The following is a 55,077-nucleotide window of genomic DNA, read 5'->3' on the forward strand; positions in this document are numbered from 1 at the left end:
GCGCGAGGGCAGACAGTCGCCGTACCAGGAGGACTTCAGCGCCCCGCCCCGTCCGAAGACGTCGAGCAGCGGCAGTTCCAGCTTCATCTCCGGGGTGGGCACGCCGACCAGGACCACGGTGCCGGCGAGGTCGCGGGCGTAGAAGGCCTGGCGGTAGGTCTCCGGGCGGCCGACGGCCTCGATGACGACGTCCGCGCCGAATCCGCCGGTCAGTTCGCGGATCGCGTCGACGGGGTCGGTCTCCTTGGAGTTGACGGTGTGGGTCGCGCCGAGCCGTTCGGCGGTGGCCAGTTTGCGGTCGTCGATGTCGACGGCGATGACCTTGGCCGCGCCCGCCAGTTTCGAACCGATGACCGCCGCGCCGCCCACGCCTCCGCAGCCGATCACGGCGACGGTGTCCCCGCGGCCCACCTGGCCGGTGTTGAGGGCGGCGCCGATGCCCGCCATCACACCGCAGCCGAGCAGTCCGACGGCGGCCGCGGAGGCGGCCGGGTCGACCTTGGTGCACTGCCCGGCGGCCACCAGGGTCTTCTCGGCGAAGGCGCCGATGCCCAGCGCGGGCGACAGTTCGGTGCCGTCGGCCAGGGTCATCTTCTGCTTGGCGTTGTGGGTGGCGAAGCAGTACCAGGGGCGGCCGCGCAGACAGGCGCGGCACTGGCCGCACACCGCACGCCAGTTGAGGATGACGAAGTCGCCGGGCGCCACCTCGGTGACGCCGTCGCCGACCGCCTCGACGATGCCCGCCGCCTCATGACCGAGCAGGAAGGGGAAGTCGTCGCCGATACCGCCCTCGCGGTAGTGCAGATCGGTGTGGCACACACCGCAGGTCTCGATCTTGACCAGCGCCTCCCCCGGTCCCGGGTCGGGCACCAGGATCGTCTCCAGACCGACAGGGGCGCCCTTGCTGCGCGCGACGACAGCACGGACCTGCTGAGCCATGGCCACTCCTCCGCTGAGAGAGAGTCGAGATGTTGCCTATCACGGGACACATCTCGCTTTGTGCAACACAGCATCGCGGAGGGCGCAGCAGCGGTCAAGGATCCGTGACCGACCGGCGAGAGGGTGAGGCGAGGGGTGCCAGGGGGACCCGGCGTTCCGGCGGGATGCCCTCTGGTCCTGGGGGGGAACGGAGAGTTGCCGGCCGCCTGGCCCCGGGGAAACGGAGAGTTGCCGGCCGACTGGTCCTGGCGAACGGCGAGATCCCGGCCCCCGAGTCTTGGGGAAACGGAGAGTTGCCGGCCGACTGGTCCTGGGGAACGGCGCGATCCCGCCCCCCTAGTCCTGGGGAACGGCGCGATCCCGCCCCCTAGTCCTGGGGAACGGCGAGTTCCCGGCCGCGGTGGAAGCCTTCCCGCTCCTCCACCACATGCGGTGCCATGCGGGCCCGCCGCTGGGCCTCGGCGTCGGAGGTCCGCCAGGCGTCGCACGCCTCCTTGGAGTCCCAGAAGGACACGCCGGTGATCTCCTGGCCGTCCTCGGACCAGTAGGCGAACGCGCGGCGCATGCCCTCGGGGTGTGTGTCGGGCCGCCACGCCTGCTCGAAGTCCCGCAGGGTGCCCGGCCGAATGCGGCGCGTCGTCACCCAGACGTAGTGCTCGTCCATCTCGGCCGCCTCCTGAAGTCGGTTCGGCACTTCGACCACCGTAGATCCGCCGCGCCCGTCGCGCCCGCCGGATCGGTGTGCATGGGCGACGCGGATCCGGCCCACTCGGACGGCATGGCTCGGTCCAACGACGAGATCGCGGCGCTGCTGCAGGAGTACGCCGACCTGATCGCGATCACCGGCGGCGAGGCGTACCGGGCGCGTGTCTACGAGAAGGCCGCGCGGGCGATCGGCGGCCACCACGCGGACGTGTCCACGCTCGACGCCAAGGGACTCAGGGAGATCCCCGGCGTGGGCAGGTCCATCGCCGAGAAGGTCACCGAGTACCTGCGCACCGGCAGCATCGCCGCCGTCGACGAACTGCGCTCCCGGATCCCGGCCGGTGTGCGGCGGCTGACGGCGATCCCCACGCTGGGTCCGAAGAAGGCGCTGGCGCTCTACGAGGAGCTGGGGATCTCCTCCGTCGAGGAGCTGGTCGAGGCGATCCACGCCGAGAGACTGCGCGATCTGAAGGGCTTCGGCCCCCGGACCGAGGAGAACATCCTCCACGGCGTCGACCTGCTGCGGTCCGCCGGCGACCGGGTGCTGCTCGACGCGGCCACGGACCTCGCCGAGGACATCCTCGGGCACCTGTCCGAGGTGACCGGCTGCCGCCGCTGCGCCTACGCCGGCTCGCTGCGCCGCGTGCGCGAGACGATCGGCGACATCGACGTCCTCGCCGCGGCCGAGCGGTCCGGACCGCTGATGGACGCGTTCACCCGGCTGCCGTACGTCACGGAGGTGATCGCCCGCGGCCGGACGAAGACCTCGATCCGCACGGTGCAGGGTCTCGCCGTCGACCTGAGAGTCGTACCGCCCGACTCCTGGGGCGCGGCCCTGCAGTACTTCACGGGGTCCAAGGCGCACAACGTCCGCACCCGCGAGCTGGCGGTGCGCGCGGGCCTGAAGCTGTCCGAGTACGGCCTCTTCGACGCCGAGAGCGGGGAGCGGATCGTCTCCGGGACCGAGGAGGAGGTCTACGAGCGGCTCGGACTGCCGTGGATCCCGCCGCCCCTGCGGGAGGACCGCGGCGAGATCGAGGCCGGCCTGCACGGCGAACTCCCCGACCTGGTACGGGAGTCCGACCTGCGGGGCGACCTGCACACCCACACCGACCTGACCGACGGGCTGGCGCCGCTGGAGGAGATGGTCCGGGCGGCCGCCGCGCGCGGGTACGCCTACTACGCGATCACCGACCACGGGCCCGACCTGTACATGCAGCAGATGACCGAGGAACGGATGCTGGCCCAGCGCGAGCGGGTGCGCGAGCTCGACGGCAGGTTCGGCAAGGGGCGGCGCGGCATGCGGCTGCTGCACGGGGTGGAGCTGAACATCGGCCCGGACGGCGACGTGGACTGGCCCGCGGAGTTCCTGGCCGGTTTCGATGTGTGCGTGGCGTCCGTGCACTCCCATTTCAACCAGTCGCGGGACGCCCAGACCCGGCGGCTCGTGCGGGCCTGCGAGAACCCGCACGTCCATGTCATCGGCCACCCCACCACCCGCATCCTCGGCAGGCGCCCGCCCCTGGACGCCGACCTCGACGAGGTCTTCGCCGCGTGCGCCCGCACCGGTACCGCCCTGGAGATCAACGCCCACCCCGACCGGCTGGACCTGCGCGACGAGGACATCCTGCGGGCCCGCCGCCACGGCGTCCGCTTCGCCGTCGACAGCGACGCCCACGCCGTCCCCCACCTGGCGAACCTGCGCTACGGCGTGGGGACCGCCCAGCGCGGCTGGCTCACCAAGGAGGACGTGATCAACACCTGGCCGGAGACCCGCTTGCGGCGCTTCCTGCGCAAGGGCGGGTGACCAGGGCGGGGACGGAGGCGCGGGGGCGTGAGGGGGCGGCGCTCCCGTCGCCGTCAGCCGGCGTCCGGGAACTCCCCCGCGAACGCGCCCGCCATCCGCAGCCAGGGCTCGGCCTCCCGCGCACGCCCCTGTCGCTGCAGGGTCCGCCCCAGCATCAGATGGGCGTAGTGCTCCACCGGATCCCGTTCCGTGATGATCCGCAACTGCTCCTCGGCACGCCCCAGTTGAGCCGAGTGGTAGTACGCGCGAGCCAGCAGCAGCCGCGGACCGGTCTGCTCCGGAGCCTCCTCCACGACCTCGGCCAGCAGCCGGGCGGCACCGGCGTAGTCCTTGGCGCCGAACAGCGACCGCGCCCGCTCCCAGCGCTCCGCCGTGCTCTCCTCCCGCGGCCCGCCGGCACCGTTGTCGAACAGGTGCAGCGCACTGACCCACCGGTCGGGCGCGACCCCGTCGTACGGCCCGTAGCCGTTGAAGTCGCCGGTCATGGGTCCTCCGTTCGCCTGGGCTGGGCGCAGCGAGAGAAACGGCGCCACCACCGCCACCAAAGTGGTTCATCAATCAACCATCAACGGAACACCAACCCCCGACCCTCTATTCCTCACCACTGGCATGGGGACCGAGGGAGCTACGACCTGCGGCTTTGCCGCGACTCGTGCCGGGCCTCAGCGGTTCGAGGAGGAGGACGTGAGCCGGGCGAGGCCCTCGCCGTGCAGGGCGTCGAGGCCGGCGGTGCGTCCGGTGGCGAGCATGAGCAGGGCGAGGGCCGGCCCGGCGACCTCCGGTCCGTCGCCCACCGTCCAGTCGGTGTCGGTGGCCCGGAGGGTGAGGCCGGCCAGGCGCCGCCGAGCGTGGAACGGCCAGCCCATCTCCCAAACCCGCTGCAGTCCTTCGCGGCTGTGGCCGGCGGCGACAGGGAACCGCCGACCGAGCGGCAGGGCGATGTCCTGGCTGTGGACGATCGCGTCGAACAGGGCGTTGCGGGTGTCGAGCGCCTTCGCCGTACGCCGGGTGTCGGCGTGGTTGCGGATGGCGGCGATCAGATCCGCGGGTTCGCGGGAGCCGTGCCGGCGGGCCAGGAGGGTGTTGATGCGGTGGGGGTCGAACCGTGCGCGCGGTGCCGCCGCGATCATGTCCCACGTCGTGATGGTGGGGACCAGCGCGAGGTGTCCTGCCACGTCGCGCACACGCCACCCCCGGCACAGCGACTCCTGCTCCCACTCGGCCGGGGCGAGTTCTTCCAGCAGGTCGGCGATCTGCAGACGGGTCGCGCGCACGGCCGACCAGTAGGGATCCGAGTCGCCCATGACAGCCTCCAAAAGGTCCGAGCCTCGGACCATAGTAGTACGAGACTCGGACCTTCTGCAATGATGGCGGCATGACCGAAGACGCCGACGAGCTCAATCTCGGGCTGCTGATGTTCATCCCGTACCGCTTCATGGAGTCAGCCGTGATGGCCGCCCTGAAGTCCGCGGGGCACGACATCTCACTCAGCCAGGCACGGGTCTTCCAGCGGATCGCCCCGCAGGGCTCGCGGCTGGCCGAGCTGGCCGAGGCGTCACAGGTCAGCAAGCAGACGATCGGCTCGATCGTCGACCAGCTCGAACGCGCCGGCTACGTCCGTCGCGAACCCGATCCGCGCGATGCACGGGCCCGGCTGGTGACCATCACCGCCCGCGGCCACGAACTCGTCGAACTGAGCCTGCCCGTCGTCCGCGACATCCAACGGCAATGGACGGCCCACCTGGGCCCCGAGCGCACCCGCCAGCTGAAACAGGCCCTGGAATCGCTGCGGGAGATCACCGACCCCCACCGCTGAGGCCCGCCTCAGGTGAGGCGGTCGACCATGGCCGCCAGCGTACCGATCGGCAGGGCCAGGCCCACGGTGAGGAACTTGCCGAAGGAGCCGTACGAGTCGGTGGCCTGCTGCCAGAAGGCGTCCAGGTAGGCGGCCTCGACACGCTGCACCGGGATCAGCAGGTCGGGGTCGGTCATGTAGCCGTGGGCCTTGAGGTAGGCGCGAGTGCCGGCGTCGGCGGTGGCTCGCAGGTCGTTGGACAGCAGATAGTCGGCCATCACGGTGGTGCTGGACACGCCGCAGCAGCGCAGGATGACGGCCATGGCGACGCCGGTGCGGTCCTTGCCCGCGGTGCAGTGCGCGAGCACCGGGCCCGGCGCCGTGGCGCAGACCGTGAACGCCCGGGCGAGCGCGGCACGGTTGCTGCTGCTGGTGACGTATCCCCGGTACATGTCGGTCATCAGCCGAGCGGCACGGCCGTTGCCCAGCAGCGCCTCCTGCCTGGCGTAGTCGCGGGTGGAGATGGACTGCCTGACGTCCGCGTACCAGCTGCCCTCGCCGACCGGGCAGTGGTGTGAGACCGGCCCCGGAGGGAGCCTGTCCGGGCCGTCCTGACTGCGCTCCAAGCTGGTGCGCAGGTCGATGACGGCGGCCAGGCCGAGACCGGCGAGAGCGTCGACTCCGGACTGCTGGAGGGCGTGGAGACCGTCGGTGCGGTAGACGGACCCGTAGCGGGTGCTTCCGGCGGGGCTGTAATAGCCGCCGATGTCACGGGCGTTCACCAGGCCGGGAATGTCGAGCAGACGGGAGCCGCTGGTGACAGCGGAAGCGTGGCCGGTGAGAAGAGGAGCGGTGAACACGGCGGCAGAGGCCGTGAGGAGTCCGCGTCGGCTGAGCATCGGGGCCTCCCAGCGAGAGTGGGCGGGCGGGCTGCGGCACGCGAACCGTAGGGCGCCACGCGCGAGATGAGAAGCCGCATGCCGGTGCCGGTTCGCAGCGGCAGGGATGCCGACGCCACAGCGACGCCGGGCAGGCATCCGACACCCACGACAAGACGGCCCGCGGCGTCCCTGAGGCACATCGCGCCGAGCAACGGCTCCGCTCGAAGGCGCCTGCCCAGCCGGGGCGCGCACTGCGCCCAGGGCTACAGCTTCGTCCTCACGGACTACCAGAACCACGAGGACGGCAGAGACGTCACTCACATCGACCGTCCTGTGCGTCGACACCGACTTGAGGCCGACGAACACCGCCCCCATGGTGCGCGCACGCACTCCCGCCCCCCGAACTATGGTGTCCCACCACATACGCCTCTGACCTGCCCGTTCCTACGGTGTGGCGACACGCAAACGTCCCCGTCGAACGTCAGGAAGTGGTACCGATGTCGTCCCCCGCGACCGCTCCCCCCACCCCGAACAACCTCAAGCGCATCGTCGCCGCCAGCCTCATCGGCACGACCATCGAGTGGTACGACTTCTTTCTGTACGGGTCCGCCGCGGCGCTGGTGTTCAACTCCCTGTTCTTCCCGGACTCCGATCCGCTGGTCGGCACGTTGCTGTCGTTCCTGACGTACGCCGTGGGGTTCGCGGCGCGGCCGCTCGGGGCGCTGGTGTTCGGGCACTACGGCGACCGGCTGGGCCGCAAGAAGCTGCTGGTGCTGAGCCTGCTGCTGATGGGCGGGGCGACGTTCGCGATCGGGCTGCTGCCGACGCACGCCACGATCGGCACCGCCGCCCCGGTGCTGCTGACGGTGCTGCGTCTGGTCCAGGGTTTCGCGCTGGGCGGTGAGTGGGGCGGCGCGGTGCTGCTGGTGTCGGAGCACGGGGACGCCGAGCGGCGCGGGTTCTGGGCGTCCTGGCCGCAGACGGGCGCGCCGGCGGGGCAGTTGCTGGCCACGGGTGTGCTGTCGCTGCTGACCGCGACCCTCTCCGACAGCGCCTTCGAGAACTGGGGGTGGCGGATCCCGTTCCTGCTCTCCGGGGTGCTGGTGATCGTCGGTCTGTGGATTCGTCTCTCCGTCGACGAGTCGCCGGTGTTCAAGCAGGCCATGGCTCAGGCCGAGGCCCGCAGGGCCGAGCGCGGCGCGGTGGCCGAGAAGCTGCCGCTGGTCGCCGTGCTGCGCCACCACTGGCGCGATGTGCTGATCGCGATGGGCGCCCGGATGGCGGAGAACATCAGCTACTACGTGATCACCGCGTTCATCCTCGTCTACGCCACCACCTCCGCCGACGTCTCCAAGCAGACCGCGCTCAACGCGGTGCTGATCGCCTCCGCGGTGCACTTCGCGGTGATCCCGCTGTGGGGCGCCCTGTCGGACCGGATCGGCCGCCGCCCCGTCTATCTGCTCGGGGCCGCCGGGGTCGGCCTGTGGATGTTCCCGTTCTTCGCGCTGGTCGACCGGGGCGAGTTCGGCGCCCTGATCCTCGCGGTGACGGTCGGTCTGGTGCTGCACGGCGCGATGTACGCCCCGCAGGCCGCGTTCTTCTCCGAGATGTTCGCGACCCGGATGCGCTACTCGGGCGCGTCGATCGGCGCCCAGTTCGCCTCCGTCGCGGCCGGCGCGCCCGCCCCGCTGATCGCCACCGCCCTGCTGGACAGCACCGGCACCTCCACCTGGATCGCCCTGTACGTCATCGCGGCGGCGGTGCTGACGCTGATCGCGGTCGGGGTGGCGAAGGAGACCCGCCACCGGGACCTGTCCGACGTCGAGCCCGGCGAGGACGGCGAGCCGTCCGCCGCGGACCGTACGGCGGACGCGCACACCGTCTGATCAGCGCTCCTCGGACCCCCGTGCGCCCGCGCGTACGGGGGTCAGTGCTGTGCGGGCGACGCCAGCCGGTGCAGACGCAGGGCGAGTTGTATCTCCAGGGCACGGGCCGGGCTCTGCCAGTCGTCGCCGAGCAGCCGGCCCACCCGCTCCAGCCGCTGGGCGACCGTGTTGACGTGGACGTGCAGGTCGTCCTTGGTGCGTGCGGGGCTCATCCCGCAGGCGAAGTATGCCTCCAGGGTGTGCACCAGATCGGTGCCGCGGCGTTCGTCGTAGGCGACGACCTGTCCGATGGTGCGGTCGACGAAGCCCGCGATGTCCCGGTCGCCGGCGAGCAGCAGGCCCAGGAAGCCGAAGTCCTCGGCGGCGGCGCCGTCGCCGGCGCGGCCCAGCAGGCGCAGCGCCTCAAGACAGCGTCTGCCCTCCGCGTAGCCGGCGGCGACGGCGTCCGGGTGGGCGGCGAGGTGTTCGACGGGCGCGGAGGCGCCGACGGTCACCGCCTCGTGGACCGCGGTGCCGAGCTGGCGTGCGGTGCGGCGGGCCAGGTCGGTGGCCGTGTCGCCGGGGGCGAGCGGCAGCAGCAGCACGGTGCCGCCGTCGCGGGCGGCGGCCAGGCCCTGCCGGGTGGCGGCGAGGTGGGAGGCCGCGGACCACAGGCGTCTGCGGGCGGCCGCCTCCTGTTCGGCGTCGGCCGCGGGGCCGTCCAGGCGGGCGGCGAGCACCACATGGACGGCGTCCAGGTCGGCGCCCAGCCGGGTGGCGCGTTCGCGCAGCAGGCGTGGGTCGCGGTCGCGGGCGTCGAGCAGGTCGTCCAGCAGTTCGCCGCGCACCCGCTGTTCGGCCTCGGCGGCGGAGCGGCGGGCGAGCAGCAGCAGGGAGGTCACCATCGCGGCGCGCTCCAGGGTGCGCTGGTCGACGGGGTCGAGTCCGGGGTGGCCGCGCAGCACGAGCGCGCCGAGCAGTTCGCCGCCGGCGGCGACCGCGGCGATCCAGTCGTCCTCGTGCCGGACGGCGTGGCCCTCGGCGCGGGATGCCTCCAGGGCGGGCGCGGGCGCGGCGCCCGCCTCGGTGAACTCGACGGTGCCCTCCAGGACTTCGGAGACGGCGGCGGCCACGTCGTGCACCCCGCCGCCGCGCAGCACCAGTTCGGCGAGCCGGTCGTGGACGTCGGAGGCGCGTTCGATGACGGCGCTGCGGTCCCGGATGATCTCGTTGGCGCGCTCCAGGCCGGCGAGGGCGGAGCGGGTCTCGGTGAGCAGGTTGGCGGTGTCGATGGCGGCCGCGGCGAGGGCGGCGAAGGAGCCGAGCAGCGCGATCTGCTCGCGTTCGAAGACACGGGCCCGCCGGTCGGCGGCGAACAGCACGCCGATCACGGTGTGCCCGAGCATCAGGGGCACCCCGAGGATGGCCACAAGCCCCTCGTCGCGCACGCCCGCGTCGATGGCGGTGGTGTGCTGGAAGCGGTCGTCCTTGAAGTAGTCGTCGGTGACGTAGGGCCGCGCGGTCTGGGCGACGAGTCCGCCGAGCCCCTCCCCCATGCCGAGGCGCAGCTGCTGGAAGCGGGCGGCGACCGAGCCCTCGGTGACCCGCATGTACGTGTCACCGCGCGCCGGGTCGTTGAGGCTCAGGTAGGCGACGTCGGTGCCGAGCAGGGAACGGGCGCGCTGCACGATCGCCTGGAGGACGGCGTCCAGGTCCCTGAGGCCGGCCAGGTCGTGCGCGGTCTCGAACAGCGCCGACAGCTCGGCCTCCCGGCGGCGGCGCCCTTCCAGCTCGGAACGCACCCGCAGGGCGAGCAGCTTGGCCCGGTCGAGCGCGGCCACGTGCTCGGCGGGCTGCCCCTGGGCGCGAGCGAGGAGCACCGGCTGCTCGTAGGCGTCGGCGGAGGCGCCTCGGGCGAGCAGCTCCAGGAACGGCGCGTCGGCACTGCCGGGTGCCGTCGGGGCCGCGGCGCCGGCGGCCGGGGCCGTGGCGACGAAGGCCGGGGCCGCGGCGCCGGGGGCCGTCGGGGCCGTACCGCCGGAGGCGCGTTCGGCGGACTGCACGTGATCGCGGGACATGCTCACAGGATTCCCCATGACCCGGGCGCCCCGGCAGCCCTGTGGAAAACTCGGGGCGCCCCGGTCGCGGACGTGGTCAGTGCGCGGTCCAGCCGCCGTCGAGGACGAACGAGGTACCGGTGACGAAGGAGGCCCCGGGCCCGCACAGATAGGCGACCGCCTCGGCGACCTCCTCCGGTTCGATCAGGCGTTTGACGGCGCTGTCCTGGAGCAGCACCTCGGTGAGGACCCGTTCCTCGGGGATCCCGTGCGCCCGCGCCTGGTCGGCGAGCTGCTTCTCGACCAGCGGGGTGCGTACGTAGGCGGGGTTGACGCAGTTGGAGGTGACCCCGTGGGAGGCGCCCTCCAGGGCGGCGGTCTTCGACAGCCCTTCCAGGCCGTGCTTGGCGGCCACATAGGCGGACTTGTAGGCGGAGGCGCGCAGTCCGTGGACGGAGGAGATGTTGACGATGCGGCCCCAGCCCTGCCCGTACATGTGGGGCAGGGCGCCGCGGATGAGCCGGAAGGGCGCTTCCAGCATCACGGTGAGCACCGTGTGGAAGACGTCCGGCGGGAACTCCTCCAGGGGCCGGACGAGTTGCAGCCCCGCGTTGTTGACCAGGACGTCGGTGCCGGCGGCGGCCAGCTCGGCGGCGTCGAGGTCGGTGAGGTCCAGCAACTGGGGTTCGACGGTGCCGGGCAGACCCGCGGCACTCTCGGCGAGCGCCTGGAGCCCGGCGTCGTCGCGGTCGACCGCTCTGACCTTCGCCCCGGCGGCCGCGAGGCGCAGGACGCAGGCGCGGCCGATTCCGCCGGCGGCACCGGTGACGAGGGCGGTACGGCCGCCGAGGTCGAGGGCGGGCGTGTCAGGGCCGGGGAAGCCCGGAAGGGGGAAGGGCGGGGTCATGGATCGACCCTAGGCAGCGCCCACCCTCCGCCCCATGTGGTCGGACACCACAGTTCACTGGGGAGTCATAGGTTCGAACCATGCCGGTTCATCGGACAGCGCCTGCTTGATCCGGAACTGCTGCGTCTCGCGCATCCGGGGCAGCGCGTCCACCTCGAACCAGCCGACGGCCAGCGACTCGTCGTCACCCACCACGGCCTCTCCGCCCACCGCCCGGCAGCGCACGGTGACATCCATGAACTGGCACATGTCCCCATTGGGATACGTCACGACCTCGCCGGAGCGCACGGCCACGATCCGCTCGACGACGCACCGCACCCCCGTCTCCTCGTACACCTCGCGCACCGCGCACTCCGCGGGCTGCTCGCCGGGGTCCGGGATGCCGGAGATGACACACCACTGGTGGTTGTCGGCGCGCTGCCCGAGCAGCACCCTGCCCTCGTCGTCGAAGACCACGGCACTGACTCCGGGGAGCCACAGCAACTGGTGGCCCGCGGAGGCCCGGAGCGTACGGATGAAGTCAGGAGTCGGCATGCCCGAACCCTAGCCGAGACGATCTTGACGCCCCCAGGGGTTCGCCGGACGTTCCGCGTGACCCGGGGACACGGACACCGGACACCGGACGCCGGTGCCGCCGTGATTCCTAGGCCAGGCGCTGAGCTCCCGCGGTACGCCGTGCGCGCACTGCCCCCGAGAGCGCCCAGCCGAGTCCGCCGGCCGCGACCAGCACGAGGGCGATCTCCGGCAGGATGCCGAACCGGGTGGCGGGCGTCTCGGAGGAGCGCAACGGCACCTCCTGGACCAGGGAACCGGCCACGAACATGCCAGTGCGCTGGGTGATGGTGCCGTCCGGCAGGATGATCGCGCTGACCCCGCTGGTCACCGGCACGGTCACGGTCCGGCTGTGCTCGACGGCGCGGATGCGGGACATGGCCAGCTGCTGGTACGTCATCTCGCTGCGGCCGAAGGTGGCGTTGTTGCTGGGCACGGAGATCAGCTGGGCGCCGTCCGTGACGGTGTCGCGCACGGCCCAGTCGAAGGCGGCCTCGTAGCAGGTCGCCAGGCCGATCCGCGCGCCGCCGACGGTGAACACGCCGGGCTCGTCGCCGCGGCTGAAGTCCTGGCGGACCATGGCGGTCCAGCTGTCGTTGATCGCCCCGACCAGTCCCCGCAGCGGCAGATACTCGCCGAAGGGCTGGATCTGCCGCTTGTCGTACGTGTCGACGGGGCCCTTCACCGGGTCCCAGAGGATCTGCTCGTTGAGGAGCCTGCCGTCGCGCTCGACGACACCACCCACGGAGATGGGCGCGCCGATCGCCTTGGCGGCCCCGTCGATGACCGCGCGGGCGTCGTCGTTGGCGAACGGGTCGATGTCGGAGGAGTTCTCCGGCCACAGCACCACATCGGGCCGGGCCACGCGGCCCGCGTCGATCGCGGCGGCCAGTCGACGCGTCTCGCGCGCGTGGTAGTCGAGCACGGCCCGGCGCTGGGCGTTGAAGTCCAGTCCGGCCCGCGGCACGTTGCCCTGCACGACGGCGACCGTGAGGGTGCCGTCCTCCGCCTGGTCGCTGACCAGGGTCCGGGCGGCCAGGGCCCCGGCGACCGGCACGGTCACGCTCAGCAGCGCCACGGCCGCCGCGCCCCTGCGCCACGCGCGCGTGCGGCGCGCCTCGACGACCTGGCGTACGACCTCGTACAGGCCGAAGCCGCACAGGACGACCGCGAAGCCGAGGACGGGGGTGCCGCCCAGGGCGGCCAGCGGCAGGAAGACGCCGTCCGCCTGGCCGAAGGCGACCTTGCCCCAGGGGAAGCCGTTGAACGGGGCACGCGCGCGTGCCGCCTCGCCCGCCGTCCACACCGCGGCGGCCCACAGCGGCCAGCCCGGCAGCCGGGACACGGCGGCGATGCCCGCACCGACCAGCGCGACGAAGACCGCCTCGATCACCACCAGGGCCAGCCACGGCCCGGGGCCGACCTCCACACCCGTCCACACCAGCAGCGGCAGCAGGAAACCCAGGCCGAAGAGGTAGCCGAGGCCCAGGGCCGCCTTCCAGCCGCGGCCCCGCAGGACCCAGCCGAGGACGGCGAAGGCCGGCAGGGCGAGCCACCAGGTGGTGCGCGGCGGGAAGCTGACGTAGAGCAGCACTCCGGAGAGCGCCGCGGCGGCGGCCGGTATCAGGCGCTCCAGCCGCGCGCGGCGTGAAGCGGGCGCGATCTGCGGCGCGGCCTGGTCCGACTCGCCCACGGAGGTTGCGGTGACGGTCACTCCCGGAGTGTACGGCGGGCGGCGCGAAGGCCGACAGCGCGGCCCGCACGGCCGACGCCCGCCCGGCACGGCCTCCGCCTGCGCCCATGACCGCGCTCGCCTCACCGCCCCGCGCACTGCACCGCGTTCTCGTCTCACCGCCCCGCGCTGCCACAACGTTTCTGCGCCTGTCGTACCTTGTCATCCACTTTCCGGCTCTCAGCCGTTACGGTGTGCCCGAGCCGTGCGTCCGTGAGCGGGGGCCGTGGGGGTGCGGGCGGCGGGGAGACCGGGTTTCTGGGGGACTGGTGGGGGCGACGGGGATCACGTCCGCGGCCGGGGCGGGGGCCGACGGCGACAGACGGCGGCTGTCCGACGGCGCCGGTGTCGTGGTGCTGGGTGCGTGCGCGGTGTGGGCGCTCGTCTCCGGCAGTGTGCACGGCGGCCGTCCCGAGGGCGCCCTGCTCGCGGTGCTGGCCGTGGCCGCGGGATACGCCGCAGGACGCATCTGCGGGGCACTGCTGCCGGTCGCCGCGCCGTGTGCGGCCGCGCTGGCGGGGCTGGGCCTGGCGCTCGCGGCACCGTATCTCGCGCCCGGCCCCCAGCCGGGGGTGCCGCTCGGACACGCCGGAGCCACCACGGCCCTGTTCGTCCTGTGCGCGGGCGCCGCCTGCTGCGCCGCCTGGGCCACCCCCGTACCGCTCCTGCGCCTCGCCCTGCGCCTGCTGGGCGTGGGCATCACCCTGACCGCCCTGCTGATCGCCGACAGTCCGGCCGGAGCCGCGCTGTGCGTGACGGTGCTGCTGTGCTCGCTCGCCGCGGGCGCGATGCAGAGCCGGGGGCTGGGCATCACCGGGCTTCTACTGGCCGCCGCGCTGACGGCGGGGACCATCTGGGCCGTCGCCGAGAGCGCCCTGCCGGACGGCCTCGCCATGACCCTGGAGGGCCGGCTCACCCCCCAGCGCGTCGAGCTGTGGCGCGACGCCGTGCGCATGGCCGGGGAGGAACCCCTGCTGGGCGTGGGCCCCGGGCGCTTCGGCGAGCTCAGCGCCACGGCCGCCGCCGTGCCCTACCCCGACGGCAAGCCGCACTCCGCGCCGCTGCAACAGCTGGCCGAGCAGGGGGTGGTCGGCGTCGTGCTGCTGGCCGCCGTCTACGGCTGGGTCCTGCACGCCCTGTGGCGCAGCGCCCGCTCCACACCGGTCGTGCTCACCGCGGGAGCCGCCCTCACCGCCGTCGCGGGCGTCGCCGCGGTCGGCAACGCGCTCAGCTTCTCCACGGTGACGGTCGGCGCCGGCCTCCTCTCGGGCCTGGCCACGGCCCGCCCGCTGACCGAGCACCCGAGCGGGGGCGACGACCGGCTCCCCGCCGAGCGTCCGTACCCGGACACTCACCGCCCGCTGAAGGAGCCGCCTCGCGGGGACTGGTGACGGAACGGCCTCGCGGGGGCGAAGCGGTGCCGACCTCCGGGATCACGGGACCGAGACCCCGCTTCTTCCGGACGAGGGTCTTTCATCGCGGCTCTTCCGCCGGAGCAGCGCTCGAGTCCGCCCCCTCCCAGGCCGCCGCCGTACCGACGCGTTCAGTGCGCGGCGGTCCCCGGTCGGCCCGCCCGCAGGCGGTCCCGGATGACACGGACGGCCGCCTCGGCGTTGTCCACGGTCACCGTGAAGGTGTGGCCGTCCCACAGCCGCAGCACCACGGCCTCGCCCCGGCGTACGACGACCGCGGTGCCCTTCTCGGGCCGCCACCGGTAACCCCAGCCGCCCCAGTGACGGGGGGTGACCAGCGGGGCGAAATCGGCCCCGGCCACATGGGACAGGGGGATACGGCGACGCGGCAGGCCCATGTGGCCGCAGCGCACCTCCAGGGACTCCTGGTCGACCTTCAGGGCGACATGCACGAAGGCGAGGGTGCCGAAGAGAACCAGCAGACCGCCCGCGATACAGCCGACGACGGCCATGACCAGGGGAGCGGTGCCGAAGGTCCAGGGGGAGTTCACGGCCAGCTCGACCCCGAGGGCGACACAGGCGGCGCCGATCGGCGCGAGCAGCCACTGATACCGGTTGGTGGCCCGCCCGGTCCAGACATCGGGATGCGGCGACTCGTCGCCGTGGGGGTGCTCCCTCATGCTTCGAGGTTACTCACGTTTCGCTGCGCCGGTACCGCGTCGCGGAGCGTGACTGCGCCGGACGGGCGTGCGCCGGTGCTGGTGGGGCCGGTGAGGCAGGAGAGGGCGCACGCGGGTCCGAACCCGACCGTGGTCGCGCCCGCGACGACGACCGCAACCACGACCGCGACGGTGACCGCGCGATCAGTTCACTTCCGCCGCGGCGCCGGCCGCCGGAAGCAGCCGCCCCTCCTCGTAGGCGAGAGCGGCTATCGGCAGCGCGCCCTCGCGGCCGCTGAGCAGCACGGTGAGGGTGCCGACGGCGGGGGCGTCGGGCGCGGGCCCCTCGCCGATGCGGCGCAGTGCCTGCGCGGCCACCGCTCCGGCCGAGCCGTGCAGGACGAGCGGCGGCATACCGGGGCGCTGTACGGCGGCGCGGATGCGCTCGGCGACGAGTTCGTAATGGGTGCAGCCCAGGACGACGGTCGTTACATCGGCCGGGGTCAGGGCGGCGGCGGCCGCGACGGCGGTGTCGATGGCCGTCTCGTCCGCCTGCTCCACGGCCTCGGCGAGCCCCCAGCACGGGACCTCGGTGACCTGGACGCCGTCGGCGTGGTCGCGGATGAGGCCGCGCTGGTAGGCGCTGCCGGTGGTGGCGGGGGTGGCCCAGATCGCCACGGGGCCGCCGCCGGCCGCGGCCGGCTTGATCGCCGGGACGGTGCCGATGACGGGGACGCCGGGTTCGAGGCGGGCGCGCAGGGACGGCAGGGCGTGCACGCTGGCGGTGTTGCAGCCGACGATCAGCGCGTCGGGCCGTCGGGCAACGGCCGCCTCGGCGACGGCCAGGGCACGCTGGGTGAGGTCCTGGGGGGTGCGCGGGCCCCAGGGCATGCCGTCGGGGTCCAGCGAGAGCACGAGATCGGCGTCGGGCCGCAGGCGCCGTACCGCGGCGGTGGCCGCCAGCAGGCCGATTCCGGAGTCCATGAGCGCGATCTTCACCCGGCCACGATAGACGATGTGCTCCGCCGGGCCGCGCCCGTGGGGCAGACTGCGCAGGTGAGCGCCTTCGTGTGGATCTCCGCCGGATCACTCGCCGCCTGGCTGTGGCTGCTGCTCTGCCAGGGCTTCTTCTGGCGCACGGACGTACGGCTCCCCCCGCGCCGCAACCCCGGCGACTGGCCGCCCGTGTGCGTCGTCGTCCCGGCCCGCGACGAGGCCGCCGTGCTGCCCGCGAGCCTGCCGTCGCTGCTGGGGCAGGACTATCCGGGGCGCGCGGAGGTCTTCCTCGTCGACGACGGCAGCACCGACGGCACCGGGGAGGTGGCCCGTGAGCTCGCACGGCGGCACGGTGGGCTGCCCCTGACGATCGGTACGCCGGGCGAGCCGCCCGCGGGCTGGACGGGCAAGCTGTGGGCGGTGCGCCACGGCATGGCGCTGGCACGCGCGCGTGACCCCGAGTATCTGCTGCTGACGGACGCCGACATCGCGCACGCGCCGGACAGCCTGCGCTCGCTGGTGGCGGCCGCGCGCACCGGAGGCTTCGACGCCGTGTCGCAGATGGCCCGGCTGCGGGTGGCGAGCGCCTGGGAGCGGCTGGTCGTGCCGGCGTTCGTCTACTTCTTCGCCCAGCTCTATCCGTTCCGCCGGATCGGCCGCAGGGGCGCGCGGACGGCGGCCGCGGCGGGCGGCTGTGTGCTGCTGCGGGCCGCGGCCGCCGAGCGGGCGCGCATCCCGGACGCGATCCGGCAGGCGGTGATCGACGACGTGGCGCTCGCGCGCGCGGTGAAGGGCGGCGGCGGGCACATCTGGCTGGGCCTCGCGGAGCGGGTGGACAGCGTACGGCCGTATCCCCGCCTGGCGGACCTGTGGCGGATGGTCTCGCGCAGCGCCTACGCCCAGCTGCGGCACAACCCGCTGCTGCTGGTCGGGACCGTCGCCGGGCTGGCGCTGGTGTACCTGGTGCCCCCGGCGGCCCTCGTCGCGGGCCTGGCCGCCGGGAGTACGGCGACCGCGGCGCTGGGCGCGTCGGCGTGGCTGGTGATGACGGGGACGTATGTGCCGATGCTCCGGTACTACGGGCAGCCGCTGTGGCTCGCTCCCCTGCTGCCGTTCACCGCGTTCCTCTATCTGCTGATGACGGTCGACTCGGCGGTGCAGCACTACCGGGGGCGCGGCGCGGCCTGGAAGGGCCGCACGTACGCGCGTCCGGACGCGATCCCCGACGAGGGCTGAGCCGGCGGTTCACTCACGGCCTTCACTCACCGCCTTCACTCACGGCCTTCACTCACCGCCTTCACTTACGGCCGGGCGTCCAGTTCATCCCCCAGCCGTAGGCGTGGTCGACCGTCCGCTGGGGGCTCACCCCGCGCTCGGGCACCAGATAACGGGCCTCGCGCTGGACGACGAGGTCGTTGCCGGTGTTGGTGATCAGGGCGAGTGCGCACACCGTGGACGGGACCGTGCACTCGTCGAGCGAGAAGTCGATCGGGGCGCCGTGCTGCGGGGTGAGGGTGACCGTGGCGTGCAGGTCGGCGAAGGAGCGGGCACCCTCGTAGACGGTGACGAAGACCAGGATGCGCCGGAAGTACTGCTGGTGGTCGAGGTTGATGGTGAGGTTCTCGCCGCTCGCCACGGCGCCGGTGCGGTCGTCGCCGTCGAGGTGGATGAACGGCGGCTGGTGCAGCGAGCCGAAGGCGTTGCCGAGGGCCTGGACGACGCCCTTGCTGCCGTCGGTGAGCTCGAAGAGGGCGCACAGGTCGAGGTCGAGGTCGGAGTGCATCGCGACCGCGCGGCCGAGCTTGCTGCCCCAGCCGGAGAACTGCTTGCGCACCTCCCAGTTGAGGTTCACCCGCATCATGCCCGAGGTGCCGCCCTGCTTGGTCAGGGAGACGCTGGGGGCGGCCTTGGTGAGCGTGACCTTGGACAGGCTCACCGGCGCGGCGGACGGGGCGGGTGGCGCGGCCGGGGGCGGCGGCACGGACGCACCGAAGGTCGCCGAACCCGACGGGGCGGGCGGCACGGCGGCGGGCCTCGGCGGCGCGGCGGCAGGCATCACCGGCGCGGCGGGCGGCGCCGCGCCGGGCATCGGCGGCGCCGCGTGCTGCGGCTCGTCCACCGTGATGCCGAAGTCCGTGGCCAGACCCTCCAGACCGCTGTCGTAGCCCTGCCCCACGGCACGGAACTTCCAGGCGCCCTGCCGGCGGTAGAACTCCCCCAGCACGAAGGCGGTTTCGACGCTCGCGTCCGCGCTGTCGAACCGTGCCGCCACCGTGCCCCGGTCCGCGTCACGCACCTCGATGTACAGCCCCGGCACCCGGCCGAACGTTCCGCCGTCGCAGGAGGCGGCGAGCACCACGGTCTCCACCGAGGGCTCCACGCGCGCGAGGTCGACGAGGAGCGTGTCGGTCACCTGACCGCCGGCGGTCCGCTTGCCCTCGTGGCGTACGGCGCCGGAGGTGTGCGCCGGCTGGTTGTAGAAGACGAAGTCCGCGTCGGACCGCACCCTTCCGCCGGCCAGCAGCAGAGCGGAGGCGTCCGCGTCGGGGACGCCCGGTCCCGAGCGCCAGCCGAGTTCGACGCGCAGGGCCGTCGTCGGCACGGGAACGTTCGATCCCTTCGGCATTGACATGTCCGCCCCCCTCACGGGTCACGCCGGGTCCTGCTCCCGGCCCCTTCATCGGCCTGTGCGGGCCCCAACCTATGCGCACGGCAGCGCGACGCCCAGCAGGGGTGTGAAAAGCCCTTCCGGGGCACCGGGGCAGGGGCCGTCCAACCGTCGGTAACCCCTTGGGAACTGAGGCTTTACACGATCCGGGCGAGGCGCGCCGCCCCTTTTTCTCCGAATTCGCTCGCATTGGGGATCCCAGGCCACCCTGGACACGGAAAACAACCCTCTTATCGGTCTCCCCAACCAGCACATCGTGGGCTTAACTTATGTGCCATGACCTCCCCCCGCTCCACCTATGGCGGCGGCTACTACTCCGCCTCCTTCCCGGACACCCCGATCTACGACTCGCTCGTCGCCGAGCGCGGTACCCCGCAGATCGCCCCGATCCGGGTCCCGGCCGCGTACGACACGCCCGGTAGCAGCCTGCCCGCGCTGCCCTCGGCGCTGCCCGCCCTCCCGGCAGCCCCGTCCCAGCCCTCCTACGGCTACCCGCAGCCGCAGCAGCCCGCCCCGCTGCATCAGGCGGCGCCCGCCGCCTACATCCCGCAGCAGGCCGCCGCCCCGCGCGGCTATCCCGGGCCGCAGGTGCCCCGGCCCCCGATGTCGGGTGCCGCGGGCTACGAGTCGATGCGTCCCGCGGCTCCGCGTCCGGCCGCCCCGGCGCCGTACCAGGATCCGTACAACCAGCAGCAGTACCGCGGCTATTGAGCCGTTCTCCAGGGGCCGTCGGCGCCGGGTGGCACGATGGCCTCATGGGGAACGCGAAGCTGCAGTCGATACACGTCCATCCGGTCAAGGCACTACGGGGTGAGGCGCCCCGAGAGGCCGTCGTGGAGCCCTGGGGGCTGGCCGGAGACCGACGCTGGGTGCTGATCGACGACGGGGGAAAGGTCGTCACGCAACGCCAGCAGCCCCGCCTCGCGCAGGCCGCCGCCGGGCTCGTGCCCGGCGGCGTCGTGCTGTCCGGACCCGGTCTGGAGCCGCTGACGGTCGCCGTGCCGGACCCGGCGGACCCGGCCGGCGCGGTCACCCTCGACATCTTCGGCGACAAGGTCGAGGGTGTCCTCGCCGACCCGAGCGCGCACGCATGGGCCAGTACGTATCTCGGGCTGCCCGTGCGCCTGGTGCACATGGACGACCCGGCCACGCGCCGCCCGGTGGATCCCGCGTACGCGCTGCCCGGCGAGACCGTCTCCTTCGCCGACGGCTATCCGCTGCTGCTCACCACGGTGTCCTCGCTCGACGCCCTCAACTCCCTCGTCGCCCAGGGCCGGCACGCGGCCGAGGGCCCCCTGCCCATGAACCGTTTCCGGCCGAACGTGGTGGTCTCCGGCACCGCCCCGTGGGCCGAGGACGACTGGTCGCGCGTCGCCATCGGCGATGTCGTCTTCCGCGTCGCCAGGACGTGCGGCCGCTGCGTGGTGACCACCACCGACCAGGACACCGGCGTCCGGGGCAAGGAGCCCCTGCACACCCTCGGCCGGCATCGGCGCTTCGGCGGCTCCCTGGTGTTCGGCCAGAACCTGGTGCCGCTGTCCGGCGGCACGATCCGGACCGGCGACCCGGTGCGTGTCCTGGAGTGACCGATCGGGGGACGCTCGCGGGAACCTCCGCCCGGCGGGTGCGCGTTGACCTTTTCGAGATGTTCGTGAGAGGTCCCGGTCCGGCGTGGTGTCGCCCTGCCCGAGGGTGACGCCGCTCCCGCCGCCGGGCCAGGGGGTCACGGCTCCGCGAGGAGCCGTCACGGAACGGGGAAGGGGGCGAAGGGGTGCGGGCCATCTGCGGTCTCTGGCGCTGGCGGCACAATCCGCTGCGCCGTGCGACGGATCTGGCCGAGGCATGGGTGTGCCTGGCCGCCCTGCTGCTGATGCTCGTCGCCGCGCCCGCGGTCGGGACACTGGTGGGCTCCGCCGCCGAGAGCTCCCTGCAGCGGTCCGTGCGCGAGCAGCACCGCCAGCGCCATCTGGTGACGGCCCGTGTGGTGCACGAGCTGAGACGTGCCACGCCGGCCACGGACCCGGAGTCCCTGCGGGACACCAGATCTCTGGTCCTCGCCTCCTGGACCGCCCCGGACGGCACCGACCGGCGGGGCGCGGTGACCGCCCGGCTGCGCGACCCGGAGCCCGGCGACCGCTTCTCCCTGTGGACCGACCGCCATGGCGGCCTGGCGGCCAGACCGCTCGACCCGGCGACCGCCACCACCCACGCCGTGCTCGCCGGCATCGGAGCGGGCCTGCTGGCCGCCGCCCTGCTGGAGGCGGTCCGCCGGCTGGTCATCTGGCGCATGGTCCGCCGCCGGTACGCGCGTTGGGACCAGGCGTGGGACCGGGCGGGCCCGGACTGGGGCCGGACCGGGACCGGCAGCTGACGCCCCTTCGACCGCCTTGCGGCTCCGGTCAACCCACCGCCTTCCCGCACGCTACGGTGGACCGGCCGAACCCCTTTCGGCATCAACCCGCGCGAGCGAGCCATCAGTACGACGAGGTGGGGGCACAGCAACGCCATGGCACAGGGCACGGTCCAGGTGACGCACACCGGCACGTCGCGGTGGCGGCGCCGCACAGGTGAGTACGCATCGCTCGCCGCCGCCCTGGAGGCCGCGGCCGACGGTGACGTGCTCACCATCGCCCCCGGCACCTACCGGGAGAACCTCGTCGTCCAGCGGGCGGTGACGCTGCGCGGGCCGGAGGGCTCGCCCGGTTCGGTGCGGATCGCGCCGTCGGAAGGGGTGCCGCTGACCGTGCGCGCCTCCGCGGTCGTCCAGGACCTGCACATCGAGGGCCAGGACGCGGCGGCGCCCGCGCTGCTGGTGGAGGACGGCACTCCGGAGATCTCCGACCTGCGGATCGTGACGCGGTCCGCGGCCGGGATCGAGGTACGCGGCGCGGCGCGGCCCACTGTGCGGCGGTGCACCGTCGACAACCCGGCCGGCATCGGTGTCGCCGTGGTCGACGGCGGGGGCGGGGTGTTCGAGGAGTGCGAGGTGCTGGCGGCCGGGCAGGCCGGTGTCGCGGTCCGCGGGGGCGGCCGCCCCCGGCTGGAGCGCTGCCGGGTGCACCACGCCGCCGGGACCGGGCTGACGGCGACCGGCGAGCACTCCTCGCTGGAGGCGGTCGGCTGCGAGATCTACGAGGTGCGGGGCAGCGGGGTGCAGGTCACCTCCCACGCCACCGGTCATCTCGTCAACTGCGATGTGCACCGCACCACCGCCGACGGCGTCACCCTGGACACCGACGCGGTGCTCACCCTGGCCGACTGCCGGATCCACGACATCCCGGAGAACGCGGTCGATCTGCGCTCGCGTTCGGTGCTGACCCTGACCCGCACCAGCGTGCGGCAGTTCGGGCGCAACGGCCTGTCCGTGTGGGACCCGGGCACCCGGGTCGACGCCCACCAGTGCGAGATCTTCGACAGCACCGGCGACTACCCGGCGGTCTGGGTGAGCGACGGCGCGACCGCCGTGCTGGACTCCTGCCGGGTGCACGACGTACCGGACGCCCTGTTCGTCCTGGACCGCGGCTCACGGGCCGATGTCGTGGACACCGACCTGTCGCAGGTGCGCAACACGGCCGTGTCGGTGAGCGACGGGGCGACGGCGCAGCTCGACGACTGCCGGATCAAGGACGCGGCGACGGGCGCCTGGTTCCGCGACCACGGCAGCGGCGGCACCCTGAGCAACTGCACCGTCGACGGCACCCAGACCGGGGTCATCGTCACCAAGGGCGCCGACCCGACCGTCGAGCGCTGCACGGTCGTCTCCCCCGCCGAGGCCGGGTTCTATGTGTCGGCCGGCGGTCGCGGCAGCTTCCTGGGCTGCCGGGTGACCGGCAGCGGCGGCTACGGCTTCCATGTGATCGACGGCTGCCGTGCGACGCTGCGCAAGTGCCGCACGGAGCGGTGTGCGCGCGGCGGTTACGAGTTCGCGGACGGCGGGCCGGACACCGGCTCGGGTTCCGGACCCGTCGTCGAGGACTGCACCAGCGACGAGAGCGCGAGCGTCCGGCAGCCCGTCCCGGCCGAGCCGGCCGCCCCGCCCGCGCCGACGGTTCCGCAGCCGGCCGGGCTGCTCGGCGCGGTGCCCGAGCAGCGGCCCACGCCCGCCCAGCCCGCCGAGCCCGCAGAGACACCCGCGGCCACGCGCACCTTCAAGGCGGTCCTCGGTGAACTGGACGCGCTGGTCGGCCTGGAGAGCGTCAAGCGGGAGGTCCGTGCCCTCACCGACATGATCGAGGTGGGCCGGCGCCGCCGGCAGGCGGGCCTGAAGGCGGCCTCCGTCAAGCGGCATCTGGTCTTCACCGGCTCGCCCGGCACCGGCAAGACGACCGTGGCCCGGCTCTACGGCGAGATCCTCGCCTCCCTCGGGGTGCTGGAGAAGGGGCATCTGGTGGAGGTGTCACGGGTCGACCTGGTCGGCGAGCACATCGGGTCGACGGCGATCCGCACCCAGGAGGCGTTCGAACGGGCGCGGGGCGGGGTGCTGTTCATCGACGAGGCGTACGCGCTGTCGCCGGAGGACGCGGGCCGGGACTTCGGCAAGGAGGCCATCGACACGCTGGTGAAGCTGATGGAGGACCAGCGCGACGCGGTCGTGGTGATCGTCGCGGGCTACACGGCGGAGATGGAGCGGTTCCTGTCCGTCAATCCGGGGGTGGCCTCGCGGTTCTCACGGACCATCACCTTCGGCGACTACAGCCCCGAGGAACTGCTGCGGATCGTGGAGCAGCAGGCGGAGGAGCACGAGTACCGGCTGGCTCCGGGCACGGCGGAGGCGTTGCTGACGTACTTCACCGAGCTGCCGAAGGGGCCGACGTTCGGTAACGGCCGCACCGCGCGGCAGACGTTCGAGGCGATGGTGGAGCGCCACGCGGGACGGGTGGCGCAGGTGGCGGAGCCGAGCACGGACGATCTGACGCTGCTGTTCGCGGAGGACCTGCCTCAGCCGTCCTGATCCCGCTCCGGAGCGGGCGTGGGGCGCGGGGCCGGCACGGCGTCCGGCCGCAGCCGGGCCAGCAGGCGGCGGCGTTCCTCGGCGAAGGCCGGGTCGGCCTGGTAGTCGGAGTGACCGAGGATGGGCGCGGGCAGCGGGTGGCGGTCGGTGCGGCCGTGGGCGAGGGGGTCCGTCAGGGCCGGGCGGTCGACCACGGGGCCGCAGGCGCCGGGCAGCCCGATGGGGCCGCCGATGGGGTCGGTGGGCCGGTGCAGATTGCGCCAGCAGTCCAGTTCCCGGTGGAGCGCGCCGAGCGCGGCGGGCCCGAAGTGGGCGGGGAACCAGCGGCCGTAGAGCCGCTCCAGCGGGGAGCCGTAGGTCAGCAGCGCGACGCGGCCGCGGTCGGCGGGGCTGAGCTGCCAGACGGCGGCTGCCGCCAGGACGCTGCCCTGGGAGTGCCCGGAGATCACCAGCCGCCCGCCCGTCGCCCGGGTCCAGCTCGTCATGCGCCAGGTCAGATCGGGCACCGCGCGCTCGGCGTAGCAGGGCGGGGCGAAGGGGTGGGCGGCGCGCGGCCAGAACGTGCCGACGTCCCAGAGGATGCCGATGGTGCGCCGGGCGGAGGCGTCCTTGTAGGCGCGCCGCCCCCAGGTGACGAACAGTATGAAGCCGAGGCCGATCAGCCAGGAGCCCAGCGCCTGCGCGGTCTCGGCGGCCCCCTGGACGAAGGGATGGGCGCGCTCGGCGGCCCCGCCCGGTGTGCGGTCGCTGATCCACGCCCCGGCGAGGGCTCCGGCGCCCAGCAGCAGCGTCGTGACGGCGGTGACGCCGACGACGACCGGCGCGCGGTCGGTGAGCGCGGCCAGCGCGCGGACCCGGGCGATCCGGCGGGTGCGGGCCGGTTCCCGGTTCTCGTCCGGGTAGGCGCGGTCGACGGCGGCGCGCTCCGCGCGGGCGAGTCGCACCGTGCGGCGGGCCAGTACGGCGACGACGACGAGGAGGACGATCAGCAGCGGCGGGATGACGGATGCCTGCCACGTCAGCAGCACCGGCGGACCGGGCAGCGCCGCGCCGGTCCCGTCCAGCCAGTCCGCGACCCGCTGCGCCACACCGCCCGCCATCACCCCGCCCAGCGCACAGGCCAGCAGAGTGACGGCCGGTCCGGCGAGCCCCCGCAGCGCGACAGGGCCCGCCGCGCCGGTACGACGGTGAGGTGCGCGCCCGTCGCGCTGCGGGGCGCGTCCGTCGCGCTGGGCGGGGTCATGGCGGGCGGTGTGCCGGCAGTGGTCGTCGGCCGTCTCTTCCAGCTCCGGCACCGCCCGGTGCAGGGCGTGCGCGACGAGCGCGAGGGCGATCACCACAAGGCCCTGGGCCAGGACGACGGCGCCGAAGGCCGCGTCACCGGGGAGGCGTCCCGCCGAACGCCAGCCGGGGCGCTCCCAGCCGGCGTACACCAGGGCGAGGATGAGGACGGCGAGGGCGCCGAGCGGCAGCAGCCGCACCAGCCGGGCGTCGAGCTCGCGGTCCAGGCGGCGCTCGCTGCGGCCCCGCCGGCACACCACCCACACCACGCCGAGCGCCCCGGCGATCAGGGCCGCGGTGAGCAGGCGGCCCAGCAGATCGAGGGCGGCCGGACCACCGGGCTCCCGGTCGTACTCGGCGGCGGCGACGGTGACGGCGGCCGCGACGGTCAGCAGCCCGGCCGCGGTGTGCGCGGCCCGCAGCCGAGCCACGAGCCGACGCCCGTACCAGAACCCGGGCCGCCCGAGCGCGGTACCCCCGTCGCCCTCACCGGCCCGTCCGGCCCCCGCACCCCCGTCGGCCTGACGAGGCTCACCGGCCGCCCCTCCCGCGGCGCCCGCCCCGCGCTCCCCCTCCCCCGCCAGCGGCCGCTGGGACTCGTAGGCGTTCCAAGTGCGGTGGGACAGGTACCAGAGCAGGCCGGTGAGGGCGGCCGGCACCAGTGCGGCCAGGGCGAGGCGGCGGCCGGGGCGGCTCCACCAGCCGCCGTCGGAGACGGTGGGCGAGAGGAAGCCCAGCCAGCTGTGCCGCTCGGCGCAGGTGGGGGTGCCGGCGCACTGCCAGGCGCCGAGGTCCAGGGCGACCTCGCAGGCGCCCGCGACCAGCAGCACGGTCAGCGACAGGCCGGCGAGCCGCACGAGGAGCCCGTACAGCCGCAGGGTGCGGGCCCGGTCGTGGGCGCCGGGGCGCATCCAGTGGGCCAGGTTGACCACCATGAACGGCAGCAGCAACAGCCACAGGGCGCGGGTGCCGTTGCCTGAGGTGAGGTTGCACCAGACGTATGCCTCGGGGACCGGTCGCCGGCCCGTGGGGTCGCCGGCGCGTCCGGGCTCGGTGTCGGCGGCGCGGCGGAAGACGGCCGCGGTGTCGTCGCCGGTGATCCGCACGGTGCGCGGATCGTCGAGCATCTTCTCCGGCGTGGTGCCGCCGACGCCGTGGACGAGGAGTTCCAGTGCGGAGTCCTCGGTCCCCCGCGCGGCGTCGGCCGGGGCGTGTTCCTGCGCGCGTTCCACTGTGTCTCGTTCCCCCGTGACACTGCGTCGGCCACCGCTCGCACGGTGGCCCGTGTGGTCGTCTCGTGCGGACATCAGGATCTCGTCCCGGCGCCACGCGTACACGCGTCGTCACCGAATCTCCCCGATCCGTGCCTCGAACGTGAGCCGTATGTGACATGCGCGCGGCACGACGCCGGTGGCGCGGTGACCGCCGAGCCGTGCGAGGATGGGACGCCCGCGCGCCCGTGACAGGAGGAACGCCCTTGTCGCAGGGGGTGCGAGGCGGTCGGACGGCAGTGGACGAAAGGACCGGAGCGTACGTGAGCGAGAATCAGAACCTCCTCGCGGAGCAGCGGCGCGCCCTGATTCTCGACGAGGTCCGGCGCCGCGGCGGCGTTCGGGTCAACGAGCTGACCCGCAAGCTCGGTGTGTCGGACATGACGATCCGCCGCGATCTGGACGCGCTGGCCCGCCAGGGCATGCTGGAGAAGGTGCACGGTGGCGCGGTGCCGGTCATGGAGGCCAGCACGCACGAGCCGGGCTTCGAGGCCAAGTCGGGTCTGGAGCCGACGGCCAAGGAGGACATCGCGCGGGCCGCCGCCCAGCTGGTCGCACCGGGCAGCGCGATCGCGCTGTCGGGCGGTACGACGACGTACGCGCTGGCGCAGCAGCTGGTGGACGTGCCGGATCTGACCGTGGTCACCAACTCGGTGCGGGTGGCCGACGTCTTTCACGCCGCGCAGCGGTCCACGGGGCCCCGGCAGGGCGCGGCGACGGTGGTGCTGACCGGCGGGGTGCGCACTCCGTCGGACTCGCTGGTGGGTCCGGTGGCCGATCAGGCCATCTCCACGCTCCACTTCGATGTGCTGTTCCTCGGTGTGCACGGGATATCGGCCGAGGCCGGTCTGTCCACCCCGAACCTCGCGGAGGCGGAGACCAACCGGCGTCTGGTGCAGGCCGCCCGGCGGGTGGTCGTGGTCGCCGACCACACCAAGTGGGGCACGGTGGGCCTGAGTTCGTTCGCCACCCTGGACCAGGTCGACACCCTGGTGACCGACGCGGGCCTGCCGGCCGAGGCGCGCGCTCAGGTGTCGGAGCATCTGCGGCGGCTGGTGGTGGCGGGCGAGGACGAGAACGAGCCGGGGACCGAGGACGGCTGACGGCAGGTCAGGTAGCGTGGAGCGGCCTGTCGTCGCGAGAGCTCCTGGGGGTTGGTATGGCTCGCCGTCTCCGTCCGGTGGACACCGGTTTCGTACGGGACGCGCCGGTACGGCATGTCTTCGCGCGCAACATCGCCGCCGCGCCCGAGCGGGTGTACGGCGCGCTCGCCGAGGACGTCCCCGGCTGGAGCGAGTGGTTCGCGGCGGTGACGCTCGCCCGGCCGCTGCGCGACGGCGCCGAGCGCGAGGTCCGGCTCAGGGGCGGTACGCGGTTCCGGGAGACGATCCTCGTGGCCAAGGAGCCCGAGGTCTACGCCTATCGCGTGGACGTCACCAACGCGCCCGGCGCACGCGCCCTGGTCGAGGAGTGGCGGCTGGCGCCGGCCGCCTCCGGCACCCGTGTGTGCTGGACGTTCGCCGCCGACGGCACCGCGCCCTTCCGCTTCGCGCTGCGGCTGGCGCGTCCGGGCCTGGACCGCGCCTTCCGGGACGCGATGACGGCGCTGGACCGGCGGCTGGCCCGCTGAGCGTGCCTCAGTCCGGCCAGACGCCGGTCTCCAGGAGGGTGTCGATGGCGGCGGCGTAGGGGGCGATGTCCAGGCCCTGCGCGGCGAGCCACTCGTCGGAGTAGTACTTGTCGAGGTAGCGGTCGCCCGGGTCGCACAGCAGGGTGACGACACTGCCCGTGCGCCCCTCGGCGACCATCTCGGCGACGATCTTCAGCGCGCTCCACAGCCCGGTGCCGGTGGAGCCGCCCGCCTTGCGGCCGATGGCTCGCTCCAGTGCGCGGACGGCGGCGACGCTGGCCGCGTCGGGGACCTTCATCATGCGGTCGATCGCGCCGGGCACGAAGCTCGGCTCCATGCGCGGCCGGCCGATGCCCTCGATGCGCGAGCCGCAGTCGCAGGTGACGTCGTCGTCGCCGGTGGTCCAGCCCTCGAAGAAGCAGGAGTTCTCCGGGTCGGCGACACAGATGCGGGTGTCGTGCTGCATGTAGTGGACGTAGCGGGCGATGGTCGCGGAGGTGCCGCCGGTGCCGGCCGTGGCGACGATCCAGGCCGGCTCGGGGAACCGCTCCAGCTCCAGCTGGCGGAAGATCGACTCGGCGATGTTGTTGTTGCCGCGCCAGTCGGTGGCCCGCTCGGCGTAGGTGAACTGGTCCATGTAGTGGCCGCCGGTCTCCGCCGCGAGGCGGGCGGATGCCTCGTACATGGTGCGCGGGTCGTCCACGAAGTGGCACCGGCCGCCGTGGAACTCGATCAGGCGGATCTTCTCGGCGCTGGTCGTGCGCGGCATGACCGCGATGAAGGGCACGCCGATCAGCTTGGCGAAGTACGCCTCCGAGACGGCCGTCGAGCCGCTGGACGCCTCGATCACCGGGCGGTCCGGGCGGATCCAGCCGTTGCACAGGCCGTAGAGGAACAGCGAGCGGGCGAGCCGGTGCTTGAGGCTGCCGGTCGGGTGGGTGGACTCGTCCTTGAGGTAGAGGTCGATGCCCCACTTCTCCGGCAGCGGGAAGCGCAGCAGATGGGTGTCGGCCGATCGGTTGGCGTCGGCCTGCACCTTGCGGACGGCTTCTTTCAGCCAGTCCCGGTAGCTCGCGTCGGTGCGGTCGACATCGAGGGTCACACCGGTCGGATGCTGCTGGATGGTGCTCACGGCGTCGCTCCTCACGCTGCCCGCGGACCGCGGATCGCGCGGGCCGTCGCTCCGATCATAAGCAGCTTCGGGACCGCTTCCCACCTGCATAAACGCATCTTTGGGCGCCCCAAAGACGGGCTGGGGCACGGGTGTGCGAAGGGCATGGGGCGCATACGGCCGAGTGCTTCCGCGCCGGGCGCGTGCCACGACGCGCGTACTGGTGCGCCGCGCCGCGTGGAGGCAGACTGCACGGCGCGGGGTACCCGCGGGCCAGGGACGACGAAGGGCCGGGCACGACAAGGGGGCAGGGCGCTATGGCGGAGCCGGAGTTCACGGCGACGGGTGTGCGCATCGGCAAGGGGCTGCGGTCCCTCACCCGGGCCGGGCAGGTCCGGATCAGCGACGGCAGGCTGGAGCTGCTCACCAGTTACGGCGGCACGATCGACAGCGCGCCGCTGCAGGCGGTGCGGGCGTCGCGGCCCTGGTTCGGGTCCGAGGACCGCGCCGTGGCGGACCTCGGCGGCAAGCGGTACGTGCTGACGCTGGGCGAGCACGATCCGGCTCCGGGCGAGTCGGGGCCGCCGGCGGCGCGCCGGTTCCTGGACGCGGTGCGGCGCGCTGCGGGGCGTAACGGCTGAGATACGGCGAGTTGCGGGGCCGCGTCCCTTGCGTCACTCTGATTTCACGTCACTCTGGGTTTACCGGCGACAACGCTGCGAACCAGCCCGCCGGGCACGACAGCAGGCGGCCGTCTCCTTCCAGGACTCCTGCTGGATCCGTACTCCGTGTTCTTCCGGACCTCAACGTCGGGGAGTCGCAGCCGTGATCAGTCACCCAAGCAGACACTGCACGGTGGAGCTGCAAGCTCTGCCGTCGCGGATCGGCCAGGTCCGCAGAATCCTTTCTGCGCAGTTGCGCTACTGGCATCTCGATCCCTTGATAGACCGGGCGACGCTCGGTGTGACCGAGCTGTTGTCCAACGTCCACCGCCATGCCCAGCCCGACAAGACGTGCACCGTGGAGATCGAGCTGATGCTCGACCGGCTGACGGTCTCGGTGCGTGACCACGATCCCCGGCTGCCCGAGGTGTCGGACGCCGATCCGCTGGCCACCTGCGGGCGCGGGCTCGCGATGGTGGCGGCGGTCAGCGAGAGCTGGGGGGTCCGGGCGGACGGTGAGAACGGCAAGGTGGTGTGGTTCAGCCTGCCCACGCCCGCGGTGGCCTCGCGGCCGCAGACGCCGGTGCGCAGACCGCAGCCGGTGCGGCGGTTCGCCGAGGTCGAGCCGGTTGCCGTCGACCATGCTCCCGCCCGGTCGGCCGTTGTCGGCTGACCGGGCGGTGAGAAGCGCTCCGCGGGGTGGGCGGTGGGGTGGCTGCCGCGGAAGGCCGTCCTTCGTCCGCGGGTGCGTCGTGGCTTGTCGCGCCCGCGCGGCGGAGCCGTATGTCGACACAGTCCCGCGCCGCCCTAGGGGGTTGCTATGGCCCCTAGTACATCCATGCGGGCCGCTCGCCTGGCCGGGCGTAGGCCCGCCAGGGCTCCGGCCGCCAGACCCACCAGCACCATCACGCCCAGCTGGAGCGGTGGCAGCGCGAAGACGAACTCGCTGTCGCTCGACGCGTCCGAAGCCCTCACCAGGATCCAGCCGAGGAAGGCGCCGAGGGTGAGGCCGCCCAGGGTGCCGAAGGCGGCGACCAGGACGGACTCCCAGCGGACCATGGCGCGCAGCTGGGGGCGGGTCTGGCCGACGGCGCGCAGGAGTCCGAGTTCGCGGGTGCGTTCGTGGATCGCCAGGGTCAGGGTGTTGGCGATGCCGAGCAGGGCGATGAGGACGGCGAGGGCGAGCAGGGCGTAGACGAGGGTGAGCATCATGTCGATGCCGCCGGCCGAGGACTCGGCGTACTCCTGGCGGGTCTGCACCTCGGGGTTGCCGAAGCGGTCGGCGACCCGTTCGACGGCCGCCGTGCCGGTGGCCGGGTCCACTCCGTCCGCGAAGGAGACGGCGACCAGGGTGTCGGCGTCCTGGGTGCGGTGCGGGGCCCAGGCGGCGCGGGTGATGACGTAGTCCCCGGCGAGTTCGGACTGCTCGTAGACGGCGCGGACGGTGAAGGGCTGCCGTTCGCCGTCGGTGAAGGTCAGCCGGGCGGTGTCCCCCACTGCCAGGTGCCGGCGGTCCGCTTCCTTCTCGGTGACGGCGATGCCGTCCGTGCCGAGGTCGTCGAGCGAGCCCCGGACCCGGCCCAGGTCGAAGGTGCGGGCCAGCGCGACCGGGTCGGTGACGGTCAGGGCCCGGCCCTCGCCCTCGACCTCGGCGACGCCCCGGCCGAGGCCGACGGCGGTGTCCACCTCGGGCAGCGCGGCGACCGCGTCGGCGAGCCGCGGGCTCAGACCGCTGCCGCCCCCGCCGAACGCGGGGGTGCTCACGGCGACGTCGCCCGCGAAGGACCGGGAGACGGTCTGGTCCATGGTCGCCTTCAGCGAGGCCCCGAACACCGTGAACAGGGTCACCACGGCCACCCCGATCATCAGCGCGCCGGCGGTGGCCGCCGTCCGCTTGGGGCTGCGCAGGGCGTTGCGCCGGGCGAGGGAGCCGGTGACGCCGCGCAGCCGGTCGAGCGGGCCGCCGAGGACCCGTACGGCCGAACCGGCGGCGACCGGGCCGAGGACCACGAACGCGGCGAGGGCGAGCGCCGCTCCGCCGCCGGCCAGCCACAGGGACGGGGCGGCCAGGACGCCGGCGAGCGACAGGGTGAGCCCGAGGGCGAGCAGGCACACGCCGGCGACGGCGCGCGGGCGGGAGGCCGCGGAGGCGTCGGTCGCACTCTCGCGCAGGGCGGCCAGGGGCGCGGTGCGTCCGGCGCGTACGGCGGGCAGCAGGGCGGAGGCCAGGCAGACCACGACACCCACGGCGAGCGGCAGCGCCATCGACGGGGCCCGGACCACCAGATCGCCCTCGGGGAAGGGGAAGCCGATCGCCGGGAACAGCGCCTGGAGTCCGGCCGCGATGCCGATGCCGCCCGCGAGTCCGGCGGCGGAGGCGGTCACGGCGACGACGGCCGCCTCGGCCAGGGTGGTGGCGGTGACCTGGCGGCGGGAGGCGCCGAGCGCCCGCAGCAGGGCGTTCTCGCGGGTGCGCTGGGCGACCACGATGGCGAAGGTGTTGTGGATCGAGAAGGTCGCGACCAGCAGGGCGACGCCGGAGAAGACCAGCAGGAAGGTGGTGAACAGGGTCAGGAACTGGCTGGAGATCATGTCGGTGTTCTCCGCGGCCGACTCCTGACCGGTGATGGCCTCGACGCCCTTCGGCAGGACCGGCGCCAGCCGCTCGACCAGCTCCTCCTGGCCGACGCCGGGCTCCGCCCGCACCACGATCGAGGCGGCCTCGCCGGGCCGTGCGGTGAGGTACTTCTCGGCGTCCGCGCGGGTCATGCCGGTGAAGGTCACCTGGGCCATGCCGTCCTCGCCGCCGAAGGTCGCCAGGCCCACGACGGTGACCCGCACCGGGTCCGGGGTGCGCAGGGTGGTGGTGTCGCCGAGTTCCAGGCCGCCCTTGTCGGCGGCGCCCCGGTTGACGACGACCTCGCCGGAGCGTTCGGGCGTACGGCCCTCGGCGAGGCGGTACGGGTTGAGCTCGGGGTCGGTGATCCAGTTCCCGGCGAGGGTGGGCGGGCCCTGGCCGCCGATCGGGTCGCCGTCCTCGCCGACCAGCTGGCCGGCGCCCTGGATGTCGGGCGCGGCGGCGGCGACGCCGGGCACGTCCTCGATCCGGTCGGCGAGGGCGGCCGGGACGGGTTCGCGCACGCCCTGGCTCTCCCCCGGCGTGGTGATCGCGTCGGCGCTGCGCACGACGGCGTCGGTGCCCGCGGTCGCGTTGCCGAACAGGGAGTCGAAACTGGCGCGCAGCGTGTCGCCCATGACCAGCGTCCCGGCCAGGAAGGAGACGCCGAGGAGGACGGCGAGGAACGTACCCGCGAAGCGGCGTCTGCGGGCCCGCAGGGACGATGCGCCCAGGCGCAGGGTGGCGTTCATGAGGGCACCTCGAAGGCTTTCATGCGGTCCAGGACCTTGTCGGCGGTCGGGGCGTGCATACGGTCCACCAGGCGTCCGTCGGCCAGGAAGAGCACCTCGTCGGCGTGGGCGGCGGCCACCGGGTCGTGGGTGACCATGACGACCGTGCGGTCCATGTCGCGCACCGCGCGGCCGAGCAGCCCCAGCACCTCCTCGCCGGAGCGGGAGTCGAGGTTGCCGGTGGGTTCGTCGGCGAAGACCACGTCGGGGCGGCCGGCGAAGGCGCGGGCGACGGCGACGCGCTGCTGCTGGCCGCCGGAGAGTTCGGCGGGGCGGTGGCGCAGCCGGTCGCGCAGGCCGACGACGTCGATCAGGGCGTCGATCCACTCCTGGTCGCCGGCGCGGCCCGCCAGGTCCAGCGGGAGGGTGATGTTCTCCGCGACGCTGAGCGTCGGCACCAGGTTGAATGCCTGGAAGACGAAGCCGACGCGGTCGCGGCGCAGCAGGGTGAGGCGGCGGTCGTCCAGTGTGCCCAGGTCGGTGCCGCCGATGAAGGCGGTGCCCGAGGTGAGGGTGTCCAGTCCGGCCGCGCAGTGCATCAGGGTGGACTTGCCGGAGCCGGAGGGCCCCATGATCGCGGTGAAGCGGCCGGCCGGGAAGCCGACGCTCACCCCGTCCAGGGCCCTGACCTCGGTGTCGCCTCGGCCGTAGACCTTCACGGCGTCGACGACCCGTGCGGCGGTGCGCAGTTGGGTGGTGACCGTCATGCCGCACCGCCCTCGGTCCGGCCGAACCGCTCGTCCAGCACGGACAGCCGGCGCCCGTACTCGTCCTCGTCGATCTCGCCGGAGGCGAACCGGCGGCCGAGCACCGCGAGGGGCGAGTCTGCCGAGGGCCGGCGGTCCTCGGCGGGGCGCCACGGGGCGTGGCGGTCGCGCCAGACGGTGCGGCGCAGCACGGCGACGGCCGCGACCACGACGGCCGCCCAGATGACGGGGAAGAGCAGGATCCACGGCCCGGGGCCGCCGTTCCAGTGCGCGAGTGTCTGCATGTCGGTTCATCTCCTGCGGCGAGGTCGTCGAGTGATGTCCTGAGACTCGCGCCGCGCAGGGGTCCGGGTCGTCGTACGGCCGGGGACAGTGCGGATACGCCGTGGGGAGTACGCCGGCCGCCGCGGGCCGCGACGGTGGCCCGATCCTGACGATCTCTGTCCCTGCGGCCCGCTGACGGGGGCGTCCCGCGCGCGGACGATGAGGGTCACCGAGAGACGAGGAGACGGTCATGGCCCTGGAGATGCGCGACCGCTGCGAGCGCTGCACGACGGCGGAGCTGCCCTCCGACGCGCCGGCCCGCATCTGTTCCTACGAGTGCACGTTCTGTGTGCCGTGCGCCGAGGCGATGGCGGGGGTGTGTCCCAACTGCGGCGGGGAGCTGGTGGCGAGGCCCCGGCGGGCGGTGTGCGGCTGACGGTTCGGGGCCGGAGGCCGAGGCCGTCGGGTGCGCTCGGGCGCCGGTCCGACTCGCCGACGACCAGCCGAGTTCGGGGCGACTGTGCCTCCGCACCCACATAGTTGACCGATCGTTCTTGAATAGCCTAGGGTTCAACCCATGGCCCGCACCAAGGAGTTCGACCCCGATGCCGCGCTTCGATCCGCGCTGGAGCTGTTCTGGCGGCGCGGTTACGAGGCCACCTCGATGGCCGATCTCGTCGAGCACCTCGGGATCGGGCGCGCCAGCCTCTACGCGACGTTCGGCAACAAGCGCGACCTGTATCTGAAGGCGCTGGACCGCTACGGCGAGCTGCAGGATCCGTCGCTGCTGCGGGAGTTGTCCCAGCCCGGCCCGGCACTGCCCGCCGTCCGCACGGTGGTGCGCCGGTTCGCGGCGGAGGCCGCGGCCGACGGACGCCGGGAGAGCGGCTGTTTCGTCACCAACACGGCCGCCGAACTCGCCCCGCACGACAGCGCGGTGGCGCGCCGCGTGGAGCGCAACTGGGAGTATCTGGAGACCTTGCTGCACTCCGCCCTCGTACGCGCCCAGCAACAGGGCGAGTTGCCCGAGGAGCGCGATCCGCAGGCGCTCGCACGGATGCTGCTGGTACTGCTCCAGGGCGTGCGGGTGGTCGGCAAGGCATCCACGGACCCGGCCCGCGTGCGGGACGCGGCGGAGCAGGCGCTGCGGCTGCTGGACTGAGCCGCGCGGCACCCCGGCGACAGCTGCCGGGGTTTCGCACGCCCACATACTGAACCGATCGGTCAAGAAACGGGGGACTCATGACCGCGACCGCCGGCGTCACGGCGACCAGACCCACGGCGCGGGGCGCGTTCGCGCTGCTCGGCGCGGTGCAGGTGACGCTGATCTTCACGCTGGCCGCGATCGCCGTACCGCTGCCGGAGATCGGGGCCCGGTTCGGGCTGCGGCGCGAGGATCTGGTGCTGCTGAGCGCGGCCTACGGGCTCACCTTCGCCGGGCTGCTGCTGTTCGGCGGACGGCTCGCGGACCGCTTCGGCGGGCGGCCCACCCTGCTCGCCGGGCTCGCGCTCTTCACGGCCGCGTCCCTCGCCGCGCCCCTCGCCCCCGGCTACGGCGCCCTGCTCGGGGCCCGGTTCGCCCAGGGCGCCGGGGCTGCCCTGACCGCGCCGGCCGCGACGGCCGTGCTGCGGACGCTGTTCGCCGAACCGGCCGCGTACCGGCGGGCCATGGCGACCTGGGGCGGGCTGTCGGTGCTCGGCGCGACGGCCGGGAACCTGCTGTCGGGGGTGGTGTCGGCGCTGCTGTCCTGGCGCTGGGCGCTGGCCCTGCCACCGGTCGCCGCGGGTGCCGCGCTGCTGCTCGCTCCCCGGATCCTGCCCGCCGCGCTCCCCCGTCCGGCCCGCCGCGCCGCGCTCGACGTACCCGGTGCGCTGCTGGCCACGGCCGGGATCGCGGCCGCCGCCTACGGTCTCGTCCTCACCGACGCCTGGCCGTGGACGTCGGACCGGGTGCTGGTGCCGCTGGCCGTCGGTGCCCTGCTGCTCGCCGCCTTCCCGCTGGTCGAGCGGCGGACGCGCGACCCGCTGCTGCCGCCGGGGTTCCTGCGCGACCGGGGACGGGCGCTGGGGCTGGCCGCCACCGCGCTGACCGCGGCCGGGACCAGCACGGTGTTCGTGCTGTTCTCGCTCCACCTCCAGGACGCACGCGGCTGGTCGGCGCTGCGGACCTCCGCCGCCTTCGTGCCGTTCGCGCTGTCGCTGCTCGTCTCCGGACGCCTGGCCGGACGGCTGGTCGGACGTTCCGGCCCGGCCGCCGTCACCGGCGCCGGGCTGGGCACGGCCGCCGCCGGGCTCGCGGCGCTGGCGCTGTTCGGGCTGAACCCCGATGTCCCCTACGCCCTGGGGGTGCTGCCCGGGTTCGTGCTGCTGCCGGCCGGCGCTGCCGCGGCCTTCGCCGGATCGGCCGTACTGGCCACCGACGGGGTGCCGGCCGAGCGGGCCGGGCTCGCCGGGAGCGTCCACAACACGGCGATGGAGACGGGACCGACCGTCGTCTTCGCCGCCGTGCTGGCCGTCGGCGGCGACCGGGCGAGCCTGGCCGCGGCGGCCGTCGTGTTCCTGTGCGCCGCGTACGCGCTGAGCAGGCCCTTGAGTCCTTGAGTCCTTGAGTCCTTGAGTCCCTGATCCCTCCGGATCCCCTGGATTTCCCTTTAACGAAAGGAAGTTGATCTCATGTCAGCACACCGTTTCACCGACCGTACCGTCCTCGTCACGGGTGCCGGTTCCGGCATCGGACGGGCCATCGCCCTCGCCTTCGCCGCCGAGGGGGCCCGCGTCGTGGCGGCCGGGCGCCGGATCGAGGCGCTGGAGGAGACCGTCGCCCTGGTGGAGAAGGCCGGGGGTACGGCCGTGGCCCGGGTCGCGGACGTGTCGCGGGCGGCCGATGTGGAGGCGCTCGTGCGGGGCGTGGCCGAGGAGTTCGGCTCGCTCGACGTGGCCGTCAACAACGCCGGCGTCTTCCGGGGCGGGCCGCTCACCGACATGCCGCAGGAGGACTGGCAGGAGCTGTTCGACATCAACGTCACCGGCGTGTTCCTCGCCCTGCGGGCCGAGGTGACGCAGATGCGGTCCCAGGAGCGGGGCGGTGCGATCGTCAACATCTCCTCCAACCTGGGGCGGCACATGCAGGTGCCGGGCATCACCGCGTACGCCGCGAGCAAGGCGGCGGTGACCTCGCTGACCCGGGGAGCGGCGCTGGAGTACATAGCCGACGGCGTGCGCATCAACACCGTCAGCCCCGGCGCCTCCGACACCACGATGTCCCTCTTCCCCGGGGAGACCGAGGCGGACCGCGCCCTGCGGATGAAGGACCAGTCGCCGGTGGGCCGCGTCTCCACGACCGAGGAGGTCGCCGCGGCGGTGCTGTATCTGGCGTCCGACGCGGCCGGGTCGGTGGTGGGGACGGACCTGGTGATCGACGGGGGTTCGGCACTGTAGGAGCCGTCGGGACCGCGGCGTCGCCGGACGCACCCGGTGCGCCGCAGGATCCCCCGGTCAGCCGCCCGTCAGGGCCCCCAGCGGGTCGTCCAGGACCGGCTGCCAGGCCAGCTCCGCCGCGCCGACCAGGCTGTTGTGGTCCAGGGAGCAGGCGAGGATGGGCACCCCGCCGCTGCGGCCCCACAGGCTGCGGTCGGCGACGACGGCACGGAGCCGTTCGGGGTCGGCCTCCAGCAGGGTGCGGTGCAGGCCACCGAGGATGATCCGGTCCGGGTTGAGGATGTTCACCAACCCGGCCAGCCCCAGCCCGAGGCGGTCGATGAGGGCCTCCGCGGCGGTGCGCACGGCCGGGTCGGCGTACTCCTGGCGGAGCAGGTCGCCCGCCTGCTGGAGCAGGGACCCCTCGGGGCCGGGGGTGCGCCCGGCGGTGGTGAGCAGGGCCAGCGGGTCGGCCTCCACGTCCAGGCAGCCGCGGCCGCCGCAGTGGCAGGGGCGGCCCTCGGGGTTGACGGTGAGATGGCCGACCTCCAGGGCCAGCCCGCCGCTGCCGGTGTGCAGCCGGCCGTCCAGCACCAGCGCGCCGCCGACGCCGCGGTGCCCGGTGGCCACGCACAGCAGGTCACGGGCGCCGCGCCCGGCCCCGTGCCGGTGCTCGGCGAGGGCGGCGAGATTGACATCGTTGGCCGCGAAGGCGGGCCCCGCGATGCCGGCCGCGCGCACGCATTCGGCGAAGATCTCCCGCACCGGGGCGCCCGCGGGCCAGGCCAGGTGCAGCGGGTTGAGGGCGAGCCCTTCCGGCTCGGCGACCGCCGACGGCACCGCGAGCCCGGCGCCCACACAGCGCCGCCCGGTCTCCCGCAGCAGCCGGGCGCCCGCGTCGACGACCGAGCCGAGCACCTTCGCCGGATCGGCGTCGACGACCTCGCAGCCCGGCGCGGTCGCGACGATCCGCCCGCCGAGACCGACCAGCGCCGCCCGGAACCCGTCGGAGTGCACCTGGGCGGCGAGCGCCACCGGCCCGTCCTCCGCCACCTCCAGCCGGTGCGAGGGGCGCCCCTGCGCGCCGCCCGCGCCCGCGCCGGGCCGGGCGTCGACCCGGATCAGCCCCAGCGCCTCCAGCTCCGCGGCGACCGCGCCGGCCGTGGCGCGGGTGACGCCCAGTTCCGCGGTGAGCACGGCGCGGGTGGGCGCGCGGCCGGTGTGCACGAGCTCCAACGCGGGCCCGAGCGCACCGCGCCCCCGGTCCAACCGCGTCCTTGAGGTGGTCCCTTCCCCCGTCGGCCGGGGTTCCGCCTTGCCGCTCATGAGGGCGAGTCTCCCATGATCCGCATGGGGCGGCGGCCGCCTGATCCCGCCGCTCCGCCGCGTGGGCGGGCCCAGCCCATGACGTCCCGCGGACGCCTGCGGCGGGAAGCCACGGGGCGGAACGGCGCACGCGGGAAGCCACCGAGCGCAACGGCATACGGCGGCACCCCGGCGGAGCGGCGTGCGGCGTCCCGCGTCACGCGCGCCCGGCGCCACCCCCGCGCACCCCGCGCACACAGCCCACCGCCCCTGCGCCCGCCCTCCCCCACCCGCGCTGAGCTGCGGCTCCGCTAGCCTGGACGCACGATGAACGACCGTATGACGACTCCGTGGGGCGAGCTGGAGCTGGCCCGCCACCCCGAGGACCCGCGCGACCGGCTGCGCGCGTGGGACGCCTCCGACGAGTACCTGCTGCGGCACCTCGCCGACACGGGCGTCGACCTGTCCGGCACGGTCGTGGTGCTCGGCGACCGGTGGGGCGCGCTGGTGACGGCGCTGGCGGCGCACCGGCCGGTGCAGATCACCGACTCCTACCTGGGCCAGGAGGCGAGCCGGGCGAACCTGGCGCGGGCCGGTGTCGCACCGGGCACCGTCCAGCTGCTGACCACCCAGGACACCCCGCCGCCGCGCATCGACGTGCTGCTGGTGCGGGTGCCCAAGAGCCTGGCGCTGCTGGAGGACCAACTGCTGCGGCTGGCGCCCGCGGTGCACGAGGGCACGGTGGTCGTCGGCACCGGCATGGTCAAGGAGATCCACACCTCGACGCTGGAGCTGTTCGAGCGGATCCTCGGCCCGACCCGGACCTCGCTCGCCGAGAAGAAGGCGCGGCTGATCTTCTGCACGCCGGACATGTCGCTGGAGCGGCCCGCCAACCCCTGGCCGTACCGCTACCAGCTCCCCGACGGCATCGGCCCGGTCTCCGGCCGTACGGTCGTCAACCACGCGGGCGTCTTCTGCGCCGACCGGCTCGACATCGGCACCCGCTTCTTCCTCGGCCACCTGCCCGCCACCCGCGGCGCGCACCGGGTGGTGGACCTGGGCTGCGGCAACGGCGTGGTGGGTACGGCGGTGGCGCTGGCCAATCCCGAGGCGGAGGTGCTGTTCACCGACGAGTCGTTCCAGGCGGTGGCGTCGGCGGAGGCCACGTACCGGGCGAACGGCGTGCCGGGGCATGCCGAGTTCCGGGTCGGGGACGGGCTGGCCGGGGTGGCCGCGGACAGTGTGGACCTGGTGCTGAACAACCCTCCCTTCCACTCGCACCAGGCGACGACCGACGCCACGGCGTGGCGGATGTTCACCGGCGCGCGGCGGGTGCTGCGGCCGGGCGGTGAGCTGTGGGTGATCGGCAACCGGCACCTGGGCTACCACGTGAAGCTGCGCCGGGTGTTCGGCAACAGCCGGCTGGTCGCCAGCGACCCGAAGTTCGTGGTGCTGAAGGCGGTCAAGCGGTAGGCCGCGGGCGGCCAGTCGGCCGAACGGTCAAACGGCAGTCGTCAGTCGTCAGTCGGTCGAACGGCAGGCGGTCAGGCGGTCAGGCGGTCAGGCGGTCAGGCGGCGGGGCCGTAGGCGGTCAGGCAGGGGCCGGGGCGCCGCCGAGCAGTCGTACGAGGTCCGCCACGGCCGTCGTCATCGCCTCGCGGCCCACACTCAGATAGGTGCGGGAGTCGACGGCCTCGGGGTGCGCGGCGAGATACTCCCGGATGGCGCCGGTCATCGCGATGTTCAGCGCGGTGCCGATGTTGACCTTGGTGATGCCGCCGGTGACCGCCGCGGTCAGTTCGGCGTCGGGGACGCCGGAGGAGCCGTGCAGGACGAGCGGCACGTCCAGCGCGGACGACAGGCGTTTGAGCAGGGCGTGGTCGAGGGCGGCGGTACGGGTGGTCATGGCGTGGACGCTGCCGATGGCGACGGCGAGCGCGTCCACGCCGGAGTCCGCGACGAACGCCCGGGCCTGAGTGGGGTCGGTCCGGGCGCCCGGCGCGTGGGCGTCCAGCGGGGGCCGTCCCGCCTTGCCGCCCACCTCGCCCAACTCGGCCTCGATCCACAGACCTTGGGCGTGCGCCCAGTCGGCGGCGGCCCGGGTCGCGGCGAGGTTCTCGGCGTACGGCAGCCGGGAGGCGTCGTACATGACGGAGCTGAAGCCGGCGTCGGGGGCCTGCCGCAGCAGGGCGTCGCTCTGCACATGGTCCAGATGCAGGGCGACCGGTACGGCGGCCCTCTCGGCGGCGGCGACGGCCGCGCGGGCCAGCGGCAGCAGTCGGCCGTAGCGGAACTTCACGGCGTTCTCGCTGACTTGGAGCACGACCGGGGTGCCGACGTGTTCGGCGCCGCCGATGACGGCCTCGATGTGCTCCAGGGTGACGACGTTGAAGGCGGCGACGGCACGCCGGTCCGCTGCGGCGCGGGCGACGAGCTCGCCGGTGGTGGCGAGGGGCACGGGGCGCTCCCTGGGGTGCGGGCTGCCGGGCGGGGTCAGGGCGTGAGGATCACCGAGCGCGTCAGATGGCGCGGGTTGTCCGGGTCCAGGCCGCGGGCCGTGGCGACGGCGACGGCGAGGCGCTGGGCGCGCACGAGTTCAGCGAGCGGGTCGAGGGAGCCGGCCAGCCAGCGGCCGCCGGTCGCACGGACCTGGTCGGCCAGGCCCTCCGGTGCCTCGCCGAACATCCAGGTCGCCGTGGTGGGTCCGGTGACGCTGATCGGCCCGTGGCGGTACTCCATCGCCGGGTATGCCTCGGCCCAGGCGAGGGACGCCTCGCGCATCTTCAGGGCGGCCTCGTTGGCCAGGCCGACGGTCCAGCCACGGCCCAGGAAGGTGAACTGGGTGCGCTCGACGAGCCCCGCGGGCAGCGGCTCGGCGAGGGCGGTTCGGGCGTCGGCGACGGCCGACTCGGGGTGCAGGCCGGTGTGGGCGCGCAGCAGGGTGAGCGCGGTGGTGGCGAACCGGGTCTGCACGACCGAGCGTTCGTCGGCGTAGTCGAGGACCACGAGGTGGTCGGCGGCGTCCATGACCGGTGTGCGGGGATCGGCGGTGATCGCGCTGGTGCGCACGCGCCCCTTCAACTCGCCCAGGAGTTCCAGCACTTCGGTGGTGGTGCCGGAACGGGTGAGGGCGACGACACGGTCGTAGGACCGGCCGTGGGGGAACTCCGAGGCGGCGAAGGCGTCCGTCTCGCCCTGGCCCGCGCCCTCGCGCAGGGCGGCGGCCGCCTGCGCCATGAAGTACGAGGTGCCGCATCCGACGATCGCGACCCGCTCCCCGGCCGCGGGCAGCGCCGCGCGGTGCTCCGGCGCCTGCTGCGCGGCCCGCGTCCAGCACTCCGGCTGACTGCTGAGCTCGTCCTCGACATGGGTCATGCCGTACCCCTCCCGAGCGGTGATTGTTCGTGCAAGATAGCGCGGTCTTTCAAGCATCTTCAAGCATTCTGGCATCGTTCCTGCTGGCGGCGGGTGCGCTAGGGTCGCCGGGGACGCTGGGAACGCTGGGGACCGCAGGAAACGGCTGGAGGTGCGGATGTCGCGCGACGCCCGCTGGAAGACGCTGCTGGAGCTGCTCGTCGAGCGGGGCCGGCTCGACGTCGAGGAGGCCGCCGCCGAACTTCAGGTGTCGGCAGCGACGATCCGGCGCGACTTCGACCAGCTCGCCGAGCAGCAGATGCTCGTGCGCACGCGGGGCGGCGCGGTGGTGCACGGGGTGTCGTACGAGCTGCCGCTGCGCTACAAGACGGCCCGGCGCGCCTCGGAGAAGCAGCGCATCGCCCGGGCGGTGGCGGATCTGATCGCGCCCGGCGAGGCGGTGGGCCTGACCGGCGGCACGACCACCACCGAGGTGGCCCGCGCCCTGGCCGTGCGCGGCGACCTGGGCTCGGGCTCGCCCGCGCTGACCGTGGTGACCAACGCGCTGAACATCGCCAACGAGCTCGCGGTGCGGCCCCAGTTCAAGATCGTGGTGACCGGCGGGGTGGCCCGGGCGCAGTCGTACGAGCTGATCGGCCCGCTCGCGGACGGTGTGCTCGGGCAGATCACCCTGGACGTGGCCGTGCTGGGCGTGGTCGCCTTCGACGTCGCCCATGGCGCCGCCGCGCACGACGAGGCCGAGGCCGCCATCAACCGGCTGCTGTGCGAGCGCGCCGAGCGGGTGGTGGTCGCCGCCGACTCCAGCAAGCTGGGCCGCCGCGCCTTCGCCCGCATCTGTGCCGCAGAGTCCGTGAACACCCTGGTCACCGACACGGCCGCGGACGAGGAAACGGTCCGTCGCTTCGAGGAGGCGGGCATCACGGTCCGCACGGTCTGAGGGCGGCCGGCCGCCGTCCCCCTTAGGCTGGGAGACGCGGTGAGGGAGGCTTCCATGGCCGGGACACCGAGGTTCGAGGCGGCCGGGGCGTGCCGGTATCTGCCGATCTCCGAGCACGGGCTGATCGGCGATCTGCGCAGCGTGGCGCTGGTGGGCACCGACGGGACGATCGACTGGTACTGCTGCCCGGCGTTCGACGCGCCGAGCGTCTTCGCGGCGATCCTGGACGCGGAACGCGGGGGGCGCTTCGAGCTCGGGGCGGTGGGGCCGGCCCGCACCAAGCAGTTCTACTTCCCCGACACCAACGTCCTGATCACCCGCTTCTTCACCGAGGACGGCGTCGGCGAGGTGCAGGACTTCATGCCGGTCGGCGGCGAGCCCGCGGGAGCCGCGCGGGACTTCATGCCGACCGGCGGCGAGCCGCCGGAGGCCGACCGGCACCGGCTGATCCGCCGTGTGCTGTGCGTGCGGGGCTCGCTGCCGTTCCGGGTGCGGGTGGCGCCCCGCTTCGAGTACGGCACCGCGCCCCACACCGTGCGCCTGCTGGACGACATGGCGCTCTTCGAGTCGGAGCGGCTCTCCCTCGCCCTGACGGCGACCGTCCCGCTGGAGGCCGAAGGGCCCGATGTGCACGCCGAGTTCAAGCTGTCCGAGGGCGAGCAGGCGGTGTTCGCACTGGACCAGGTCAGCGAGCGGGTGCGCCCGCGCGGCTGTGCCCGCACCGAGGCGGGGCGGCAGTTCGACGCCACGGTGGCGTACTGGCGGCACTGGCTCGCCCAGTCCCGCTACCGGGGCCGCTGGCGCGAGATGGTGCACCGCAGCGCCCTCACCCTCAAGCTGCTCACCTACGCTCCCACCGGCGCGATCGTCGCCGCGGCCACCACCAGCCTTCCCGAACAGCTCGGCGGCGAACGCAACTGGGACTACCGGTACGTATGGGTGCGGGACGCCGCGTTCTGCGTCTACGCCCTGCTGCGGCTGGGGTTCACCGGTGAGGCGCGCGCGTTCATGCGGTTCGTGACCCGGCACATCACCCCGGGCGACGGCCGCGCCTCGGGCCCGTTGCAGATCATGTACGGCATCGACGGCCGCACGGACCTGACGGAGCGTGAACTCCCGCACCTGGAGGGCCATCGCGGCTCCGCCCCCGTACGCGTCGGCAACGCCGCCGCCGGCCAGCTCCAGCTCGACATCTACGGCGCGCTGATCGACTCCGTCTACCTCTACGACAAGTGGGCCGAGCCCGTCTCCAGCGACCAGTGGGACCATGTGTGCGCGCTGGTCGACTGGGTCTGCGCGCACTGGGACCAGCCCGACGAGGGGATCTGGGAGACCCGCGGCGGCCGCAAGGACTTCCTCTACTCGCGCCTGATGTGCTGGGTCGCGATCGAGCGGGCCGTGCGCATGGCCAACCGGCGGGGCCTGCCGGCCGATCTGGTCCGCTGGCGCGGGGTCCGGGACACGATCTACCGGCGGATCATGAGCCGGGGCTGGTCCGCGGCCCGCGGCGCGTTCGTGCAGCACGAGGACGGCGACGTGCTGGACGCGGCCGTGCTGATGATGCCGCTGGCCAAGTTCATCGCCCCGACCGACCCCAAGTGGCTGTCCACGCTGGACGCGCTGACCGACGACCTGGTCTCCGACTCCCTGGTCTACCGCTACGACCCCCAGGCCAGCCCCGACGGACTGCACGGCGACGAGGGCACCTTCTCCATCTGCTCGTTCTGGTACGTCGAGGCGCTGGTGCGGGCCGGACGGCTGGACGAGGCCCGCCTCGCGTTCGAGAAGATGCTGACGTACGCCAACCATCTCGGACTGTACGCGGAGGAAATCAGCAACACCGGTGAGCAGCAGGGCAACTTCCCGCAGGCGTTCACGCATCTCGCCCTGATCAGCGCCGCGTTCGATCTCGACCGCGCGCTCGGCTGACGGCACAGAGCCGACGAAGAGGCCGACGACGAAACCGACGACGAAGCCGACGACGGACTGGAGCCCGGATGACGAGCCTCGACGCCCCGCCCCGCCGACTGGACGAACCGCTGGAGGAGTTGACACTGACACGGGTGCGGCTGGGGCCGGGCGGCCCGCTGGGGTCGGTGCGGATCGCGGACGGGAGGGTGGCCGAGATCGGCGAGCCGGACCCGTCTGCCGTCACGGGCCGGGTGCTCGACCTCGACGGCCGCACCCTGCTCCCCGGCCTGTGGGACGCCCATGTGCACGCCGCGCAGTGGGCGAGCGTACGCCACCGCCTCGACCTGTCCGGCGTGTCCTCGGCACGGGCCGCCGCCGACGCCGTACGACGGCATGCGGCCGGGGAGCCCGGCGGCGAGGTGCTGATCGGGTACGGCTTCCGGGACGGGCTGTGGCCCGACGCGCCGCACAAGTCGCTGCTGGACGCGGCGTGTCCGGGGCGCCCGGTCGCGCTGGTCGGCGCCGATCTGCACGCGGCGTGGCTGAACTCGGCCGGGCTCGCGCTCGTCGGACGGGCCGGGCACGAGAGCGGCGTACTGCGCGAGGGCGAGTGCTTCGCGGCGGTGGCCGCGCTGCCGGAGGTGCCCGAGGACGTGCTGGACGGCTGGGTGGCCGAGGCGTGCCGGGCCGCGGCGGCGCGCGGTGTCACGGGCCTCGTCGACTTCCACTTCGCCGACAACGTCACGGACTGGTCCCGGCGCGCGGCGACGGCCCCGCTCCCGGTGCGCGTGGACGCGGCCGTGTACCCGGCGCAGCTCGACGAGGCCGTGGCGCGGGGCCTGCGCACCGGTGACGTACTGCCGGGCACCGGCGGCCTGGTGCGGGTCGGCCCGCTGAAGCTGTTCACGGACGGCTCCCTCAACACCCGTACCGCCCTGTGCCACGACCCGTATCCGGGGCTGGAGGGCACGGCGGAGGCGTACGGCATCCAGGAGACGGCGTACGAGGAGCTGGTGCGGCTGATGCGGCGGGCGTGGGCGCACGGCGTCGAACCGGCCGTGCACGCGATCGGCGACCGGGCCAACTCCCTCGCCCTGGACGCCTTCGCCGAGGTCGGCTGCCGGGGCCGGATCGAGCACGCGCAGCTGCTGTCGGCCGAGGACGTGCCGAGGTTCGCGGCGCTCGGGGTGACGGCCGGGGTGCAGCCCGCGCACACCGTGGACGACCGTGACGTGGCCGACCGGCACTGGGCCGGGCGCACCGGCCGCGCCTTCGCCTACGCCGATCTGCTGGCGTCCGGCGCCCGGCTGGAGTTCGGCTCGGACGCGCCGGTGGCCCCGCTGGACCCGTGGCTGGGCATCGCGGCGGCGGTGGCCCGTACCGCGGACGAGCGCCCGCCGTGGCATCCGGAGCAGCGGCTCCCGGTGCGCGCGGCACTCGCCGCGTCGGCCCGCGGGCGGCTGTCGGTCGGGGCGGGGGACCCGGCGGACCTGGTGGTGGTGGACGCCGACCCGCTGGACGCCGGTCCGGCCGCCCTGCGCCGGATGCCGGTGCACGCCACGCTGCTCGGCGGGCGGTTCACGCACGGCCCTGCGTAGCGGTCGGCGCGGCGGCGGTCGCGGCCGCCGCGCCCGGGCACGGCACGGTCAGCCGAACGCGCGCACCGCCTGGTAGTAGGTCCAGGCGGTGCTGTCGCAGGCGGACTTGGTGGCGCCGCTGTAGCGGTTGCACACGCGCTTGAGGTCCTCGTAGAAGGCGCTGTCCAGACGGGACTTGTTGGCGCTGAACGTTCCGGCCGCCTTGTAGTTGCGGTAACCGAAGTCGTGGCGGGCGCAGGACATGCTGAAGGGGAAGCCGAAGGGGTTGTCGGGCGAGGAGGAGCAGTAGTCCGTGGACCAGTCGAACCCGTAGGCGGACCAGGCGGACTGGTTGGCGCGGGCGGAGGCCCAGAGGTTGTAGCTGTAGGCGCTCGTCTGGGTCCAACTGGAGAGGACCTGCTGCTTGTCGGCGGGAACGGCGGTGGCGGCGCCGGCCGTGCCGACGACGGTGGCCAGGGCGAGAGCAGAACCGGCGAGGCCGGTGGCGAGTCTGCGGTGCATCCCACACCTCCATGAGGCTGCGGCCCGCCCATCGGACCGCAGGTTCATGACAAGATGATTGACCCCGGAACCATCGCCTCACACCGCCTTCGGGCCAATGGTCCGTTAACTCCAGTGCCACTCCGGTAACTTGACGGCCATCCGTCCGACGCCGCGCGAGGAGGACTCCGGCGGGGGATGTACGGCCCGCGTCCCACGGGCGCTACGACCACCCGCCGGTCACTGGAGATCTGCTGCAACTCCTGCCGTGAGTAAACGACTTGGGCCCCAGCGGCTGTATCAGGGTGACACTGCTGTGATCCCCAGAAGGGACCCTGAAAATGGTCGTCGACCCTGTGGTGGTGGTCGTGGTGCTGGTCTGTGCCCGGTTGGTCTACGCGCTCGCCGCGCTGTGGACCCGGCCGACCCGTGAGCGGGCCTGGGCGCATGCCCTGGCGACGGTCGTACGGGCGGCCGGACCCGGCGGCGTGGTCGAGGTGACGCGCGCCGACGGCGACATGCTGACCGCGCGTTCGGCGGGCGCCGCCGAGCCGGCCGGGGAGCGTCGGTGAACGCCGGACCGGCCGTGCGGCCGCGCGACTTCGACACCTTCTTCTCCTGCTCCTACGACCGCCTGCTGGCCCAGCTGGTCATGGCGGGTGGCAGCCGGGAGGACGCCGAGGACGCCGCCCAGGAGGCGTATGCCGAGGCGTACCGCGCCTGGGACCGCGTCGCCGGGTACGAACTGCCCGAGGCATGGGTGTACCGGGTGGCGGTCCAGCGGCTGTGGAAGGCCCGGCGCAGGCGCAGAACCGGCCAGGAGCGGCTGCCCGATGTGCCGGTGCCGCCGCAGGCGGGGCCCGAACAGAGCGCCGAGGCCCGCGAGGTGCTGCGGCTGCTCGCCGCCCTGCCGCCGCGCCAGCGGATCACCATGGTGCTGTTCTGTCTGCACGGCTGGTCTCAGGAGGAGATCGCCAAGGCGCTGCGGATGACCCGAGGCGGTGTCGCCGCGAACGTCTCCAAGGCGCGCCGGACCCTCAAGGAGGCGCTGGACATGGCCGCGGACGAGACGAGCGGTCGCGACCCGTTCCTGGCCGGAGCCGGTCCGGTCGGCACGGGCCCGGTCGACGGGGGCCGGTTCGAGGTGGGTCGGTTCGAGGTGGGCCGGTTCGGGGTCGACCGGTTCGCGGTCGGCCGGAACGAGGGAGGCCGGGACGCGGGAGGCCGGGACGCGGGGAGCCGCACCGAAGGGGGCCGGCCCGAGCGGGCCCGTATCGGTGCGGGTGCCGACCCCGTCGTCGCCGCTCTGCGCGACACGGAGGCATGGCTGCGCGCGGGCCTCGCCGCCGATCCGGAGGCGCTCGAACGGGCGCGGGCCGCGCTGGCCCGCCGGCTGCGGGAGAGCGAGTGACCGCTGTCCTCGGGTGGTTGCGCGGGCTGGTCGCCGTAGGGCTGCTCGCCGGCTTCTACGTCGTGGCGTACGCGCTTCTCGCGGCGGACACGGTGTTCGTCGCGGCGATGGTGTGGCTGATGCTGGAGGCACCGGCACGGGCCGGCAGCTGGTCGCTGGTGCTCGGCGGCAGCATCCCGGCGGCCTTCGCGCTGCTGTACGGGATCGGCACAGTGAGCCGCGCCGAGGAGCATCCGCCCGGCGCGGTCCAGGTCCGCCGCTCCGAGGCACCCGGCCTGTGGCGGCTGGTCGAGGACCTGGCCGGGGAGCTGCGCACCCGCCCGCCGAGCCGTATCTACCTCACCCCGGAGGCCAATGCGTCGGTGTCGGAGGAGGCTCGGCTGCTCGGCTTCGCCGTGGGCGAGCGGACCATGTACCTGGGCGTGCCGCTGCTGCACCGGCTGCGGCCGGGCGAACTGCGGGCCGTGCTCTGCCACGAGCTCGGCCACTACTCGGGCGGGCACACCCGGTTCGGCGCCCTCACCCACCGCGGGGCGGCCTGTCTGCACTCCACCCTGTTCCGGCTGCGGATGACCGCGCAGTCGGACCGGGCGCTGCCCGGGTTCGCCTGGCTGTTCCAGGCGGCGATCGGCGGCTACGCCTGGGTGTACCTGCGCCTCTCGCTCGCGGTGCGCCGGCACCAGGAGCTGGAGGCGGACGCCCGGGCGGTGGCCGTGGTCGGTCCGGCGGTGACCGCGCAGGCGCTGCGGGCCACCCACGCCCTCGGCATCACCTGGGCCGGGTTCGTCAGCCGCTATCTGCGGCCGGTGCAGCGGCTGGGGTTCGTGCCCGAGGACGTGTTCGAGGCGTTCGCCGCCATGGTGGACGACCCCGAGGTGCGGGAGCGGATGGCGGACTTGCGCGCGCACCCGGTCGAGGCGGACCGGTCGCCGCTGGACTCGCATCCGCCGCTGGCCCGGCGGCTGGCACTGATCGAGGCGCGGCCCGCCGGGGAGCGCGGCACCGTCGCGGAGGAGGGGGCGCTGCTCGCCGGTCCGGGGCCGGTGGAGCGGGTGCAGCGGAGGATGCTCGCCGAGGCCGGGAGCCCGGCGACCGCGCTGCCCCGGACCGTGTGGGCGGAGCTGGCCGCCGAGGCGTTCGCGATCGAACTCGCCGCCCTCCTGCTGGACGCCGCGCGGGGCATCGGCGTCACCGCGCGTCCCACGCTCGGCACCGTCCTCGACCTGCTGGAGCAGGGCCGGCAGGACGAGTTGGTGCGCAGGCTCACCGACGCGCCCGCGCCCGAGGAGCAGCTCGCCGAGGCGCTGTACGCACTGACCGGGCAGGCCCTGGCGGGCGCGGGCCGGGCGCGCTGGGTGCTGAGCTGGACCCGCGGCTATGTGCTCGACTGCCCGCGCGACCCGGACGGCCGGCTGGAGGCGCTGGTCGCCGGGGCCGCCCGCGATGCCGCGCGAGTCGGCGCGCTGCGCGGCGAGTTGGCGCGGCTCGGCCTGACGGTCGAGGCGCCGGTCGCGCTGGCCCTGCGTACCGTGGCCGCCCCGGCCGGACGCACCGCGGCCGCCCGGTCCGCTCGGCGTGCGCCGGAGCTGGTCATGGAGGAGCTGCGCCGACAGCGCCGGGTCGCCAAGGTGACCCTGGGCACGCTGATCTGCGCGGGGGTGGTGTGGGTCGTCGCCCTGATCGGCTCGGACTTCTCGTCGTATCCGCAGTCCTCCCGGCCGGTGCTGCCGGTGGGCTCCTTCCCGGCGTACCCGACGCAGCCGCGCCTCACGACCCCCTTCCCGGCGCCCGGTTACGGCCTGCCGACGCCGGACTACGACCCGCCCCTGCCCTGGCCGAGCCTCACCCTGCACCCGCACCCGTCGCTCTTCCTCCCCGTCTTCCGCGTCCACGCCGTCGTCCCCGGCGACACGCTGTCCGGTATCGCCTGCCGGTACGGCACCACGGTCGCCGAGTTGCAGGAGCTCAACGGCATGGGGACGAGGACCGGGCTCGTGGCGGGGCAGAAGCTGTGGATACCGGAGTCCGAGGAGCGGGGCTCGGCGCGGTGCGGGTGACCGGGCGCGTCAGCGACGGCGTCGGCGGCGCCGCGGCGGGGACTCGTCCGCGGGTCTCCACCAGGCGAACCGGTCGTCCCGCCGCCACGAGGAGCCGGGATCCTGTGCCGGGAAGGAGACGGCGTACACCCTGGAGTCCTCACCGGGGCGTGTGCCGGTGCTCGGGCCGGCGCCGGGCTCCCAGGTGAAGGGGTCGGCGGCCGGCGGTGGCGGGGTGGGGGCCGGGCGCGGCGCGGTCCGTGACGGCGCCTGGCGGCGGCGGTCGTACGCGGCGCGCCGCACCGGGTCGGACAGCGTGTCGTAGGCCCGGTGCAGACGGCGGAAGGTCTCCGCGTCACCGCCCCGGTCGGGGTGGTGGACGAGCGCCTGCCGGCGGTACGCGCGCGCGATCTCGCCCCTCGGCGCGTCGGCCGGTACGCCGAGCACCGCATAGAGGTCCGGCTCGTCCGCCCTGCTCATCGCACCGCCACCTCGGCCTGCCGGCAGACCAGCCGCCACGAGGCGCGGTGCGCGGGCCCCGACAGACCCGAGCCGTGCCCCGACACGAAGGTCACCCAGCGGCGCCCGGCGAGATAGCACCAGACGTCCAGCTCGTCCTCGTCACCGGAGTAGAAGTGGTCCCCGGAGTCGAAGACGTCACCGTTGACGAACGGCCACTGCAGCCGCGACTGCGCCTCCGCCGGCAGATTGCCGAGGAAGCCGCGCAGACGGGCCGTCAGCGGCGGTTCGGCGCCGCCCGTCCCCGGCGCGGGGTCGTCCGTCGCGGCGGCACCGGACGGTGGGCGCCGGGTGGGTCTCTGCACGACCACCGCGTGCCGCAGCGACGCGGGCACGAACGGCACGACCGTGAGCAACTGGGCCGGTCCGCCCCGGTCGTTGACGGTCGGTGTGCTCACGGCCAGCCCGCGCTCGCCCAGCACCACCGCGTAGGGGCGTTCGCCGTCCGTGGTGCGGCAGTACGCCCACCACTCGACGGCCGGACCGACCCGCGCGGCCATCCGGTCGCGGACCCCCTCGCCGAGCAGCCCCCACCAGTACTCGCGCCCGGGCCGGTCGACGAACCCGAGCGCGGCGGGGTCGTGCACGGGCGCCGCGGCGCCGCCGGACCGCACGGGGAGCGTGCCGGACCGGCGGCCGGGAAGGGACTGCGCCCCGCGCTCGGGGAGCGGCTTCGACCTGCGGCCGGGGAGGAGTCCGTACCGGCGCCCCGGTGACCGTCCGGACCGACCCTCCCCCGGATCCGGCCGGGGCACGGGCTGCGACGTCATACCGGGTCCTCCCAGACGGTTCCGCCGACACCGGCCACCCATTGTCGCCGCGCCCCGCCCGCCGAGGAAGGTGGCCGCTCGGACCGGAGGCCGGAAACCGGAAGGCCGCCGCGGACCGGCCGTGGCGGTACGGCACCGGCCCCGGGCCGCGGGAAAGGCGCCGCCGACGAGCCGCAGCTGTCCGGACCGAGGATGCGGAAGGCCGCCACCGACGAGCCGCAGCTGTCCGGACCGAGGGTGCGGAAGGCCGCCACCGACGAGCCGCAGCTGTCCGGACGCAGGATGCGGGAAGGCCGCCACCGACGAGCCGCAGCTGTCCGGACGCAGGATGCGGGAAGGCCGCCACCGACGAGCCGCAGCTACGGACGCAGGATGCGAGGAGGCCGCCGCCGACCCCGGCGGTCCACCATCCGAAAAGCCTTGCCCTGAAGCGCACTCCATCAGGCAGACTCCCCTCCATGGAGACCGCCGCACACCTCGCCACCCTCGACACGGAGGGCCGGCTGCTCGCGGACGCCGCGGAGCGGGCCGGCGTCGACGCGAAGGTGCCCACCTGCCCCGGCTGGCAGGTGCGGGACCTGCTCCGGCACACGGGAGCCGTGCACGTATGGGCCGCCTCGTTCGTACGGGAGCGCCACGCCGGACCCCGGCCCCTCGGCGAGGAGCCCGCCCTGGACGGCGCCGACCTGATCGCCTGGTACCGGGACAGCCACCGCCGGCTGGTGGACACCCTCGCCGACGCGCCGGCCGACCTGGAGTGCTGGACCTTCCACCCGGCGCCCAACCCGTCACCACTGGCGTTCTGGACCCGGCGTCAGGCGCACGAGACGACCGTGCACCGCTTCGACGCCCAGGCCGCCCTCGGCACCGAACCCACCCGTGTCTCCGGGGAGTTCGCGGTCGACGGCATCGACGAGCTGCTGCGCGGCTTCCACGCCCGCCCCAAGAGCCGGGTCCGCACCGACGAGCCGCGCCTGCTGCGAGTGCGCGCCTCGGACCCGGACGCGGCATGGGACGTCCGTCTGACGAGCGAACCGCCGGTCACCACCTCCGGCACGGACGAGCCCGCCCACGCCGAACTCGCCGGTCCGGCCGACCAGTTGTACCTGGCCCTCTGGAACCGCCTGCCGGTCCCCCGCATCACGGGCGACCCCGACCTCGCGGCCCTGTGGCGCGAACGGTCGGCGATCGGCTAGGACCCCGGCCCGATCCGGACGACGGGCCCTAACAGCCTTCTCGCCCGCCCGTGTCCGCCAGCATCCGGGTGAGCACCGCGCGCTGCGCGGGCAGGACCGTCCCGTGCAGTGCGCGGCCCTTGCGGGTGAGGGCCACGCGAACGCCGCGGCGGTCCTCCGGGCACAGGCCGCGCTCGACGAGGCCGTCCTTCTCCAGGCGCGCGATCAGCCGGGACAGCGCGCTCTGGCTGAGATGCACCTGCTCGGAGATCTCCTGGACGCGGTAGGCCCCGCCTGCGGCCAGTACGTCGAGCACCTCGAAGTCGCTGGCGCACAGGCCGTGCGGCCCCAGCGCGCGGTCGAGTTCGCACTGGGTGCGGGCGTGCAGCGCCAGGATGTCGCGCCACTGGTCCACGAGCGCCTGCTGGCCATTCTTCGCCGACATGGCCGCACCGTAGCAGAGAATCCACTTTGTTGCATCGGAATTAAATGCATTTGCATCTCATGCATGTGCATGTAGTGTCGTCGCCATGACCTCACCGCTCACCGCCCCCGCGGCCCCCTCGGCATCTGCCTGGACGCCCCGGCTGTGGGGCACGCTGCTCGTGCTGTGCGCCGCGATGTTCCTCGACGCCCTCGACGTGTCGATGGTCGGCGTCGCCCTGCCGTCCATCGGCTCCGACCTGGGCCTGTCCACCTCGTCCCTGCAGTGGATCGTCAGCGGCTACATCCTCGGCTACGGCGGCCTGCTGCTCCTCGGCGGCCGCACCGCCGACCTGCTCGGCCGGCGCCAGGTCTTCCTGGTCGCCCTCGGCGTCTTCGCGCTCGCCTCACTGCTCGGCGGGCTCGTGGACTCCGGCCCGCTGCTGATCGCCAGCCGCTTCGTCAAGGGCCTGAGCGCGGCCTTCACCGCCCCCGCCGGCCTGTCGATCATCACCACGACGTTCCCCGAGGGCCCGCTGCGCAACCGCGCCCTGTCCATCTACACCACCTGCGCGGCCACCGGCTTCTCCATGGGCCTGGTGCTGTCCGGCCTGCTCACCGAGGCCAGTTGGCGCCTGACCATGCTGCTGCCCGCGCCCATCGCCCTGATCGCCCTGGTCGCCGGTCTGAAGCTGCTGCCGCGCAGCGAACGCGAGAAGAACCACAGCGGCTACGACATCCCCGGCGCCGTCCTCGGCACCGCCTCGATGCTGCTGCTGGTGTTCACCGTCGTGCAGGCTCCCGAGGTCGGCTGGGCGTCGGCCCGCACCCTGCTGTCCTTCCTCGCCGTCGCCGTCCTGCTGGCCGCCTTCGTCGCCGTCGAGCGGCGCTCGGCCGGACCGCTGATCCGGCTGGGCGTGCTGCGCTCGGGCAACCAGATCCGCGCCCAGCTCGGCGCGATGGCCTTCTTCGGCTCCTACGTCGGCTTCCAGTTCCTGGTCACCCTGTACATGCAGGAACTGCTCGGCTGGTCGGCCCTCCACACCGCGCTGGCCTTCCTGCCGGCCGGCGCCCTGGTCGCGATCTCCGCGACGAAGGTCGGCGACATCGTGGACCGGTTCGGCACCCAGCGGCTGATCGCCGTCGGCTTCGCGCTGATGGTCGTCGGATACGCGCTGTTCCTCGGCGTCGACCTCGACCCGGTGTACGCCGTCGCGATCCTGCCGAGCATGCTGCTGATCGGCGCGGCCTGCGCGCTGGTCTTCCCCTCGCTCAACATCCAGGCCACCAACGGGGTCGACGACCACGAGCAGGGCATGGTCTCCGGGCTGCTCAACACCTCCGTGCAGGTCGGCGGCGCCATCTTCCTCGCCGTCGTCACGGCCGTGGTGACCGCGGGCGCCCCCGAGAACCCCACCCCGCAGGCCGTCCTCGACAGCTACCGGCCCGGCCTGATCGTG

The 55,077-nt window shown here is 73.9% G+C and carries 50 protein-coding genes (2 of these 50 only partly in view); 26 read left to right on the forward strand and 24 right to left on the reverse strand.

The window, feature by feature from the left end; genetic code table 11:
* Positions 1-939, reverse strand: partial view of an S-(hydroxymethyl)mycothiol dehydrogenase gene (locus ACSU6M_RS03750; protein WP_437067005.1) — the 5' portion only. The gene continues 147 nt to the left of window position 1, outside the view; 939 of the gene's 1,086 nt are visible here — the first part of the coding sequence; the start codon lies at positions 937-939; its stop codon lies beyond the left edge, outside the window.
* A 367-nt stretch (positions 940-1,306) separates the two neighbouring features.
* The gene (locus ACSU6M_RS03755; protein ID WP_437067007.1) at positions 1,307-1,633 is read right to left on the reverse strand and encodes a hypothetical protein; all 327 of its coding nucleotides are present in this window, start codon (positions 1,631-1,633) and stop codon (positions 1,307-1,309) included.
* An 84-nt stretch (positions 1,634-1,717) separates the two neighbouring features.
* Here ACSU6M_RS03755 and polX point away from each other — a divergent pair, with 84 nt between their 5' ends.
* Positions 1,718-3,451, forward strand: a complete 1,734-nt coding sequence (gene polX, locus ACSU6M_RS03760; protein ID WP_437074999.1) for a DNA polymerase/3'-5' exonuclease PolX — start codon at positions 1,718-1,720, stop codon at positions 3,449-3,451.
* Positions 3,452-3,504: 53 nt separating this feature from the next.
* Here the strand turns inward: polX and ACSU6M_RS03765 are convergent, their stop codons facing one another.
* Both ACSU6M_RS03765 and ACSU6M_RS03770 read right to left on the reverse strand, forming a co-directional pair.
* Positions 3,505-3,936 carry a tetratricopeptide repeat protein gene (locus tag ACSU6M_RS03765; protein ID WP_437067008.1) on the reverse strand — a complete coding sequence of 144 codons (432 nt, stop codon included), beginning with the start codon at positions 3,934-3,936 and terminating at the stop codon, positions 3,505-3,507.
* Positions 3,937-4,113: 177 nt separating this feature from the next.
* Positions 4,114-4,755, reverse strand: a complete 642-nt coding sequence (locus ACSU6M_RS03770; RefSeq protein ID WP_437067010.1) for a maleylpyruvate isomerase family mycothiol-dependent enzyme — start codon at positions 4,753-4,755, stop codon at positions 4,114-4,116.
* A gap of 71 nt (positions 4,756-4,826) precedes the next feature.
* Here ACSU6M_RS03770 and ACSU6M_RS03775 point away from each other — a divergent pair, with 71 nt between their 5' ends.
* Positions 4,827-5,267 (forward strand): MarR family winged helix-turn-helix transcriptional regulator, encoded by a 441-nt coding sequence (locus tag ACSU6M_RS03775; RefSeq protein WP_437067011.1) that lies wholly within the window; start codon positions 4,827-4,829, stop codon positions 5,265-5,267.
* Between the two features lie 8 nt (positions 5,268-5,275).
* Here the strand turns inward: ACSU6M_RS03775 and ACSU6M_RS03780 are convergent, their stop codons facing one another.
* Positions 5,276-6,145: a tyrosine-protein phosphatase gene (locus tag ACSU6M_RS03780; protein ID WP_437067013.1), complete on the reverse strand. Its 870-nt coding sequence runs from the start codon at positions 6,143-6,145 to the stop codon at positions 5,276-5,278.
* A gap of 479 nt (positions 6,146-6,624) precedes the next feature.
* Between ACSU6M_RS03780 and ACSU6M_RS03785 the strand changes: the two genes are divergently transcribed.
* On the forward strand, positions 6,625-8,013 hold the full coding sequence (locus ACSU6M_RS03785) for an MFS transporter (RefSeq protein WP_437067014.1): 1,389 nt from the start codon (positions 6,625-6,627) through the stop codon (positions 8,011-8,013).
* A 41-nt stretch (positions 8,014-8,054) separates the two neighbouring features.
* On the opposite strand, the gene ACSU6M_RS03790 is transcribed toward ACSU6M_RS03785, so the two are convergent.
* The 4 genes from ACSU6M_RS03790 to lnt form a co-directional block, all read right to left on the reverse strand.
* Entirely contained in the window at positions 8,055-10,070 is a 2,016-nt protein-coding gene (locus ACSU6M_RS03790) for a helix-turn-helix domain-containing protein (RefSeq protein WP_437067015.1), read from the reverse strand.
* A gap of 76 nt (positions 10,071-10,146) precedes the next feature.
* Positions 10,147-10,956 (reverse strand): 3-hydroxybutyrate dehydrogenase, encoded by an 810-nt coding sequence (locus ACSU6M_RS03795; RefSeq protein WP_437067017.1) that lies wholly within the window; start codon positions 10,954-10,956, stop codon positions 10,147-10,149.
* Positions 10,957-11,010: 54 nt separating this feature from the next.
* Positions 11,011-11,490, reverse strand: coding sequence for an NUDIX hydrolase (locus ACSU6M_RS03800; protein ID WP_437067019.1), 480 nt, complete (start codon positions 11,488-11,490; stop codon positions 11,011-11,013).
* Positions 11,491-11,599: 109 nt separating this feature from the next.
* A complete protein-coding gene (lnt, locus tag ACSU6M_RS03805) occupies positions 11,600-13,222 on the reverse strand; it encodes an apolipoprotein N-acyltransferase (RefSeq protein ID WP_437067021.1) in 1,623 nt (540 codons plus the stop codon).
* Positions 13,223-13,509: 287 nt separating this feature from the next.
* Between lnt and ACSU6M_RS03810 the strand changes: the two genes are divergently transcribed.
* Entirely contained in the window at positions 13,510-14,631 is a 1,122-nt protein-coding gene (locus ACSU6M_RS03810; protein WP_437067023.1) for an O-antigen ligase family protein, read from the forward strand.
* 152 nt (positions 14,632-14,783) lie between these two features.
* Here the strand turns inward: ACSU6M_RS03810 and ACSU6M_RS03815 are convergent, their stop codons facing one another.
* Both ACSU6M_RS03815 and ACSU6M_RS03820 read right to left on the reverse strand, forming a co-directional pair.
* Positions 14,784-15,332, reverse strand: coding sequence for a hypothetical protein (locus tag ACSU6M_RS03815; RefSeq protein ID WP_437067025.1), 549 nt, complete (start codon positions 15,330-15,332; stop codon positions 14,784-14,786).
* A gap of 183 nt (positions 15,333-15,515) precedes the next feature.
* A complete protein-coding gene (locus tag ACSU6M_RS03820; RefSeq protein ID WP_437067026.1) occupies positions 15,516-16,310 on the reverse strand; it encodes a glutamate racemase in 795 nt (264 codons plus the stop codon).
* A 39-nt stretch (positions 16,311-16,349) separates the two neighbouring features.
* On the opposite strand from ACSU6M_RS03820, the gene ACSU6M_RS03825 reads away from it, so the two are divergent.
* Positions 16,350-17,543 carry a glycosyltransferase gene (locus tag ACSU6M_RS03825; RefSeq protein ID WP_437067027.1) on the forward strand — a complete coding sequence of 398 codons (1,194 nt, stop codon included), beginning with the start codon at positions 16,350-16,352 and terminating at the stop codon, positions 17,541-17,543.
* Positions 17,544-17,604: 61 nt separating this feature from the next.
* Here the strand turns inward: ACSU6M_RS03825 and ACSU6M_RS03830 are convergent, their stop codons facing one another.
* Positions 17,605-18,933 (reverse strand): TerD family protein, encoded by a 1,329-nt coding sequence (locus ACSU6M_RS03830; protein ID WP_437075001.1) that lies wholly within the window; start codon positions 18,931-18,933, stop codon positions 17,605-17,607.
* A 318-nt stretch (positions 18,934-19,251) separates the two neighbouring features.
* Between ACSU6M_RS03830 and ACSU6M_RS03835 the strand changes: the two genes are divergently transcribed.
* The 4 genes from ACSU6M_RS03835 to ACSU6M_RS03850 all read left to right on the forward strand — a co-directional run bounded on the left by ACSU6M_RS03835 (position 19,252) and on the right by ACSU6M_RS03850 (position 23,926).
* The gene (locus ACSU6M_RS03835) at positions 19,252-19,686 is read left to right on the forward strand and encodes a DUF6643 family protein (protein ID WP_437067029.1); all 435 of its coding nucleotides are present in this window, start codon (positions 19,252-19,254) and stop codon (positions 19,684-19,686) included.
* 44 nt (positions 19,687-19,730) lie between these two features.
* A complete protein-coding gene (locus ACSU6M_RS03840) occupies positions 19,731-20,561 on the forward strand; it encodes an MOSC domain-containing protein (RefSeq protein WP_437067031.1) in 831 nt (276 codons plus the stop codon).
* 185 nt (positions 20,562-20,746) lie between these two features.
* Positions 20,747-21,346 (forward strand): Rv1733c family protein, encoded by a 600-nt coding sequence (locus ACSU6M_RS03845; RefSeq protein WP_437067033.1) that lies wholly within the window; start codon positions 20,747-20,749, stop codon positions 21,344-21,346.
* 135 nt (positions 21,347-21,481) lie between these two features.
* Positions 21,482-23,926, forward strand: coding sequence for a right-handed parallel beta-helix repeat-containing protein (locus ACSU6M_RS03850; RefSeq protein WP_437067034.1), 2,445 nt, complete (start codon positions 21,482-21,484; stop codon positions 23,924-23,926).
* Here the strand turns inward: ACSU6M_RS03850 and ACSU6M_RS03855 are convergent.
* Positions 23,914-26,439, reverse strand: coding sequence for a hypothetical protein (locus tag ACSU6M_RS03855; protein ID WP_437067035.1), 2,526 nt, complete (start codon positions 26,437-26,439; stop codon positions 23,914-23,916). The two genes, ACSU6M_RS03850 and ACSU6M_RS03855, sit on opposite strands and share 13 nt — an antisense overlap.
* Before the next feature lie 302 nt (positions 26,440-26,741).
* Between ACSU6M_RS03855 and ACSU6M_RS03860 the strand changes: the two genes are divergently transcribed.
* Together ACSU6M_RS03860 and ACSU6M_RS03865 are read left to right on the forward strand one after the other, a co-directional pair.
* Positions 26,742-27,581: a DeoR/GlpR family DNA-binding transcription regulator gene (locus ACSU6M_RS03860; RefSeq protein WP_437067037.1), complete on the forward strand. Its 840-nt coding sequence runs from the start codon at positions 26,742-26,744 to the stop codon at positions 27,579-27,581.
* Positions 27,582-27,637: 56 nt separating this feature from the next.
* Positions 27,638-28,108: an SRPBCC family protein gene (locus tag ACSU6M_RS03865; protein WP_437067039.1), complete on the forward strand. Its 471-nt coding sequence runs from the start codon at positions 27,638-27,640 to the stop codon at positions 28,106-28,108.
* 7 nt (positions 28,109-28,115) lie between these two features.
* On the opposite strand, the gene ACSU6M_RS03870 is transcribed toward ACSU6M_RS03865, so the two are convergent.
* Complete coding sequence (locus ACSU6M_RS03870; RefSeq protein WP_437067041.1) at positions 28,116-29,240, reverse strand: PLP-dependent cysteine synthase family protein; 1,125 nt, start codon at positions 29,238-29,240, stop codon at positions 28,116-28,118.
* Between the two features lie 296 nt (positions 29,241-29,536).
* Here ACSU6M_RS03870 and ACSU6M_RS03875 point away from each other — a divergent pair, with 296 nt between their 5' ends.
* Both ACSU6M_RS03875 and ACSU6M_RS03880 read left to right on the forward strand, forming a co-directional pair.
* Positions 29,537-29,860 (forward strand): hypothetical protein, encoded by a 324-nt coding sequence (locus ACSU6M_RS03875; protein ID WP_437067042.1) that lies wholly within the window; start codon positions 29,537-29,539, stop codon positions 29,858-29,860.
* Positions 29,861-30,044: 184 nt separating this feature from the next.
* On the forward strand, positions 30,045-30,554 hold the full coding sequence (locus ACSU6M_RS03880; RefSeq protein ID WP_437067044.1) for an ATP-binding protein: 510 nt from the start codon (positions 30,045-30,047) through the stop codon (positions 30,552-30,554).
* A 134-nt stretch (positions 30,555-30,688) separates the two neighbouring features.
* Here the strand turns inward: ACSU6M_RS03880 and ACSU6M_RS03885 are convergent, their stop codons facing one another.
* Genes ACSU6M_RS03885 through ACSU6M_RS03895 form a run of 3 tightly spaced genes read right to left on the reverse strand, consistent with a single transcriptional unit; the run spans position 30,689 to position 34,280 of the window.
* Positions 30,689-33,250: an ABC transporter permease gene (locus ACSU6M_RS03885; protein WP_437067046.1), complete on the reverse strand. Its 2,562-nt coding sequence runs from the start codon at positions 33,248-33,250 to the stop codon at positions 30,689-30,691.
* Positions 33,247-33,996: an ABC transporter ATP-binding protein gene (locus ACSU6M_RS03890; protein WP_437067048.1), complete on the reverse strand. Its 750-nt coding sequence runs from the start codon at positions 33,994-33,996 to the stop codon at positions 33,247-33,249. The genes ACSU6M_RS03885 and ACSU6M_RS03890 overlap by 4 nt, the downstream gene beginning before the upstream one ends.
* Positions 33,993-34,280 (reverse strand): SHOCT domain-containing protein, encoded by a 288-nt coding sequence (locus tag ACSU6M_RS03895; protein WP_437067049.1) that lies wholly within the window; start codon positions 34,278-34,280, stop codon positions 33,993-33,995. The genes ACSU6M_RS03890 and ACSU6M_RS03895 overlap by 4 nt, the downstream gene beginning before the upstream one ends.
* A 230-nt stretch (positions 34,281-34,510) precedes the next feature.
* On the opposite strand from ACSU6M_RS03895, the gene ACSU6M_RS03900 reads away from it, so the two are divergent.
* The 4 genes from ACSU6M_RS03900 (at position 34,511) to ACSU6M_RS03915 (ending at position 37,698) form a co-directional block, all read left to right on the forward strand.
* A complete protein-coding gene (locus ACSU6M_RS03900) occupies positions 34,511-34,696 on the forward strand; it encodes a DUF1272 domain-containing protein (protein WP_437067051.1) in 186 nt (61 codons plus the stop codon).
* Positions 34,697-34,837: 141 nt separating this feature from the next.
* Positions 34,838-35,422, forward strand: a complete 585-nt coding sequence (locus tag ACSU6M_RS03905) for a TetR/AcrR family transcriptional regulator (RefSeq protein WP_437067053.1) — start codon at positions 34,838-34,840, stop codon at positions 35,420-35,422.
* Positions 35,423-35,502: 80 nt separating this feature from the next.
* Positions 35,503-36,861, forward strand: coding sequence for an MFS transporter (locus ACSU6M_RS03910; protein ID WP_437067054.1), 1,359 nt, complete (start codon positions 35,503-35,505; stop codon positions 36,859-36,861).
* Positions 36,862-36,933: 72 nt separating this feature from the next.
* On the forward strand, positions 36,934-37,698 hold the full coding sequence (locus ACSU6M_RS03915; RefSeq protein ID WP_437067056.1) for an SDR family NAD(P)-dependent oxidoreductase: 765 nt from the start codon (positions 36,934-36,936) through the stop codon (positions 37,696-37,698).
* Positions 37,699-37,755: 57 nt separating this feature from the next.
* Here ACSU6M_RS03915 and ACSU6M_RS03920 read toward each other — a convergent pair whose 3' ends face one another.
* Positions 37,756-39,003, reverse strand: coding sequence for an ROK family protein (locus ACSU6M_RS03920; protein WP_437067058.1), 1,248 nt, complete (start codon positions 39,001-39,003; stop codon positions 37,756-37,758).
* Between the two features lie 318 nt (positions 39,004-39,321).
* On the opposite strand from ACSU6M_RS03920, the gene ACSU6M_RS03925 reads away from it, so the two are divergent.
* The gene (locus ACSU6M_RS03925) at positions 39,322-40,455 is read left to right on the forward strand and encodes a methyltransferase (protein WP_437067060.1); all 1,134 of its coding nucleotides are present in this window, start codon (positions 39,322-39,324) and stop codon (positions 40,453-40,455) included.
* Between the two features lie 118 nt (positions 40,456-40,573).
* Here ACSU6M_RS03925 and ACSU6M_RS03930 read toward each other — a convergent pair whose 3' ends face one another.
* Together ACSU6M_RS03930 and ACSU6M_RS03935 are read right to left on the reverse strand one after the other, a co-directional pair.
* Positions 40,574-41,440 carry a class II fructose-bisphosphate aldolase gene (locus tag ACSU6M_RS03930; protein ID WP_437067062.1) on the reverse strand — a complete coding sequence of 289 codons (867 nt, stop codon included), beginning with the start codon at positions 41,438-41,440 and terminating at the stop codon, positions 40,574-40,576.
* 35 nt (positions 41,441-41,475) lie between these two features.
* On the reverse strand, positions 41,476-42,357 hold the full coding sequence (locus ACSU6M_RS03935) for an SIS domain-containing protein (protein WP_437067064.1): 882 nt from the start codon (positions 42,355-42,357) through the stop codon (positions 41,476-41,478).
* 157 nt (positions 42,358-42,514) lie between these two features.
* Between ACSU6M_RS03935 and ACSU6M_RS03940 the strand changes: the two genes are divergently transcribed.
* The 3 genes from ACSU6M_RS03940 (at position 42,515) to ACSU6M_RS03950 (ending at position 46,803) form a co-directional block, all read left to right on the forward strand.
* Entirely contained in the window at positions 42,515-43,294 is a 780-nt protein-coding gene (locus tag ACSU6M_RS03940) for a DeoR/GlpR family DNA-binding transcription regulator (protein ID WP_437067066.1), read from the forward strand.
* Positions 43,295-43,348: 54 nt separating this feature from the next.
* Positions 43,349-45,223, forward strand: coding sequence for a glycoside hydrolase family 15 protein (locus ACSU6M_RS03945; protein ID WP_437067068.1), 1,875 nt, complete (start codon positions 43,349-43,351; stop codon positions 45,221-45,223).
* A gap of 68 nt (positions 45,224-45,291) precedes the next feature.
* Positions 45,292-46,803: an amidohydrolase gene (locus tag ACSU6M_RS03950; protein ID WP_437067069.1), complete on the forward strand. Its 1,512-nt coding sequence runs from the start codon at positions 45,292-45,294 to the stop codon at positions 46,801-46,803.
* A 48-nt stretch (positions 46,804-46,851) separates the two neighbouring features.
* Here ACSU6M_RS03950 and ACSU6M_RS03955 read toward each other — a convergent pair whose 3' ends face one another.
* Positions 46,852-47,304, reverse strand: coding sequence for a phospholipase (locus ACSU6M_RS03955; protein ID WP_437067071.1), 453 nt, complete (start codon positions 47,302-47,304; stop codon positions 46,852-46,854).
* 320 nt (positions 47,305-47,624) lie between these two features.
* On the opposite strand from ACSU6M_RS03955, the gene ACSU6M_RS03960 reads away from it, so the two are divergent.
* From ACSU6M_RS03960 to ACSU6M_RS03970, 3 genes are read left to right on the forward strand one after another with little or no spacing between them, the layout of a single operon-like run.
* Positions 47,625-47,855 carry a hypothetical protein gene (locus tag ACSU6M_RS03960; protein ID WP_437067072.1) on the forward strand — a complete coding sequence of 77 codons (231 nt, stop codon included), beginning with the start codon at positions 47,625-47,627 and terminating at the stop codon, positions 47,853-47,855.
* Positions 47,852-48,694, forward strand: a complete 843-nt coding sequence (locus tag ACSU6M_RS03965; RefSeq protein ID WP_437067075.1) for an RNA polymerase sigma factor — start codon at positions 47,852-47,854, stop codon at positions 48,692-48,694. Before ACSU6M_RS03960 ends, ACSU6M_RS03965 begins: the two co-directional genes overlap by 4 nt.
* Positions 48,691-50,751, forward strand: a complete 2,061-nt coding sequence (locus ACSU6M_RS03970; RefSeq protein WP_437067076.1) for a M48 family metalloprotease — start codon at positions 48,691-48,693, stop codon at positions 50,749-50,751. Before ACSU6M_RS03965 ends, ACSU6M_RS03970 begins: the two co-directional genes overlap by 4 nt.
* Before the next feature lie 9 nt (positions 50,752-50,760).
* On the opposite strand, the gene ACSU6M_RS03975 is transcribed toward ACSU6M_RS03970, so the two are convergent.
* Positions 50,761-51,210, reverse strand: coding sequence for a J domain-containing protein (locus ACSU6M_RS03975; protein ID WP_437067078.1), 450 nt, complete (start codon positions 51,208-51,210; stop codon positions 50,761-50,763).
* A complete protein-coding gene (locus ACSU6M_RS03980) occupies positions 51,207-52,019 on the reverse strand; it encodes a hypothetical protein (RefSeq protein ID WP_437067080.1) in 813 nt (270 codons plus the stop codon). The genes ACSU6M_RS03975 and ACSU6M_RS03980 overlap by 4 nt, the downstream gene beginning before the upstream one ends.
* 458 nt (positions 52,020-52,477) lie before the next feature.
* Between ACSU6M_RS03980 and ACSU6M_RS03985 the strand changes: the two genes are divergently transcribed.
* Positions 52,478-53,215: a maleylpyruvate isomerase family mycothiol-dependent enzyme gene (locus ACSU6M_RS03985; RefSeq protein WP_437067082.1), complete on the forward strand. Its 738-nt coding sequence runs from the start codon at positions 52,478-52,480 to the stop codon at positions 53,213-53,215.
* Positions 53,216-53,243: 28 nt separating this feature from the next.
* On the opposite strand, the gene ACSU6M_RS03990 is transcribed toward ACSU6M_RS03985, so the two are convergent.
* Positions 53,244-53,639 carry a MarR family winged helix-turn-helix transcriptional regulator gene (locus ACSU6M_RS03990; RefSeq protein WP_437067084.1) on the reverse strand — a complete coding sequence of 132 codons (396 nt, stop codon included), beginning with the start codon at positions 53,637-53,639 and terminating at the stop codon, positions 53,244-53,246.
* Positions 53,640-53,724: 85 nt separating this feature from the next.
* Between ACSU6M_RS03990 and ACSU6M_RS03995 the strand changes: the two genes are divergently transcribed.
* Positions 53,725-55,077: the 5' portion of an MFS transporter gene (locus ACSU6M_RS03995; protein WP_437067086.1), read on the forward strand. The gene runs 135 nt beyond the window's last position; 1,353 of the gene's 1,488 nt are visible here — the first part of the coding sequence; the start codon lies at positions 53,725-53,727; its stop codon lies off the right edge, out of view.

The organism is Streptomyces sp. enrichment culture, from assembly GCF_964272895.1.
GTDB lineage: Bacteria > Actinomycetota > Actinomycetes > Streptomycetales > Streptomycetaceae > Streptomyces.

Excerpts from the sequence above, each read along its gene's own strand:
- ACSU6M_RS03785 (WP_437067014.1), top strand. The coding sequence starts at position 6,625 with ATGTCGTCCCCCGCGACCGCTCCCCCCACCCCGAACAACCTCAAGCGC.
- ACSU6M_RS03955 (WP_437067071.1), bottom strand. The coding sequence starts at position 47,304 with ATGCACCGCAGACTCGCCACCGGCCTCGCCGGTTCTGCTCTCGCCCTG.
- ACSU6M_RS03935 (WP_437067064.1), bottom strand. The coding sequence starts at position 42,357 with ATGACCCATGTCGAGGACGAGCTCAGCAGTCAGCCGGAGTGCTGGACG.
- ACSU6M_RS03960 (WP_437067072.1), top strand. The coding sequence starts at position 47,625 with ATGGTCGTCGACCCTGTGGTGGTGGTCGTGGTGCTGGTCTGTGCCCGG.
- ACSU6M_RS03790 (WP_437067015.1), bottom strand. The coding sequence starts at position 10,070 with ATGTCCCGCGATCACGTGCAGTCCGCCGAACGCGCCTCCGGCGGTACG.
- ACSU6M_RS03980 (WP_437067080.1), bottom strand. The coding sequence starts at position 52,019 with ATGACGTCGCAGCCCGTGCCCCGGCCGGATCCGGGGGAGGGTCGGTCC.
- ACSU6M_RS03770 (WP_437067010.1), bottom strand. The coding sequence starts at position 4,755 with ATGGGCGACTCGGATCCCTACTGGTCGGCCGTGCGCGCGACCCGTCTG.
- ACSU6M_RS03915 (WP_437067056.1), top strand. The coding sequence starts at position 36,934 with ATGTCAGCACACCGTTTCACCGACCGTACCGTCCTCGTCACGGGTGCC.
- ACSU6M_RS03865 (WP_437067039.1), top strand. The coding sequence starts at position 27,638 with ATGGCTCGCCGTCTCCGTCCGGTGGACACCGGTTTCGTACGGGACGCG.
- ACSU6M_RS03950 (WP_437067069.1), top strand. The coding sequence starts at position 45,292 with ATGACGAGCCTCGACGCCCCGCCCCGCCGACTGGACGAACCGCTGGAG.
- ACSU6M_RS03905 (WP_437067053.1), top strand. The coding sequence starts at position 34,838 with ATGGCCCGCACCAAGGAGTTCGACCCCGATGCCGCGCTTCGATCCGCG.
- ACSU6M_RS03900 (WP_437067051.1), top strand. The coding sequence starts at position 34,511 with ATGGCCCTGGAGATGCGCGACCGCTGCGAGCGCTGCACGACGGCGGAG.
- ACSU6M_RS03910 (WP_437067054.1), top strand. The coding sequence starts at position 35,503 with ATGACCGCGACCGCCGGCGTCACGGCGACCAGACCCACGGCGCGGGGC.
- ACSU6M_RS03765 (WP_437067008.1), bottom strand. The coding sequence starts at position 3,936 with ATGACCGGCGACTTCAACGGCTACGGGCCGTACGACGGGGTCGCGCCC.
- ACSU6M_RS03920 (WP_437067058.1), bottom strand. The coding sequence starts at position 39,003 with ATGAGCGGCAAGGCGGAACCCCGGCCGACGGGGGAAGGGACCACCTCA.
- ACSU6M_RS03895 (WP_437067049.1), bottom strand. The coding sequence starts at position 34,280 with ATGCAGACACTCGCGCACTGGAACGGCGGCCCCGGGCCGTGGATCCTG.
- ACSU6M_RS03800 (WP_437067019.1), bottom strand. The coding sequence starts at position 11,490 with ATGCCGACTCCTGACTTCATCCGTACGCTCCGGGCCTCCGCGGGCCAC.
- ACSU6M_RS03945 (WP_437067068.1), top strand. The coding sequence starts at position 43,349 with ATGGCCGGGACACCGAGGTTCGAGGCGGCCGGGGCGTGCCGGTATCTG.
- ACSU6M_RS03795 (WP_437067017.1), bottom strand. The coding sequence starts at position 10,956 with ATGACCCCGCCCTTCCCCCTTCCGGGCTTCCCCGGCCCTGACACGCCC.
- ACSU6M_RS03975 (WP_437067078.1), bottom strand. The coding sequence starts at position 51,210 with ATGAGCAGGGCGGACGAGCCGGACCTCTATGCGGTGCTCGGCGTACCG.
- ACSU6M_RS03850 (WP_437067034.1), top strand. The coding sequence starts at position 21,482 with ATGGCACAGGGCACGGTCCAGGTGACGCACACCGGCACGTCGCGGTGG.
- ACSU6M_RS03940 (WP_437067066.1), top strand. The coding sequence starts at position 42,515 with ATGTCGCGCGACGCCCGCTGGAAGACGCTGCTGGAGCTGCTCGTCGAG.
- ACSU6M_RS03875 (WP_437067042.1), top strand. The coding sequence starts at position 29,537 with ATGGCGGAGCCGGAGTTCACGGCGACGGGTGTGCGCATCGGCAAGGGG.
- ACSU6M_RS03885 (WP_437067046.1), bottom strand. The coding sequence starts at position 33,250 with ATGAACGCCACCCTGCGCCTGGGCGCATCGTCCCTGCGGGCCCGCAGA.
- ACSU6M_RS03780 (WP_437067013.1), bottom strand. The coding sequence starts at position 6,145 with ATGCTCAGCCGACGCGGACTCCTCACGGCCTCTGCCGCCGTGTTCACC.
- ACSU6M_RS03990 (WP_437067084.1), bottom strand. The coding sequence starts at position 53,639 with ATGTCGGCGAAGAATGGCCAGCAGGCGCTCGTGGACCAGTGGCGCGAC.
- ACSU6M_RS03815 (WP_437067025.1), bottom strand. The coding sequence starts at position 15,332 with ATGAGGGAGCACCCCCACGGCGACGAGTCGCCGCATCCCGATGTCTGG.
- polX (WP_437074999.1), top strand. The coding sequence starts at position 1,718 with ATGGCTCGGTCCAACGACGAGATCGCGGCGCTGCTGCAGGAGTACGCC.
- ACSU6M_RS03840 (WP_437067031.1), top strand. The coding sequence starts at position 19,731 with ATGGGGAACGCGAAGCTGCAGTCGATACACGTCCATCCGGTCAAGGCA.
- ACSU6M_RS03890 (WP_437067048.1), bottom strand. The coding sequence starts at position 33,996 with ATGACGGTCACCACCCAACTGCGCACCGCCGCACGGGTCGTCGACGCC.
- ACSU6M_RS03985 (WP_437067082.1), top strand. The coding sequence starts at position 52,478 with ATGGAGACCGCCGCACACCTCGCCACCCTCGACACGGAGGGCCGGCTG.
- ACSU6M_RS03925 (WP_437067060.1), top strand. The coding sequence starts at position 39,322 with ATGACGACTCCGTGGGGCGAGCTGGAGCTGGCCCGCCACCCCGAGGAC.
- ACSU6M_RS03835 (WP_437067029.1), top strand. The coding sequence starts at position 19,252 with ATGACCTCCCCCCGCTCCACCTATGGCGGCGGCTACTACTCCGCCTCC.
- ACSU6M_RS03775 (WP_437067011.1), top strand. The coding sequence starts at position 4,827 with ATGACCGAAGACGCCGACGAGCTCAATCTCGGGCTGCTGATGTTCATC.
- ACSU6M_RS03830 (WP_437075001.1), bottom strand. The coding sequence starts at position 18,933 with ATGCCGAAGGGATCGAACGTTCCCGTGCCGACGACGGCCCTGCGCGTC.